We start from the raw sequence: 52,444 nt of genomic DNA, 5'->3' as shown, positions 1-52,444 counted from the left end.
CAGTATAGGGAGTACTATGCCTGCTAAGCGATGTGTAGAAACTAAAAATATGTGTCTACTTTTTGTTGACTACTGCAATGACATCTAAGAAACAGAAGTGATACCCAAGAGAAGGATAGATCATAGGGTATACTAGAAGAGAAGATGAGAGATACCCTATCAAAAAATAAAGTAATGGTATTGTGTACAGAAAGGCATAGAAATACCCAAGGAGGAGGTTGTGATATGGAGATCAGGATGCCGGAGAATGCGAAAAAGGTAATAGAGACACTGGAAGTTGCCGGATATGAAGCCTATATTGTTGGTGGATGCGTGAGAGACAGTATTCTTGGCAGAGAACCGGGAGACTGGGATATTACGACAGCAGCAAGACCGGAACAGGTAAAGGCGTTATTCAGACGGACGATCGATACCGGAATTAAGCATGGTACGGTTACGGTTATGTTTGGTAAAGAGGCATATGAAGTAACCACCTACCGGGTGGATGGAGAATATTCCGATCACAGAAGACCGGATTCTGTGGAATTTACTGCGAATTTAGAAGAAGACTTGAAGCGTAGGGATTTTACGATCAACGCTATGGCATACAGTCCTTCAGCAGGTGTGATCGATCTGTTCGGTGGAATGGATGATCTGGACAATAAGGTCATTAAGGCGGTCGGTGATCCGCTGGCACGGTTTGACGAAGATGCCCTGAGAATCCTTCGGGCGATCCGGTTTGCAGGCCAGCTTGATTTCACAATCGAGAGGGATACCAGAAAGGCGATGATCCTGCGGGCACAGTTCTTACAGAATATCAGTGCCGAACGTATCCGCGTGGAGCTTGACAAATTGCTGACTTCTGCGCATCCGGAGAAATTGATGGAAGCATATGTGACAGGTATAACAGCATATATCCTGCCGGAATTTGACCGGATGATGGAACAGCCGCAGAATAATCCATACCACAAATACAATGTAGGCGTTCATTCAATGGAAGCAGTTAAGGCTATTGAGTCAACTACAGTATGCAGATGGGCTGCGCTGCTTCATGATGTGGGAAAGCCGGAATGTCATACAGTGGATGAAAATGGTATCGACCATTTCTATGGACATAATGAGAAGGGGGCAGAGATTGCCCGTAAGGTGCTTCGCAGATTGCGGTTTGACAATGAAACGACAGATCTGGTATGCAAGATGGTGTTGTGGCATGATTATGGTTTAGGGGAGATATTGAAAAAGACAACCTTCCGAAAAGCACTCAGCAGGATAGGAGCAGATTTCTTCCCTTATTATATCAAGATCCGCCGGGCGGATATGGCGGCGCAGAGTGATTATAAGTTAGAAGAACGGAGAAGCAGCATCGAGCATCTGGAGAAACTGTATCAGGAGATCACGGATGCGAAAGATTGTCTGACGATCAAGCAGCTTGCCATCAATGGAAAGGATTTGATCGCACTTGGCGTAAAACCTGGAAAAGAGATCGGCGATATCTTGCAAGAGCTTCTGAATCAGGTGCTTGGCAGTCCTGAGTTGAACAACAGAGAAACGCTGTTGTCTATGGCAGATAAATATATTAAGAAGTAAAAAAATAAAGGTGGAATTATAACTGCATCCAGCTAATTATATATTGACATTACCCAAGATTTCGTAATGAGATGCATAGTGCCGGTAAATACGAGTGCCTGTTTGAGTCCGAAGGACGAGTTGGTCAATGCTTCATCTCTGCCGTATTTTACTACGGAATATGGCAGTTTTGGCGTGATCCATATGCCGGACGGGTGAATGTGTCGCTCACAGATCCGGAGGCAAATGTGACATTTTATGAGAAAAATCGGAGATCATTTAAAACAGATAAAAATATGGAGGTGTGGAATGAGACTGAGGAATGTGTTAATTGTTGTTAAAGATATTGAACGGTCAAAGCAATTTTACCATGATCTGTTTGGACTCGAACCAATATTAGATAATGACGGAAATCTGATTCTGACGGAAGGATTAGTATTGCAGGATGAGAGGATATGGAAAGATTTTCTTAAAAGAGATGTGATATCCCACAATAATTCCACCGAGCTATATTTTGAGGAGCGGGATATCGAAGCTTTTGTTGAAAAGCTGGAGCGGTTATATCCGTCGATTGAATATGTAAATCCACTTATGGTTCACAGTTGGGGACAGAAGGTGGTTCGTTTCTATGATCTGGATGGAAATCTGATCGAGGTTGGGACGCCGACGTAACCGGAAACAGACAAGGAAGCTATATGCAGCGGAAAATTTATAATTCTGGGTGAAACATTGAGGTAACTGTGTATTAAGGGAAAATCTGTTTGACATGAAGGAAAGCAAGTAATACATAAGCTGACGGGGCTAAATAACAGGAGAGAAAAAATGAGAAACATCGTTTTGCTTGTCAGATATACAATACAATCAGGGATGAGAGGAAAATTTGTTGAGGCTGTGATGGCATCCGGGATTTTAGATCAGATTCGGAAGGAAAAGGGCTGCATGTCATATAATTATTATGATGATATCGAAGATCCGGACAAACTGCTGCTCGTAGAGGAATGGGAATCGGAGGAGAATCAGCAGAAGCATTTGCAGATGCCGCATATGGAGATGTTAAAACAGATAAAAGAAAAATATGTTCTTGATACAGTAGTAACAAAAAGGTAGGGTTAATGTAATGGGGAAGGGGAAATTTCTATGTGGAAAATATTTATAATAATATTCGGAGTGTTTTTCGGCATATTTATTCCAAAATCAATATACGAGAATTATACAGATACAAATCGGGAAGACAGTACTTATGAAGAAGATTCGTATGTAATTTCAGAAGATAGTACTTATGAAGAATATCCATATGCAAACTCGGAAGACAGTGTTAATGAGGACTATGATCCGACAAAGACAGACTGGGAAAATTATGGGGATACCGGCTCGATCATGGAGATTGCGGACACGGACTGGGCATTAGAAAATGCTCCCGTGTTTCATGTAGAAACAAAGGAACAACTGGCTGGAGTTGTGTATTATGTCAATGCAGTCAAAGGGTATAATGATTCCGTGGAACTCTACCTTGAGGCGGATATAGATCTTGACGGTCTGGAATGGGTTCCGATGGGCGGATGGTACAGACCAGACAGATATCTTGAGCACACTACATTTGTGGGGCTTATAGATGGACAAAATCATATAATAAAAAATATGCATATAGATACAAAATACGGTGGACATTGCGGATTTGTAGGATATTCTTATTCCTTGCAGATGAAGAATATCACTTTTGAAAAAGCATATGTGTCTGGAGGAACGTATGTAGGAATTGCAGGCGGAGAAATTTATGGTTCTGAAGACTGGATAAATGTAAATGTATCAGGTATGGTTGGAACACCCGGACCTGAAACCGGCTCGATCGTTGGCAGGGAAGCCGGTATTAATTTCAGAGACTGCGATGCGACGGTTGTGTATAAAAAGGAAAACGGAAGATTTAGAAGTATCCGGTATTTTTCACACAGATATCAGTTAATTGCAGAAACACCGGTTGTTGAAGCATTTACCCTGACTTATGAAAATGGCGTGATCACAAGAGATGAGGTCGAAGGATATGATAATCTGGGCTGGCATATTGAGCGGGATGGTTCGCTTCTTTTGGACAGAGCAGCAGAAGGTGAATTGCAGCTGCCGGCAGAATATACATATCCGGATACATCGATCTGGCTTGAGGCATATATAAATGGAACGTATATCAGAGTCAGCAATATAATCGAAGTGCCTTGATCAGATAGCGTTATTTTGTTCGGTATTTCAGGAGAAAGGGAAGTATATTATGTGTTTGCGGAGTGGTGATGTTTCAGATATTATAATAATATACTTAAATTTGGAGAGCAAAAATGGTTGTATATAAATATGGTGATCCGGAAGCAAATATTGTATTGATCCAGCCAGTGGGAGATCATGATGTGCATGATATAGAAAATGAGGTTTCAGAGATAAAGAAGAGGACTTCTCTGGAATTTCAGATGGTCGCAGTTAAAGTAGATAGCTGGAATCAGGATCTGTCTCCGTGGAGAGCACCTGCTGTATTTGGAAATGAAAATTTTGGCGAGGGCGCATCGGCGTTACTGGCACAGATATTGGAATTGTGTAAGGATGAAAGTAAGACTTATTATCTTGGTGGATATTCCCTTGCGGGGCTGTTTGCACTTTGGACATCCTGCCAGACGGACAGGTTTGCCGGGATAGCGGCAGTATCCCCATCGGTTTGGTTTCCGGGATTTCTTTCGTATGTGAAAGAATATGGGATTGCAAGCCCTGCTGTTTATCTGAGCCTTGGTGATCGGGAAGAAAGAACGAAGAATCAGGTTATGGCTGCGGTAGGCGATTGTATCCGGGAATTGTATGGATGGCTACAGGAGCAGGAGATTGACAGTATACTGGAATGGAATCAGGGAAATCATTTTAAAGAACCGGGAATCCGGACGGCGAAAGCATTTGCATGGATGATGGAAAGAACAAAAGGAACGATCAGAGGAAGGTGATACTTTATGAATGTTACGATGCTTGGAACAGGAAGTGCACTTGTTACGGAATGTTATAACACCTGTTTTGTGTTGCAGGAAAATGAGGAATATTTTATGGTGGATGGTGGCGGTGGAAGTGCCATTCTGCATCAGTTAAAGCATGCCGGAATTGACTGGAAAGAGGTTAGAACTATCTTTGTGACACATAAACATATCGATCACATTACGGGTATCATATGGATGATCCGTATGATATGCCAGCATATGAAGCAGGGCGAATATGAAGGCGAAGCTGTGATATATGCACATGATGAAGTCATTGATCTGCTGCTTGATCTGGCCAGAAAACTTCTGCCAAAGAAAGAGACAGATTTTATCGGTAAACGGCTGCATCTGATAGCAGTTAAAAATGGAGAGTCTGTTGAAATTTTGAATAAACGGGTTACATTTTTTGATATCCAATCCACAAAAGCGAAACAGTTCGGTTTCTGCATGGAACTGGGAGATGGAGAGAGATTAACCTGCTGCGGAGATGAACCATACAATCCATGTGAAAAGAAGTATGCAGAGAACAGTACATGGTTGTTGCACGAAGCATTTTGTCTGGATGGTCAGGCGGATATATTCCATCCATACGAGAAGCATCATTCAACAGTGAAAAATGCCTGTGAGTTTGCAGAAGAATTGCATGTGAAAAATCTGCTGCTGTATCATACAGAGGATCGGAATCTTTCACATCGAAAAGAATTGTATTATGAAGAAGGAAGAAAATATTTCAGTGGGAATCTTCTGATCCCGGATGATCTGGAAACGTTTATAATTTAATATGGTGATCCGGACGGCGAAAGCATTTGCATGGTTGATGAAGAATATGCTAATATAGTTAGCAGAGACTAACTGCATTGGCATATTTTTTTTATAAAGGAGAATAGATATTATGTTACAGTGGAAAATATTTATGGTGATGGCATTGATCGGGCATATATTGTGTGGGATTTCAGATGGATTTCTGACATATGCTCCAAATGGAAAAGTCGATCTGACAAATTTTAAGGATTATGAAAAATCCAAGGTAGCCTTTCATGGAATGCCACTGAAGAATCTGTCGGTTGCGATGTTGTTGGGCGTGTGTGCAATGACGCTTGAGATATTCGGATACATAGCTCTTTGTGACTGGATGCAGCAGTATTCAGAAACATATTATCTGATCATGCTGATATCAACACTTGTCATGTTTATCAATCTTGCATTGCATCATCTGTTCTGTTGTCTGGTTGAATGGTTTTTTGTAAAATTAAATCTGACAGAAGAAGCTCTGCACGCGGTATGGGATTTCTTTAAGACAACCTGTTATACGATGTATCTGGGATATCTGGGAATGTTGGTATTTGCGGCAGCATTTTTTATTGCTGTTGTGACAGGAAAAACTTCACTTCCGGCATGGGCATGTATTTTTAATCTGCTGCCGCTTGCAATCGTGATCCTGCCAACAAAACTTCCGGCAAAAGCAAATGTAATCGGGGTGATCATGTTTGCCGGGTTGCTTTTTCTTATATAATGGTCACGTTAGAGAGCCGGGAACTATCGGCGTTCTTACTTTATAGAAATTATCTTGTAAAAAAGTATAAAATAAAGGAAAATATAAAAAAAGTATAAAATGAGGTAATATATGCAGAAGCCATTTACAATTACATTTAGTAAAGCACCGAAAAACGCATGTATTCATACAGATAAAACTGCATATTATCATTTACCGGGGCTGTTCGAATTCTATGAGCTGTATCGTGTATTCCTGCCATTGTTCCGGGAGCACAGAGAATATTTCTATGACTGGTGCGAGATCGGTTCGATCTATGGTGCTCCGGCGGACTGTCTGTGGGGTGGCGGACGTGTTGGATATGGTGATTGTGATCCGGAGGATGTACGGGAATTGATGGACGAGTATGGAATCTCAGCCCGATTGACCTTCAGCAACTCCCTGCTTTGTGAGGAGCATCTGGCGGATAAGAGATGTAACGAGCTTTGCAGATTATTTGAGAAAAACGGAAAGGCAGAAAATGGGGTGATCGTCCATTCGGAGCTGTTGTTAGATTACCTAAAAAAGCAGTATCCGGGTTTTTATTTTGTATCATCGACTACAAAGGTTCTGACAGATTTTGAGGAGTTGGTAAAGGAGACAGATCGGGAAGATTTCCGTTATGTTGTGCCGGATTTCCGATTGAATAAGGCATGGGACAAATGGGAAACACTGACACAGTCGCAGAGGGATAAAATGGAATTCCTGTGTAATGAATGTTGTTCCTTTGGGTGTAAGGACAGACGCAAATGTTATGAAACGGTCAGTCGCAAGAATCTTGGAGAGGATTGCCCGGAGCATGAGTGTACGGCTTCAGATGTCATGGGCGGTTATCGTTTTTCAAAGGCAATGACAAATCCGGGATTTATCGGAATCAATGATATAAAAGAAACATACCTGCCGATGGGATTTTCTCATTTTAAGATTGAAGGGCGAAGCCTTGGCAGTGCATTGATCCTGGAATTTTTGCTTTATTACATGACAAAACCGGAATATCAACTGCACGTCCGGGAGGCTGTCTATCTGGATAATATGCTGGATCTTTTTTAATGAAGTAAGTGGTTACGAAAAGGTGACTATGTAATAAAAAAGTGCGTACTTTTTTTGCGTGATATTTCAATGTAAGCTATGAGTGTAGCAGAAAAACGCCGGATCATTATTTGTCCGAGATAAGAGAAATAAGGAGTTGGTTTCATATGGCATATTTTAACCGCACTCATCTGGCTGGAAGTTATGTATCAAAGGAGCAGCCACACAGCAAACCAAGAAAGTCGGGCAGAGTTAAGATTGTGGAGTAGTGCAAGAAGTAATATTATATGGTTCAAGGGCAAGAGGTACAGCGATGGAAAGAAGCGATATTGATATTGCTGTTTCGGGTGTGGATAACTTTGAATCACTTGTTGAAAAAGTGGAAGAATTGCCAACACTTTTCAGTGTGGATTTAGTGAATATGGATACCTGTAGGAATCAGTTATTATTGGAGGATATCAGGCAATATGGACGAGAAATTTAACAGGCGGTTTTTATCTTTCTGCAATTCATTGGATGGATTGTCGGATTAAAGCCATCCCAATTTTTCGTTTGACTTTTTCGAAAATGAGAAATATAATAACGTCTTGAACGAGTAGCAAACATGCGTAAATCCAGTTTTGCTGCTCGTTTTTTAATTATATATTGCCATTAGAAAGTGTGTAGCTTATCAGCGTAAGTCCAACTTATAAGATAAGTACACACTTTTTTTGTGTGAAAAAGGAGGATTAAATTAAGATGGCGGAAAGTAATAAGATGAGGGAGATGCCGGTAAATAAGCTGATGGTTCAGATGGGAATACCGATGATCTTATCGATGGCATTGCAGGCGGTCTATAATATTGTGGACAGTGCATTTGTAGGCAATATGGAGTTGGGGAGTGAAGCGGCATTAAATGCACTCACACTGGTATTTCCGGTTCAGATGCTTATGGTGGCTGTAGGAATCGGAACAGGTGTAGGAACAAATGCACTTCTTGCCATGACACTTGGGCAGAGAGATATGAAAAAAGCAGCAAGAGTCGCAGGCAACAGCTTATTTCTTGGTGGAATTATTTATGTGGTATGTCTGTTATTTGGTATCTTTGGAGTGAAAGCCTACATCTCATCTCAGACCGTTGATCCGGAAGTTATCTCGATGGGAACAACATATTTGCGGATCTGCTGTGTGTTGTCCTTTGGCATTATCTTCTTTTCATTATTTGAAAAATTATTGCAGGCAACAGGACGTTCCCTTTATTCAACGATTGGTCAGGTTGCGGGAGCTGTTATAAATATTATTCTTGACCCGATCATGATCTATGGTATTGGCCCTGTTCCGGAAATGGGAGTAGCGGGAGCCGCATATGCTACCGTCATAGGACAGATCGTATCTGCCGGTTTGCTTCTGGTATTTCATCTGAAGTTAAATAAGGAATTTGAACATCGAATAAAACATATGAAGCCGAGTGCCAGAACTATGAAAGAAATCTATTCCATTGGTCTTCCTGCAATCATTGCACAGGCACTTATGTCAATTATGGTTTATGCGATGAATCTTATTTTAAAATTCAATCCTTCCGCCCAGACGGCATATGGATTGTTTTATAAGGTGCAGCAGTTTGTATTGTTCCTTGCATTTGGACTGAGAGATGCAATCACGCCGATCATAGCTTTTGCATATGGCATGGGAAGCAGGAAAAGGATCAAAGATGGAATCCGCTATGGTCTTATTTATACCATAGCATTGATGATCCTGGGCGTTCTCATCACAGAGATTTTTCCAAATGCCTTTGCCTCGCTGTTCAATGCAGGTCAGTCAAGAGCGTATTTTATCAGTGCAATGAGAATTATCTCGATCAGTTTTGTATTTGCCGGAACCAATGTGGCATATCAGGGCATCTATCAGGCATTGAATGGCGGTCTTGAGTCGCTTGTCATATCACTTCTCAGACAGCTTGTGATCATATTGCCATTGGCAGCTATCTTCGCTGTCTTCGTAAGAAATGGCCAAATGGGTGTTTCACTGATCTGGTGGGCGTTCCCGATTACAGAATTTTTCTCATGCTTAGCGGGATATGTATTTTTGAAGAAAATACAGAGAAACAAGGTAGAAAAATTAGGATAAACTATGAATGTGGTATCTGTAAGCTCGGTAAGAGGGAAAACTGTTTTGAATTTGTTCCGTGTCTGTGCAATATGGATGAGCGGAATTCAGGACAGGTGAATGAAAAGTCTAATCCTTTAGCTTTGTAAGATTGACAAAAACAATACAATGCAGTATATATAGAACAATATAAATGCTTGTCTCGGCGTTAAAGAAGACTATAGATTTTGCTGTTTCTGAACATAACAGTATGCTCTATAGTCTTTTTTATTTATGTAATTACAGAAGATGGAGGAAGAACATGATGTCATCAAAGAATTGGTTGAAAAAAATAGTGATAATTATAGTAGGTTCTGTTATTGCAGCTTATGGAATCACACTTGCCTTGTATGCGGGATTTGGAGGCGCAACACTTGCAGTTTTGTGGCAGGGTATTTCAGAAACATTTCATATAAGTATCGGAATGGCTTCATTTGTTGTAGCTGTTGTGATGATCTTATTTGCGGCTATTTATGACAGATCGCAGATTCATATAGGAACATTTTTATATCAGGTTGTGTACAGTGGGTGTGTGGATTTGTTTGCAAAATGCCATATATACAGCAAATATATGTGGATAAATTTCTTCATTATGCTGGCAGGGGTGATCTTATTTGCAGTTGGAACAGGTTTGTATGCATCTGCATCTCTTGGCAGAGGTTCTTATGAAGCAGTAACCTTTGCATTGGCAGAGAAAAATAACTGGCAGGTTAAGATCGTTCGTATGATATTAGATATTTTAATGGTCGTGACAGGCGTGCTTTTGGGAGGAAAGTTTGGAGCATGTACGATCATCACAGTTATAATTTCAGGACCGGTTATACAATTTACAAATGGCAAGGCAAAGCAGATTTTTAAGATGTAGGATGAAAATATTCAAAAATATATCCTTAAAAAATCCTCATGATACTGTATGAATATGCCTATAGAAAAATAAAATATGCTGTGGTAAACTGAGAGAAGAATTATCCGTTATGGAGGGAGACAAATGGCATATAATCTTCCGGATAGAGTTATAAAGGAAATTACAGCGTTTGCAAAAGAAAATTCAATTATAAAAATAGTTTTGTTTGGATCTCGGGCAAGAGGAGATCATACAGAGAGAAGTGATGTGGATTTAGCTGTGTACGGTGGGGATTTTGATTCTTTTTATTGGAATATAAAAGAAAACATCCATTCGCTCCTTTCTTTTGATGTGGTTGATATGAATTCAAGGGTTACGGAAGAATTAAAAAAAGAAATTGAAAGGGATGGGGTTGTTATATATGAAAAAACTAGATAATTTTGCAAATTGCCTTGATATATTAAAGCAAGCAGATTTTGAACTTGCAGACAGCAATGATATATATCGAATGGGTGTTGTTGGGCAGTTTAATCTGACTTTTGAACTTGCCTGGAAAGCATTGCAGGAAGTGCTGAGAATGCATGGAGTAGAAGGAGCGGAAACAGGTTCGCCAAGAGAAATATTACAGGTCGGGTATAAAGTCGGATTTGTGAACGACTCATCTGTTTGGCTGCTGATGTTGAAAAAAAGAAATACATCAATTCATATATATAACGAGGAAGAAATTGATGAATTGATCGTGTTTATACGAGATAGTTTTATTCCAGCTTTTACAGATCTTGAGGAGACATTGCAGGAAAAACTTATAGAAGTAGATGAGTGGTAATCGTCTTTAATAAACTCCGGTTTGCAATAGTGAGATGAATAAGTCCTTGCACAAATACCCTGCATAAGGTAAAATAATTTCATATGAATATTTGTGAACTGGGGGCACCACTTTTCACAAGGAAGATAACAGGCGCCGGATCATACCGTTATGGTTGTATGATCCGGTGCCTTTTTGTGTTACAGGGCATTTGTCCTGTAGTGCAGAAAATGTGTAATTATGAAAGATAGGAGAACATACATGGTAAAAATCAATGGTGAAGAAAAAGAGATTGCCGGTAAGAATCTTCTGGAATATTTGAAGGAAGCCGGATTTGAGCCGGAACGTGTCGTTGTAGAACGGAATCTCGACATTATTCCAAAAGATGAACTTGGCAATACGATCATTCAGGATGAAGATGTGATCGAAGTATTACGATTTGTTGGTGGAGGTTGAGACATGACAGAGATGCAGAAGAAAATGCAGGAGCTGATCTCACAGGAAGAACTGGATCGTGCATTTGATGCAAGATTTCCGAAAGAGATGCAGGTAAAGTTACGTGCGGCGAAGGTGGCTGTTGCAGGTATCGGTGGACTGGGGTCAAATATTGCAGTCATGCTTGCAAGAAGCGGCGTCGGACATTTGCTTCTGGTGGATTTCGATGTGGTGGATGTGACAAATCTCAATCGTCAGATGTACTTTATATCCCAGCTCGGGAAGCCGAAGACGGAAGCCCTGCTCGAAACCCTGTATCAGATCAATCCATATCTGACGTATGAGACAGTGCAGACGAAAGTAACCCCGGACAATGTAAAGGAGTTATTCGGTGAATATCCTATCGTATGTGAAGCATTTGACAAACCGGATCAGAAGGCAATGCTGGTGCGTGAACTACTGATGCAGTGTCCGGATGCAACTGTTGTATCAGGAAATGGAATGGCAGGGTATGTAGATACGAATGCGATAAAAACGCGCCAGATGATGCGCCGCCTGTATGTGTGCGGAGATCAGAGCACTGATGTCGGCGACGGTATAGGACTCATCGCTCCGCGGGTAGCTGCCTGCGCAGCTCATGAAGCAAACAAAGTATTACAATTGATAATGGAGAAATAAATGTTAGAGAAAATTGGAGATTACATGATACTCGGATACCTTGATATACCAAAACAAGGGCATTTGAGTCCGCCGGTACTTGATGGCGCATAAGGGGCATCTTAGTACCGCTGCAGGACTCAACGAGCGGAAGCGTCCCTTGGTTGGTAATGTCAAGGTATACGAGTATTATAATATATATAACTCTAACATTTATTTCTCTGCAGAGAAAAGGAGACAACATGGAAGATAAATTCATCTTAGGCGGAAAGGAATTCAAGAGCCGTTTCATTTTAGGATCAGGCAAATACAACCTGAATCTGATCAAGGCAGCAGTCGAACAGGGAGGGGCAGAGATCATCACCCTTGCATTACGACGTGCAAATACACAGGAAAGTGAGAATATTCTGGACTATATTCCGGAAGGAGTTACCCTGCTTCCGAATACTTCCGGTGCAAGAAATGCCGAAGAGGCTGTCCGCATCGCAAGACTTAGCCGGGCAATGGGCTGTGGCAATTTTGTAAAGGTAGAGATCATGCGTGATGCAAAATACCTCTTCCCGGATAATTATGAGACTGTGAAAGCAACCGAGATCCTTGCAAAGGAAGGCTTCGTGGTACTGCCATATATGAATCCGGATTTAAATGTAGCAAGGGATCTTCAGAATGCAGGTGCGGCTGCTGTTATGCCGCTTGCAGCTCCAATTGGAAGTAATAAGGGGCTTGCGACAAAGGATATGATCCAGGTATTGATCGATGAGATCGACCTGCCGATCATCGTGGATGCCGGCATCGGAAAACCATCTCAGGCATGTGAAGCGATGGAAATGGGTGCGGCTGCGATCATGGCAAATACAGCCATTGCAACAGCAGGTGATGTACCGGAGATGGCAGCAGCATTTAAACTTGCGATCGAAGCCGGAAGAAAAGCATACCTGACCGGAATGGGTCGTGTCCTTGCAAGAGGCGGAAGTGCTTCCGATCCTTTGACAGGTTTCTTGCGTTAGGAGGCAGTCGGAAATGAACGAAGAAAATCAAGTATATTTTGTTGACAGTGACAAGCTTCCACAGGAAGCGCTAGCACGCAAGCATCGTCTGGAACAGGATGCATCGTTCCGGACAAATCATATGGAATATATGGAAGGCATGCAGGTGATCGATTCGGATATCAAGGACAAAGTACTTGCGGCTATGGATGCATATGACTATGATTCCTATACTGCGGCAGATGTAGAACGTGCGCTGTCACATGAGAGCTGTACGATCGAGGACTTTAAGGCATTGCTGTCACCGGCAGCAGCACCGTATCTGGAACAGATGGCAAGGAAAGCAGAGGAGATCACGAAGAATCATTTTGGAAATACGGTCTATATTTTCACACCGCTTTATATTGCAAACTATTGCCAGAACTACTGCATTTACTGTGGCTTCAACTGTTATAACAACATCCGCCGGAAGAAGCTGACGATGGAGGAGATCGAGCATGAGATGCAGGTTATTGCGCATACCGGCATGGAAGAAATTCTGATCCTGACAGGCGAGAGTCGGGTATATTCGGATGTTACATATATCGGGGAAGCGGTGAAGATCGCAAGAAAATATTTTAAGAATATCGGAATCGAGATCTACCCAGTAAATGTGGATGAATACAAATATCTGCATGAATGTGGTGTTGATTATGTGACTGTTTTTCAGGAGACATACAACACGGACAAATACGAGACCTTACATCTGATGGGACACAAGCGCGTCTGGCCATATCGTTTTGATGCACAGGAGCGTGCACTGATGGGCGGCATGCGTGGAGCTGGATTTTCAGCACTTCTGGGACTGGATGATTTCAGAAAGGATGCACTGGCAACGGCACTTCATGTCTATTATATCAACCGCAAATATCCACATGCAGAATTATCATTGAGTTGTCCGCGCCTGCGTCCGATCGTGAATAATGAGAAGATCAATCCAAGGGATGTAGGAGAGAAGGAGCTTTGTCAGGTGCTTTGTGCATATCGGATGTTCCTGCCGTTTGTCGGAATCACGGTATCGAGCCGTGAAAGCGCAACATTCCGAAACGGAATCGCAAAGATCTGTGCAACAAAGGTTTCTGCCGGAGTATCGACCGGAATCGGTGATCATGAGGAGAAATACGAAGGTAAGGAAGATGCGGATGTAGGAGATGAGCAGTTCGAGATCAACGATGATCGTTCCTTTACATCCATGTATCAGGATATGGAGAAGGGCGGCTTGCAGCCGGTCTTAAACGATTATATCTATGTGTAAATGTTATGAGCACGCGATTGTGATCACCAATCGCGCGCTGGTAAACGGAGATTTTCTGGAACAGCTTCAAAAGGTCGCTCAGGTGCATCCGCATGCATTGATCCTGCGGGAAAAAGACTTGCCGGATACAGAATATGAGAAGCTTGCAGCGAAGGTTTTAGAAATATACAGAACGGCAGGCGTACCTGTCTTTCTGCATTCCAGAATGGAGATTGCAGCACGGCTTGGCTGTGAGAATATTCATTTGTCGATTCCTGTGTTGCAGGATTTGTCAGATGTCTGGCGTGATGCACTGACAACGAATTTTAAAGAGATCAGTGTGTCCTGTCACAGCATGGAGGATGTCGAGCTTGCAGTTAAGAGCGGAGCGACACAGATCGTGCTTGGAACGATATTTGAGACAGAATGTAAGAAAGGGCTGAAGGGCAGAGGACTGGAATTCGTTCGTGAGATCTGTGCGAATTGTCCGGTCCCGGTATATGCGATCGGTGGTATCAATGAAGAACGCCTGCCGCAGGTGATGGAAGCCGGTGCGGCAGGCGGTTGTATGATGTCCGGATTTATGCGGATGTAGGAAGATATGCCATGGTATACAGCGTGATATCATGTGCCATCTTCTTCTCGGCAGTTTTCGTCATGCCGCAATGTTCGTATTTGACAACCTTTTGGATGTTGTCGGTGTCAAGAATGCAGGGGCAGCCACGTTTGGCGGCTTCTGCAAATGGCAGCTCCAGAACCTTCTTCATGAAGCCCTGTCCCTGGTAAGCCTGTAAGACGACTACCATCGAGACAGCGATATAATCTTTTTCTTTGCGGTATAATTTCTTATATTGCTCGTTTGATCCGGTTGCGATATTTAATAATGATTTAAATGGAATCTCGCACAGCATTCTCCAGATCATATGTAGGGCAGGCCCGAGTGGCTGTCTGGTATTCTTATCCCAGTATGCAAGGAAGCCTTCATATTTTTCGGAGGTTGCATATAATGTACCCATCCGGTAGTAGAATTCAGTAATGATCTCGAAAGATTTGACGAGGTCATCATGTGGTATCGTCTCGGCGATGCCGGGAGATGCGGCAAATGCTTCCCCGATCCGTCTGCCGTAATTTGCTATGTCTTCTGGTGACCGGTTTTCAATCTTTATCATATCTTTTTATACCTCCCAAATTTTTATTCAATATGTTTGAAAAATCAGCATGGTTTTCCATAATCTGAATGAGTTTCACATATGGTTCATTCAATGTATTTTGAAAAATAATATCTCTGCAACGTAGAATATACCATTTTTTGAAATGCGAGTTTGAGCTCATATTTGTATGGCTGTAGAATATCACGCCGAAATTATATTGTCAATATAAATGTGAGTACATACTCATGTTTTATTGACTTTATTTTTTTATATGCTTATACTGGAAACAGTAAAACTATATGAATGGAATTGTTTTTTACATAAAGGAGTAACACATGCCGGAAGAAATTCGTATCCCAAAACAGAAAAGAAGCATTGAGAAAAAGGAAGCACTGAAGAAAGCGGCGGTCGAGCTGTTCTCGACAAAAGGGTTTCATAATACCAGCAGCAACGAGATTGCAAAGAAAGCAAATGTGTCGATCGGCACATTTTACAGTTATTTTGTTGATAAGAAGTCGTTATATGAGGAATTGATCACGGATCTTTATAATGAATCTTTGCAGGAGATCACGATCATGGATGTGTCCGGGTTCACATCTCCGCGAGAATTTGTCAGAAAATACGTTGCTCTGATCCTACATAATCATGAATACATGACAGCATTCCAGAAGGAGATATCCGCCTTGTCCCTGCAGTATGATGACTTGCACGAACTGGAAGCAAGGGCGCGCGCGGGTGCATTTCGGACATTTTTCTCACTGCTTGAGACAAATAAAAAAATGCTCAGAATCTCTGATCTAAAGACCACATCCCTGATCCTTCAATGTGCGTTGGAGTCCGTTGTGCATGAGGTGACCTTCTATGGAAATGACTATGATAAAGAAAAAGTCATCGATGAGCTTACGGATCTGATCTGCCGATATTGTATTGCAGATGAATATGATAAGAAAATGTAAGAAAGTGTGGAATCTGGCAGTCATTTAGAGTATACTGTCCATGGATGTTAGAACATACTAACTTGTGTTAGAGGTAGGAGAATAACATGAAAAAACAATTTTTTGAAAACGAAAAAGATGGATTTTATGGAACGTATTACGAAAATTCCAAAGGGGCGGATTGTGCCGTGATCGGATTATTTGGGGATGATCCGAATGATTATATGGCGAAATGTGGAGCAAAATGGCTTCACAGACAGGGTGTAAATGTTATGTGTGTATCTCCGGGCAGAAAAAATTACAGTCATGTCAACAATCCGCTGGAAAGAATTCAGACCGCAATAAAGTGGTTACAGGATCATGGAAACCGGAAAATCGGTATTATGGGGATGAGCACGGCCGGAATGGATGCGATCGTTGCAGCATCTTATTTCCCGGATATTACGATGACGATTGGGCTTACTGCCAGTGATTTTGTATGGCAGGGATTTGAACAGGGAGAAAAGGATGGCTGTAAGGAATGGCCGATATCGAATGCATCCACACTTTCATGGCAGGGAAAGCCGCTGCCTTATATGCCATTTGTCTATGAACATCCGGTGTATTGGCAGAAGATTGAGGAAGAAACAAAAGGCTCCGGTGATATCACACGGTCGACCTGCTTGTTTATAGATTCGGAAAAGGCAAGACCGCATACAGAGGAAGAAATGGTAAAGGTTGAGAATATAAAAGGCCGCTTATTCCTGATCGGTGCGGATGATGACAGCTTCTGGGAGGCTGGCAAATATGTCCGCCGTATGGATCAGCGTTTGAAGGAACATCCACATACATGTGAATACGATGCTCTTGTTTATGAACATGGTACTCACTTTGTATTGCCGGAAACTTTGCTTCGGATCGCACTTCCGGTTGGACTCAAATTTGTATTGAAATTTGTCTTTAAGGCTGCAAAAGATTATCCAAAGGAATGTGAGGCAACCAGAAAAGATATTGACCGCAGACTGTCCGCAGCGTTAAAGGAGTGGACAGCGGATTAATATCCGTATTTGCTCTTATTTTTCATCAGGAGGGTCACAGTGATAATAAGGGTTATTAGCTCAGCAGCACTGATGGCACACCAGATTCCGTTGATCCCAAGTAATAAATGGAAAGAGATCATTGAGTATTCCGCTCTTATTGATCTACGGATTTATCATTGCTGTATATTCGTATGGGTTTGTTCGATTTCGGAAAACGAAGAAACGAAGAAATCCTGCAGGCAGTAAAACACATTGGACAAATAGACATATTATGATATAATCTGCATATAATATAAACGGAGGTGGTTTTTATGTTAACATTAAAGGAATCAATCAGACCATCGGCTGATTTAAGAAACCATTATAATGATATTTCAAAACAATGTAAGGAAAATAAAGAAGCGGTAATTATTACAGTAAATGGCAGAGGTGATACGGTAGCCCTCTCATATGAAGAATATAAAAATATGAAAGCTCGTATAGAGTTACTTGAAATATTAGCTGAGGCAGAGGATGATATAAAAAATAATCGTGTTGCACCGATAACTGAAACATTTGATGATTTGCGTAGAATGCTTCAGGAGGGCTAAGTATGGAATATGAGGTAATACGAACTGATACTGCGGATGCAGGGATCAGAAAAATAATTTTATATATAGCTCAGAATTTTGGCAATGAAGTAGCTTTGGAACAACTTGATTATATAGAGAAAAAAATTCTTGAACTTGGAAATGATCCATATATTGGAACAGATCCAAGATACCTTGTTCTTAAACGACAAGGATATAAAGTCCTTATACTAAAAAAGGATCTGGTTTTTTATAAAATTAATGAAGAGAATAAAACGGTTATTGTATATGCGGTAGTGGATGGCAGACAAGACTATTTGAATATAATACGTGGATTATAGAAAGTGCGCAAATTTTCTGGACAGAAATTAAGAATGAATTTGAAGGTTCCCTCATACAATTACTTATCGGGATTTCCGATTCATACAAAGTATGAAGACAATTCAAGGAGGGGATTTTTTGTCTGAGAAAATGAGTGAAGTCTACGAAGCATATGACATGGAAATACTGGGTGCCGTCAGAGGCCGGGGATCTATGATCCTGAAAACGGATCAGGGAATCAGGCAGATATCTCCATTTGACGGCAGCGAGGAACGGCTGGAGCAGGAGCGGGAATTTAAGGAAAATCTGTATGAGACAGGATTTCACCATATTGACCGCTGCGTGCCGAACCGGGAAGGAGAGCTGATCACCTGCGACCGCTACGGGAATCCATATGTGATGCGGGAATATTTTGAGGGACGGGAATGTAATCCCGGAAGTATCTGCGATTTGAATCAGGCGGCTGCAAATCTTGCGATATTTCATATCCGGGGGCGTGAGCTGTATGCAAAAGAGGGGAGAACGTATGCGTACCGTGAGCCGGGCAACTTCAGACGAAAAACGCAGGAAATGAAAAAAATCCGGAGCTTTATCTCAAAGCGTCCGACGAAGAATGATTTTGAGCTCTTATATATAGAAGCGTATGACGCATTTTACAGACAGGCAATCGACTGCCAGGCGATGATGGATGCCTGCGACCGGACAAATATTGCCGGGCATATCGGATATTGCCATGGAGCATATAATTACCATAGTGTGTTATTTTGCGGTGGGTATCTGGCGACTGTGAATTTCGACCGGTTTCATGTCGGATATCAGTTGATCGACTTATATCAGTTCATCCGGAAAGTCATGGAAAAGAATAATTATAACTTCGATATGGCGGTGAAGATCATAGAAGAATACGATCGTATCCTGCCGCTTACCGGAGAAGATTATCGATATATCTACATATTATATAGTTATCCGGAGAAGTTTTGGAAGGTCAGCAATCGTTATATGAACTCCAGAAAATGCTGGATTTCCCCTGCAAATCTTGAAAAACTCAGTAAACTTATAACAGATGAACAAGAAAAGCAGAAATTTTTAAATGATTTTTGCAATCATTATGGGTTCACAAGTTAGGAATTTGAATGTATAATGTCATGTGTGAGAAAATCTAACTTTGGGATTTAGGAAATATATTAAGTGTAATGTTTTAAAGGAACGCACAGGAGGAAATATTAAAATGAGCGAACGCAATTATATGGAAGTATATGAGCAGTGGGTCAACAATCCGTTATTTGGTCAGGAGACCAAGGATGAACTTCTTTCAATCAAGGATGATCCAAAAGAGATAGAAGAAAGATTCTACTGTGATCTGGTATTTGGTACTGCCGGACTTCGTGGTATTATCGGTGCCGGAACAAACAGAATGAACAAGTACGTTGTCCGTAAAGCAACACAGGGTCTTGCAAATTATATCATCAAGCAGGGCAAACAGGATAAGGGTGTTGCTATTGCATATGATTCCAGAAGAATGTCACCGGAGTTTTCCATGGAAGCAGCATTATGTCTTGCAGCAAATGGAATCAAGGCATACAGATTCGAGTCTTTACGTCCGACACCGGAGCTGTCATTTGCAGTTCGCTATTTGGATTGTGTAGCAGGTATCAATGTAACTGCCAGTCATAACCCACCGGAGTACAATGGTTATAAAGTATACTGGGAAGATGGTGCGCAGATCACACCTCCACATGATACAGGAATCATGGCAGAGGTTAAGGCCATTACAGATTTTGCAGATACCAAGACAATGGAAATGATCGATGCGATCAAAGCAGGACTTCTGGTAACGATCGGTGCAGAAGTTGATGATGCATATATGGGCGAACTGAAGAAGCTGGTTCTTCATCAGGATGCTATTGATAAATATGGTAAGGATCTGAAGATCGTATATACACCACTTCATGGTACCGGAAATATTCCTGCAAGAAGAATTCTTTCTGATCTTGGATTTGAAAATGTATATGTTGTTCCGGAACAGGAACTTCCGGATGGTAACTTCCCAACAGTTGATTACCCAAATCCGGAAGCAAAGGAAGCATTCGCCCTTGCTCTTGATCTTGCAAAGAAAGTAGATGCAGACCTCGTTCTTGCAACTGATCCGGATGCAGACAGACTTGGTGTATATGCAAAGGATTCCAAGACAGGCGAATATAAGGTATTTACCGGTAACATGTCAGGAAGCCTTCTGTGTGAATATGAAGTAAGTCAGATGAAAGCACGCGATGGCAAGCTGCCGGAGGACGGTGCGATCATTAAGACGATCGTTACAACAAACATGGTTGATGCGATCGCAAAATATTACAATACAGACCTGATCGAGTGCTTCACAGGTTTCAAGAACATCGGACGTGAGATCTTACGTTTCGAGCAGGAAGGAAAGGGAACTTATCTCTTTGGTTTCGAAGAGAGCTACGGCTGTCTGATCGGAACACATGCAAGAGATAAGGATGCCATCGTAGCAACAATGGCACTTTGCGAAGCTGCTGCATTCTATAAAGGACAGGGTAAGACTTTATGGGATGTTATGATGGATATGTATGAGAAATACGGCTACTATGTAGATGATATCAAGACTGTAACTCTGAAGGGTGTAGAAGGTTCCAAGAAGATTGGACACATCATGAATGTACTTCGTGATAATACACCGGCAGAGATCGCCGGATATAAGACAAAGGTTGTTCGTGACTACCGTCTGGAGACGATCAAGAACCTTGAGACTGGCGAAACTGTTAAGACCGGTATGCCGAACTCAAATGTTCTCTACTATGAATTAGAGAATGATGCATGGCTTGCAGTAAGACCATCCGGTACAGAGCCAAAGATCAAGTTCTACTATGGAATCAAGGGCAGCTCATATGATGAGGCTCAGAAGATGTCCGCAGAAGCAGGCGACAAGATCATGGATCTGATCTATGATATCTTAGAGAAATAATAAAAGTTTAATTTAAATATAAAACACAGGGATTGCCCCTGCACAAACCATAAGCTCCATTATAATATGACATCAGCGAAGGTTTCGTCGTGAAATGCATATTGCCAGTAAATACGAGCGCTTGTCTGAGCCAACGTTTAGTTGGCGAGTTAGCGCAGGAGTATTTACGAATCAGGCATATGCATTGAACAGAAACCATAGCGAGTCATTTATAATGGGGCTTATGGTTTGTACAGGGGCAATCCCTGTGTTTTCTGTTAAAAAAGAAGGGCACAATGTCCCTAAAATATCAAAATGAAAATAGCCTTGATCTGTAAATGTTAGATATCGATATCTTAGAGAAATAATAAAAGAAAAACTTAATAAAAGACTGAGGCTCTATATAATTTATGAAGCAGACCTGTTCGAACGAAAGTGTTCTGCGGAATAAATTGATATAGAGCCTCAGCCTTTTTATTCAAAGTAGAAAATTATTTAACGATTACAACGTTAGTAGCTCTTGTTCTTGAACCACCCTTAGGATCTTCCTCTGTGTCGAATGTAACCTGCTGACCTTCAACAAGTGTCTTATATCCTTCACCCTGGATAGCTGAGAAATGAACGAATACATCTCCGCTTCCGTCATTGTTTGAGATAAATCCATAACCTTTTTCTGCGTTAAACCATTTTACTGTACCGTTGTTCATGTGGGTACCTCCTTATATATTTCTTGCTTGTACCCAATGAAAACGTGCATCATTTATGAGAGAAATACGATTAAAACCTTAATCCATACGTCCGCTTAAAAGCGATTACATAGTTAATCTTGAATACGCTCTCATAATAGTATGGGCGCACCTATTTGTCAAGAAAAACAAGGTAAAAATAATGATAAAATCCGGTAAAAAATGATCCATGGGTTCTTGGCAGAAAAGAAAAAGTAGGGTACTATAAATACAGAAAAATGCAAAAACAGGAGGAGAGCGTATGAGAAAGGGAAAACGTCTGATTGCATGGATCATGGCAGTTGTTATGCTGTTTACAATCTGTGTATTTGGTGGAAATGGAACGGCGGAAGCGGCAGCTACAACACCGGTTGCAAAGCATGGAAGACTGTCTGTAAAGGGAGCAGACCTGGTCGACAGTAAGGGAAATAAATTCCAGCTTCGCGGTATCAGCACACATGGAATCAACTGGGATGTCGGATCGCCATATGTGAATAAGAAAGCATTCAAGACGCTTCGTGATGACTGGGGCGTGAATGCGATCCGACTGGCAATGTATACCGAAGAATACAATGGCTATTGCAGTGGCGGCAGTCAGGCAAAGCTTCGGAAGCTGGTAGATAAGGGAGTCGGATATGCGACTGATCTTGGTATGTATGCGATCATCGACTGGCATATCTTAAGTGACGGAAACCCGAATAAGAACAAGTCACAGGCGAAGAAATTCTTTACCACGATGGCAAAGAAATATAAGAACAATAAAAATGTTATTTATGAGATCTGCAATGAGCCAAATGGCTGTGGCTGGAAAGAGATCAAATCCTATGCGACAGACATTATCAAAACGATCCGCAAATACGACAAGAAAGCAGTTATTATCGTGGGAACACCAACCTGGTCACAGCTTGGAACGGATGGAACGTCAAATGAAGTTGCAGACAGCCCGATCAAGGGATATAAGAATATCATGTACTCCCTGCATTTCTACGCAAGTGAGTGGGCGCACAATGAATATCTTCCGGCAAAGGTTGCTTATGCAAGAAAGAAGAAGCTTCCGATCATTGTATCTGAGTTTGGGTTATCACCGGCCAGTGGCGACGGAGCCATTAACAAGGCATCCGCAGACAAATGGATGAAGCTGCTTAACAAATATAACATCAGTTATTTCTGTTGGAGCCTCAGTAATAAGAACGAGTCGGCATCTTTGCTTAAGCCATCAACAAAGAAAACCTCCGGCTGGAAGTCAGGTGACTTATCCACAGCAGGAAAGTATATCAAGAAGAAATATCTTGCGAGAAAGAAAGCTCTTGGCAAGAAAGCATAGTGATCATGTATATGAGATAAACAGTAATATCGGCAAACAGCCGGATGGTCTGTTTGTATAATGAATCAATCATATTTTGCACCTGTGCATCATAGAATAAATAATACAGGAAAATCGTATGAAGCGAATCGGATTTTTCCGGAATGATGACAGGACAGGATGTGATGGTATGAAGAAAAATAACAGGATTCTAGCCTGGTTCACCATGGTTTTGTTAGCATTTGCAATTCCATATGTGGGAACCAGGCTTTTTGTGCGTTATCGGGATGTGTCGGATGCCCGGATCGCGGCACTTAGTAGCAGCCGGGATGTGTGTATCCTGCAAAATGAGAACTACAGGCTGATCGACTGTGAAGAATATATTTTGTATGTCCTTGCCGGATTGTATGATCCGTCGTGGAATGTGGAAATGACAAAGACGATGGCAGTTCTGACCCGGACTGCGATCTATTATGAAATGAACGATCAGGCGGACACTGCAAATGGCGGGGGCAAGATCATCAATGAGGGAGATCTGAAAGAGATCCGTGTGGAGAAAGATGAATTAAAGCAAAAATGGGGGAAAGAATATAAGCAGAATATGGAAATGGTATATCAGGCTGTGAAGGATACAATGGGACAGGTTATCGTTTATGATGGCAGACTTATTATTCCGGTCAGTCATGCAGTCAGCATAGGGGTAACTGTTAGTGCAGAGGAATTATATGGTACTGCGATTCCATATCTGGTATCCGTTGACAGCAGTCAGGATATCCAGTCGCCGGATTTCTCATCGACAAAGATCTACAGTGCGCTTCGTATAAAGAAAGAATTTGGCATGAATGGAGAGGGAGAAGCGTTTGACGGATCAGAGAATCTGGGGCAGACCGACGTGGATGTTGAAAAAAACGAATCTGCGACGACTGGTTCAGCAAAGAGTGAGGAACAGGTTGTGGATGCGGATGCGCTGACTGTGCTTGAGGCGACGAAATCAGGATTTGTCCGAAAGGTAAATGTATTCGGTACGGTCGTGACGGGAGAGACATTTGCACAGACCCTGTCACTTGGAACGACAAATTTTCATATCGATCATGTCGAGGAGGGATATCGGATCATCTCGATCGGTAAAGGCTCATCCCTTGGAATGTCGATGTACGGAGCCGGATGGAAAGCTGATCAGGGCAGTACATATCGTGAGATTATTGCATATTATTACCCGGAAACTTCGATCGTAGATGGGGCGGCATATTAAACACCTGCGAAAACATATAAGGACAATTACCAATATATTGAGGATATTTGAAAGCATACAGATGGAATTGCAAAAGTGGTTGCTTTGTAAATCATTTCATTTCGCTGGTGGCAGGATACGACAAAATGCATAAGATAAATAAAAAGCTTGTGGAAAATATTTGCCTGTGTATATAATCCGGAAGTTCAGGCAACAATATCCATGAGGTGATAAACATGAAGAAATTTTTGAATGTTATTAAGAGAAATATTTTCTACATTGCCCTGATCGCCGGAATGGTGGCACTTGTAGGACTTGTAGCTCTATATAATGTGAAAACCCAGTCAGATGATGAAAATGCTGTCAGCTCGGAGGCAGTAGAAGAAACCGCAGACAGAAGCAATCTCGGAACAACAGAAGCAGTAAAAGAAACACTTGGCGGTACCGCCAAAGCAGAGAACAAGACAGAAGCAACAACAGAGAAAAGCTCAGAAGTAGAAACCGGAGCAAATGCTGTCAAGGCGGAAGAACAGATCGAACTGAACTATGACGGCAGTACAGCTCTTATGTGGCCACTAAACGGAAATGTGATCATTCCATTCAGCATGGACACCACAGTATTCTACGAGACATTAAACCAGTACAAATGCAATGCCGGAATCGTATTGGAAGCAGCAGAAAATGACAAAGTTTCAGCCGCTTACAAATGCAAGATCACAGAGATCACAAGCACACCGGAATTTGGAAATGTGGTAAAGGCATCTCTTGGAAATGGCTATGAAGTCATGTATGGACAGCTTAAGGATATCAATGTTTCTGTTGGTCAGGTGGTAGATGCCGGCTGCACCATTGGCACTGTAGCAGAACCAAGCCGTTATTATTCAAAAGAAGGAACAAATCTGTATTTCGCAATCACCAAAGATGGCAAACCGGTCGATCCTGTATCATTGATCGAAGGGGAATAATCAGAACAATCCATATAAAGTATAAGAACAGATGCATGTCGTATCCACAGGGTAGGGTGTGTGTCTGTTTTTATTTTATCTCCTTCCTCTGGAACACCAACAGGGAAATAACGGTTGGCAGGATCAGAAGTACGGCGGCGATCTCCATAGCGTGAACAATCAGGCCGGTGGTTAGTGTCTGCCATGCAACAGCGGTCAGGCAGACGGTAGGAAGATTGGTGTAGATGATACGGAGTGCTTCTACTTCCGGGAAAATGGCATAGAAAAGCATGATGCCATTTGGCAGCAGGGCAACGACTACAGCATAGATACCGCACCACAGAAGGTCTGTGGAGAAGAACATGCACAGGGAGGATGCCATTGTCTGTCCGGCGATGATCATAGGAAGCATGATCACAAAACGCAGAAAATAATTCTGATATGCCGAAGCGGTCAGACTTCCATCATGACGAAAACAGATGTAATTCGTCAGCAGATAGGCTGCAGATACCACAACGATTCCGATAAGCAGCAATAGTGTATTCACGATACATTTGCCAAAGAAAATTGTGTTCCGGCTGGTTCCGAATGACACGATATTCTTCATCGTATTATTCCTCCATTCACCGGAGAAACCGATATCGGTGGTGAAAATAATGCAGTACCAGACGATCGTTGCCATCATGTACAGACCGGCATTCATAATATCTGCACCTTCAATCGTAAATGGGATCCGGATAACATGGATGGCATACCAGACAGATACGTTGATCAAAATAGCAATGACCACTCCGATAATGAGCAGGGTATATGGATAAGCCCGATGACTTACTTTGTAACATTCGCTTTTGAGGAAATTATTCAATCGTTGTCCCTCCTAACAGTTCAATAAAGAAATCTTCCAGTGTAGTTTTCACAATCTCCAGTGAGTACAGATCATATCCCTTTTCAAATAAGAAACGGCTGATTTTCTCAGTTGGGTAAACCGCGTTATTTTCAAAATAAATATAAATAGTATCATCATCTTCATTGTAGGATGCGTCGAGTTGGAGCTCTTTTGAAAGACATTCAGCAGCTTTTTCACCATCACTGGTACGCACCTTTACATAGCTTTTTTCTTTTGCTTCTAATTCTTCAGCAGACATTTCCTGTAAGATCTGACCATGGTCGATGAAACCGTAGCATGTTGCCATATTTGCAAGCTCGGATAGAATATGCGAGGAAATGATGATCGTGAGTCCGTTCTCTTTGTTCAGCCGCAGCATCAGCTTTCGCATTTCGACGATGCCGGCAGGATCCAGACCATTGATCGGCTCATCTAAGATCAGAAATTCCGGATCGTGCATGAGCGACAGGGCGATTCCCAGACGCTGTTTCATGCCGAGAGAGAAATTTTTAAACTTTTTATCCTTAGCTTCGTAGAGTCCCGTTTCCTTCAGAACTGTTTCAACAATGGATGGATCGTCGATTCCGCGTTGGATACGGTAATATTCCAGATTGCGTTCCGCAGAGAAAAATGGATAAAACGTTGGCGTTTCGATGATAGCACCGGTTCTTTTCCGGGCTTCATTTAGTCCATGTGTTCCCTTCTTTCCAAAAAGTTCGATGATGCCATAATCAGGGGCATTCTGTCCGGTAAACAGGCGGAGAAGTGTCGTTTTTCCTGCACCATTTTTACCGATCAGAGCATAAATGTCGCCCTTTTTCACGGACATATTTATCTTATCAAGTGCAGGCTTATCACCGTATATCACTTCTACATCTGTTGCTTTTGCAATGACTTCTGCCATGGAACAGCACCTCCTGATTCAACCGAATTTTCCTATAATCAGCATACTGTTTTGCCGCAGGAAAGTCAATTCATGGAGCCGGCTCCAAGTTGAAACTTTTTTTATTTTTTCAAAATTAAAAATGTGCAGTTTGTAAGTTTATATATGTGCTGGTACAAGGTAACAATTATACAGAATTATCTAATGAAAGTGCATAATGAAAAATAAGGAAAAAATAGTGAAAATTAGTGAAATAATAGTGAAGATATAATGGAGAAAAAATAGTATTTATGGTAAACTAATAATTGAAAAATAAATTATAAAAATATATTGTATAGTTGAAAAAGGGGCGATTTAGATGATTAAAGTAACACTGTCAAATGAAATATTAAAATATATTACTGAAATTGAAAAAAACAGATTTCAGGTTTCATCTGTAAAATTATCAAAGAGTATAGCAAATAAACTTCGTAAAAATTCTAAGAAAAAAAGCTCTTATGCATCGAACAAGATTGAGGGGAATCCGCTTTCTGAAAAACAGGTTGATGAAGTTATAGATAATGATGAAAGAAAGCATTTTATGAAACCTGAGCAGGAAGTTCGCAATTATTTTTTGGCATTAAATTTCTTAGAGAAAAAAATAAAGAAAAAGGAAGAATTTTCCAAGCAGTTAATTTTGGATGTACAGAAATTAGTTGAAAAAGGTGCGGCAAAGGAAAAAATCGGTTTACGTGGACCGATGCCGCCGGGCGTTTTATTTGCAGTATATGATTCTCAAACAGGACGACCGGATTATATCCCACCTGAATATTGTGACATTCCGAAATTATTAGATGAATTAGTTGAATATGTTAATACTACGGATGATCATCCATTGATTGTTGCAGCGATTGTACATTACCAATTGGTTACCATACATCCTTTTGAAGATGGAAATGGAAGAACTGCCAGATTGTTGTCTGGATATATTATGGATTTGAATGGATATGGTTTTAATGGAATTGGCTCATTGGAGGAATATTTTGCATATGACATCGATGAATATTATGAATCTATACAAATGGGACTGCCTGCGTTGTATTATTCTGGACGGGACAATCCGCCACATCCTGAGATTTGGATTCATTATTTTTTGCGCATGGTTCAGTTATATTCCGGAAAGATCTGTGAATTATCTGAGGCATCACAGGAAAAAGATATTGAGGGCAGTTTATCTTATTTGAAGGCGAGAGAAAAAGAACTTTTGCTTTTAGTGATCAAAGAATATAAATGGGAATTTACACCTATTGAATTAAGTAAAAAAACAGGAGTGACCAGTAGGACGATTATTAACCGTTTGGCTACTTTAGTAAAAAATGGATTTGTTGAACCCATCGTGGTAAAAGAGCGTATACGCTCTTATCAATTGAGTGACTTCACAAAAAATCATGAACAGGAGATTATCAAAGTATTAAAATAAAGAATATTATGCCCTGCCAGACAGGACGACAAGGGGAGAGTTGCAAATGATGCAAATGTTAAAAATCATGTTCATTATTCTTGTGGGAATTGGCATGTTGATCATGGGGATATACGAATTTATCCGGTTGAAAAAACGACGTAGGAAATTAAAGCAGTTATTGGACAATATTGCTTCGGGATCAACTGTTGATCAGTTGTTAAAGGAAAACCATCCGAAGCTGTCAGCTATGGATGAGATGGAAAAAGGTATCTATATCATAATAGGATTTGGAGCCGGGCTTGTTTTGTTTGGAGCATTTTTCATGGCACAGGAGCTGATGGAGAGAAATGTCATACCGGATATGACGGGAACGACCGGGTGGATGCTTGTGCAGCGGCTGGTTGCATTTGCATCCGGCATCATTCTCCTTTTTACAGGAAGTGGCATGAAGAAGAAACAGGTAAAAGAAAATGATTACATGGATATGATGATTCCGGGGAAGGTAGTTGGAGAAGTGCCGGGAGCCAAGACACTGACGCCGGGGAAGGCGATCCTTACGATCCAGTACAATGATCCTTATGATGATAGTGTGCATAACTACCAATTGGCGCAGGAATTGAGCCGGAAGAAGCATCCGGTTGGCAGCGAATATCCGATGTACTATTCCAGAGAGCAGCGCAAGGTATACGATCCGGGAACGAACAAAGTGAACCGGAAAATAGAACTGTTTCTCAAATGGCTGGGGATTATCATATGTCTGGTGTCCGTGTTGAGTATGTTCACGGCATTTTGACGAGGATAAGATAATATGCTAGAATGGCATTGGTTAGTAAACACTAACCGATGCCGTTTTACGTTAAAGGAGAGAAGATTTGAAATGAAAGATTGTAAAGTACAGACAAAGACACTGGCGTTAGCCATGATCTGCGGAATCCTTGGTTGTTTCTGCTATGGCGGTGGAGACTGGCTGATGATGTATGGAGATCCATCCCATACCGGAAAATTAATCTGGCTGACCAATGGGGTAGCGCAGCTTCCTGCGTGGAGAAATGGGCTTGCGATGATGCTGGCATTTCCGGGCATCATTCTTTATGGAATAGCCCTATTTTATCTGGGACGATTTATCCGGGATGAGAAAGAAAAGAAGATTTATCATTATCTGAATGCATTTGGTCTGACACCATGGATGTGTTTGCACTTGTTCTATATTATGATCCTGTATCTGTATGCATGGATGATTGGACATGGATATGCCGATGCTGCACTTCCGGCATGCGAAGCCTTATTTGATCACCTGTCATGGGTTATTATAGTAAGCGAAGTCGTTATGCTTCCGGTATTCTTATACTGGTTTTATGTGGTCGTGCGTGGCAAAACCACATTGCCAAGATGGATGGCAGCAGGAAATGTACTTGTATTCTACTGCATTCTCTATGTTATAAAATCAATACTTCCGGATACAGCATTCCGCCTTGGTTTTACAAATGGACTGATGAGCGAAAGCATGATTTTCTTCTTCATCCTGATATGGATTCTGGGAAGCAAAACTGCGGAGAAATAATAAAAAGGGATTGCCCTGTTAATCAGATTTACTGCTGTCTCTGAAATGACTAACTGCGGTTTCTGTTCGATGCACATGTCTTATTCGTAAATACTTCGGTGCTAACTCGCCTTCGGCTCAAACAAGCACTCGTATTTACTGACAATGTGCATCTCTCAACGAAATCCTCGTAATGTCATCTACAGAGACAGCGGTAGATCTGTTTTAACAGGGCAATCCCTTTTTCGTTTTTATAGACTTTTTTTAAATAATATTCACTAATATTACTCCTGCCTAATGCGGATATCGCCGCTGGTCGTGCTGACGCCACATTCATATTCGGAATAATTTGCGCCATGTGGAATATCAACATCGCCACTTTGTGTATCTGCTAAGAAATTGTAGCTTCGGTCAGAAGCAAGATCCAGATCAATGTCGCCGCTCGTAGCAGAAATGCTGATCGCATCAGCGGCCGTGATGGACATATCAATATCGCCACTCGTCGTATTACTGGAAAGACTGGTATTAGCAGTAATGTCACTGGCTGATACATAGCCGCTTGTGGTATAGAATTCTGCCTGATCTGTCGTTATGTGGTTCAACTGGATATCACCGCTTGAGGCATGAAGCTCCAGCTTAGTTGTAAATGAACCATTGCTGATAGAGATATCACCCGATGTAGTTTTGACTGTGAGGGTATTAGCTTCGATATCTGCGATATGGATGTCACCGCTGTTTGTCTTAAGACTGGTATATGAAGCGTTAAACACTGGCTTGCTATCAGTCTTGTGAGAATACAGATAGTCGATATCTCCACTTGCTGTGGTTACCTGGATAGATTCGTATTCTTTATCTGCCAGATAAACAACGGTAGTAGTATCCTGACCAAATCCGAGTGAGATTGTCGGATGGTGGGTACGTTTGTCTTCGCAGCGGAAGGTGAGCACGCCGTCAACAACCTCTGCATGGTTGGTCAGACCATCTGTATCATAATATTCGATGTAATTCGTTCCGTTGTCGGAGTTTTTGATCATGACGTCGGTAGATGCTTCGCCTGCGATGTCAATGGCGTTGAAATCATCTTTGATCTGAACTGTTTTCTTCACATAGTCCGGCAAGGCTTTCATACCGAGCAGGTCGACAGAACCATTTGGAAAATGAAATCCGTTAATTGCAATACTTAAGAAAGCGATAATGACGCCGACCACTATAAATATAGAAGCAACAATAACAGCTTTTTTGGATTTACTCATAATTATCTCTCCTTTACAAACATTCTCTTAATTCCATTGACGGATGCCTTGTACAGCTTGAAAATGCCGATCGTAACAGGCTTTACGGCTACGATGAACAGGATCGCAAGTCCGATTCCGGCAAATGCAGCTCCAAGCATGAAAAGGGCAGCCGGAACATTCTGTGTAACAAAAAATGGAATAACTCCCAGCAGCCCGCCGATACCTGCAACTGCCATCGAGAGTACGATCGCATAGAAGGACAGGAGAAGTGCCAAAATGACAACCGCCATGGCAATGACCAGAACGATCGCGGTCAGTAACAGCGGAGCCCATATAGGAGAGCCAAGAATCAGCAAAATGATCTCCCATGCTTTTAACCGGTGGGATGGTTTGATCTTTTCTTTAACAAGTTTCGTTAGTGGCATATCTGCCAGAATCTGGTCAACGACATCGTCTGGGGCATCCATATCGGCAACCGCATCTTCCTCCGACAGACCATCTTCCATACGGTCATCGATCATTTCACTATAATAATCCATAAATTTATTAATATCGTCTGCCGGCATTTTCCGGATCTTTCCTCGGATCGCCGACAAATATTCCTGTTTAGTCATTGTCATTCTCCTCTCTGATAATAAAACGATATATAGATTCAAGTTCTTTCCATTCTTCTTTGAATTCCTCGATTCGTGCTTTGCCCGCATCGGTAATATGATAGTATTTCCGAAGCCGTCCGTTGTGTTCTACGGAGCGAACGGTGAGAAATGCGCCGGCTTCCAGTCTTCGCAGGATCGGATACAATGTAGATTCCGATATCGTTACAAAGGGTTTCATGTCCTTGATGATCTGATATCCATAAGAATCTTCATCCTTGATCGCAGCCAGTACACAGACATCCAGCATACCACGTTTTAATTGAATATCCATATGTATACCTCCTTATGCACTATACTATATGACGCATAGTATAATATGTCAAGAGGTATTTTATAAAAAATAATTTGACAAGAACGCTCATGGTTGCTATACTCAAGGTTGATAAAAATAAGAAGAAAAGCGATGACAGAGACAGTAGATCATGTTTGAAAGGCAGAGCGAGCCGGAGATGGTGCAAGACCGGTGCGAGTAGAATATGATGGAAGATCACTCTTAAGCTTCAGACCGAAAACGACAGCCAGTAGGCTCTGACGTTATTCCCTCGTTACGGGAAGCACATATGTTAGTATGCAAGTAATAGGTGGTATAACGAGAACTTTGAGCCTTCGTCCTTTTTGCGGCGGAGGCTTTTTTTACTTTATATGCAAATTATCCTATAAAGTAAATACTCCGATAAAGGTGTGCACCTCGCGATGAAGTAATTAATTGCTTCGCAATTCCGCTCGGGCGCGAAAGAGCCGCAAGCTACTCTTTGTTCTTTAAATAAAAAATATTTTGCATACATTGAATAAAAAGAAAGGAAGAACAACATGTACGAAAAAGTATCGACCAAATTGAATTTCGTAGACAGAGAACAGAAGGTTCTGGATTTCTGGAAAGAAAATCAGGTATTTGAGAAGAGTGTGGAAGAAACAAAGGATCTTCCGACTTACACATTTTATGATGGACCTCCAACAGCAAATGGTAAGCCACATATCGGCCATGTGCTTACACGAGTTATCAAGGATATGATTCCAAGATATCAGACAATGAAGGGCCATAACGTAGTAAGAAAGGCAGGATGGGATACACATGGCCTTCCTGTAGAGTTGGAAGTTGAGAAACTTTTAGGAATCGATGGCAAAGAGCAGATCGAGGAATACGGTCTGGAGCCATTTATTCAGAAATGTAAAGAATCCGTATGGAAATACAAAGGTATGTGGGAAGAATTCTCCGGCAAGGTAGGATTCTGGGCAGATATGGATGATCCATATGTAACATACCACAATGATTTCATCGAGTCCGAGTGGTGGGCACTGAAGAAGATCTGGGATCAGGGACTTTTATACAAAGGCTTCAAGATCGTGCCATATTGTCCGCGTTGCGGAACTCCACTGTCAAGCCACGAAGTAGCACAGGGTTATAAGACTGTAAAGGAACGTTCCGCAGTTGTAAGATTCAAGGTTATCGGCGAAGATGCATATTTCCTTGCATGGACAACTACACCTTGGACACTTCCATCAAACGTAGCCCTCTGTGTAAATCCGGATGAGACTTATGTCAAAGTAAAGGCAGCAGACGGATATACCTATTATCTGGCAGAAGCACTGGCAGACAAGGTACTCGGTTCCCTTGCAAAGGAGGCTACAGACGATACACCTGCTGTACCTGCATATGAAATTCTGGAGACATACAAAGGAAAAGATCTGGAATACAAAGAGTACGAACCATTATATGAGTGCGTAAAGCCTGTATGCGAGAAGCAACATAAGAAGGGTCACTACATCACATGTGATTCTTATGTAACTATGACAGATGGTACAGGTATCGTTCATATCGCACCTGCATTTGGTGAGGACGACGCAAATGTAGGAAGAAAGTACGATCTTCCATTTGTACAGTTCGTAGATGGCAAGGGTGATCTGACAGAGGAAACCCCTTATGCGGGAATCTTCGTAAAGGATGCAGATCCAAAGGTATTGGTTGACCTTGACAAAGAAGGACTTCTGTTCGACGCACCAAAGTTTGAGCATGAATATCCACACTGCTGGAGATGTGATACTCCGCTGATCTACTACGCAAGAGATACCTGGTTTATCAAGATGACAGCAGTCAGAGATAAGCTGGTTAAGAATAACGACACCGTAAACTGGATCCCTGAGAGCATTGGTAAGGGACGTTTCGGTGACTGGTTAAAGAATGTACAGGATTGGGGACTTTCCCGTAACCGTTATTGGGGAACTCCGTTAAATATCTGGGAATGTGAATGTGGATGCCGTCATGCGATCGGTTCGATCGAAGAATTAAAGAGCATGAGTGACAACTGCCCGGATGAGATCGAGCTGCACCGTCCGTTCATCGACGCTGTAACGATCAAATGTCCGGAGTGCGGCAAGCAGATGCACAGAGTATCCGAAGTTATCGACTGCTGGTTCGATTCAGGTTCCATGCCATTTGCACAGTGGCATTATCCGTTTGAGAATGCAGACATCTTCGAGAAGCATTTTCCTGCTGACTTCATCAGCGAGGCAGTTGACCAGACAAGAGGATGGTTCTATTCTCTGATGGCGATCTCAACCCTGTTATTTGACAAGGCTCCGTTCAAGAATGTAATTGTCCTCGGACATGTACAGGATAAGGATGGACAGAAGATGAGTAAGTCCAAGGGAAATGCAGTAGATCCGATGGATGCACTGAACAAATACGGTGCAGATGCGATCCGGTGGTATTTCTACAGCAACTCCGCTCCATGGCTTCCAAACCGTTTCCATGAAGATGCGGTTATCGAGTGCCAGAGAAAGTTCCTCGGAACCTTATGGAATACTTACGCATTCTATGTATTATATGCAAATATCGACAACTTCAATCCACTTGAGCATGAGCTGGATTACGAGAAGCTGTCACTGATGGATAAATGGTTATTATCAAAGTTGAACTCGACCGTAAAGGCTGTTGATGAGAACCTTGCAGCATACAAGATCCCTGAGACAACCAGAGTATTAGAGGAGTTCGTAGATGACCTTTCTAACTGGTATGTTCGTCGTGGACGTGAGAGATACTGGGCAAAGGGTATGGAGCAGGATAAGGTAAATGCCTACATGACACTTTATACAGCCCTTGTTACGATCTCCATGACAGCAGCTCCGCTGATTCCGTTTATGGCAGAGGATATTTATCAGAATCTGGTAAGAAGCATTGATAAGGATGCTCCATTATCTGTTCATCTGTGCGAGTTCCCGAAGGTAGAGGAGAAGATGATCGACACAGATCTTGAAGCAGCTATGGATGAGATCTTAAAGATCGTTGTTCTTGGACGTGCAGCCAGAAATACTGCAAATATCAAGAACAGACAGCCGATCGGAACCATGTATGTAAAGGCTGCAAAAGAGCTGACAGAGGATGAGACAGCGATCGTCAAAGACGAGCTGAACATCAAGAACGTAGTATTTACAGAAGATATCGCAAGCTTCAGTTCTTACACATTCAAGCCACAGCTTCGTACCGTAGGACCAAAGTACGGCAAGCAGTTAGGCGGAATCAAGGCATATCTGTCATCTGTTGATGGAAATGTAGCTATGGCTGAGCTGAAGGCAAAGGGTGCTCTGACATTTGACGTAAATGGCACAGAGGTATCTCTGGCAGAGGAAGATCTGCTGATCGATATCGCACAGACCGAAGGCTACGTTACAGAGGTTGATGGCGGAGTAACAGTTGTTATCGACACAAATCTGACAGAGGAACTCTTAGAGGAGGGATTTGTCAGAGAGATCGTATCCAAGATCCAGACCATGAGAAAGGAAGCCGGCTTCGAAGTAATGGACAAGATCACAGTCTATGCAGAGGGAAGCGACAAGGCAACCGGACTTATGAATGCAAATGCTGACAGCATCAAGTCTGACGTTATGGCAGATGCACTGGTAACCGGAAGCGTAGATGGCTATTCCAAGGAATGGAACATCAACGGTGAGAAGGTAACACTTGGTGTAAAGAAAAACGCATAAGTAATACAGGGCGATGACCGATGCCGAAAAAAGCAAATTTATACTTGCTTTTTTCGGAAAGCGTCTGTATTATAGATAACATATTAAAAGGTGCAAGGAAGTACTAGAGATAGCAACTTCCCTGCACCTTTTTCTCGTTAATGAAGTTGTCAATTACATGACATTTATTGTTTGACACTATATTTGAATGCTTCTGACATTACCAACCAGGGAACGCTTCCGCTCGTTTCATCCTGCAGCGGTACTAAGATGTCGCTTATGCGCCATCAAGTACCGGCGGATTCAAATGTCCCTGTTTTGGTAAGTCAAAGTATTCAAATAAATATCAGTCCTATTCCTTGTTGTGTAATTGACTATGAATGAATATGGAGGCGATGGGTATGGAAAAACTCAATCAGATTGTAAGTGCAGTTGATTCGTTTGTGTGGGGACCGGTGATGCTGGTGCTTCTCGTAGGAACCGGTATCTTTCTGACGATACGGACGCGATTCCTGCCGTGGAGGAATCTCGGATATGCGATCAAGAGCACACTTAGTAAAGAAGCAAGAACAAAGAACAGAGGAACCGGTGATGTATCCCCATTCTCGGCACTGACGACAGCGCTTGCCGCAACGATCGGAACCGGAAATATCGTAGGTGTGGCGACAGCAATGGTATCCGGTGGTCCGGGTGCTCTGGTCTGGATGTGGATCTCGGCGTTGTTCGGAATCACATCGAAATTCTCAGAATGTATGCTGGCAATCAAATACCGTGAGGTAAATGCCAAAGGAGAGATCTCCGGCGGCCCGATGTATACGATGAAGAAAGCATTGAAACACAAAAGATTCGGAAGTGTGCTCGGTTGGTTGTTTGCATTCTTTGCGGTTGTTGCATCCTTTGGTATCGGAAATATGACACAGGCGAACTCGATCGCATCCTCCATGAATGAGACCTTTCACATCAATCCGATCATTATCGGTGTAATCCTTACGATCCTTGCCTTAATGATCATTATCGGCGGTATCAAATCCATATCAAAGATTTCCGCGATCGTTGTTCCGTTTATGGCAATCTTCTATGTACTTGCAGGACTTATAGTAATTATCGGAAATATATCGAATGTGCCGGAAGGTCTGCATGAGATCTTCACAATGGCATTTTCCATGAAATCCGTATCCGGCGGTGTGCTTGGTACCGTAGTTGCATCTATGACAAATGCAATGCGGTTCGGTGTTGCCCGTGGTTGTTTCTCAAATGAAGCAGGTATGGGATCGGCAGCGATCACCGCAGCAGCAGCTACAACAGATAACCCGGTTCGTCAGGGATATATCAACATGACAGGAACATTCTGGGATACGATCGTTGTATGTACGATCACTGGTCTGGTAATCGCAAGCTCCGGTGTGATCGGCAAGACATCGACAACGACGGAAGGTTCATATGCGATCACCTCTGAGGCCGAAGATACACTGGCTCTGACACATGAAGAAAAAGGCAAGATGGTGACGACAGAATATACCGTTACATACCAAGATGGAACAATGACTTTGTCCGGGGGAGCAGAGGATATCGTTCTGACACCATATGCAGACGCTTCCGATAGTGAAGCATTTGCAAAGCTTCAGCATCAGCCGGACAGTCTGGAAGCAGTTTATGAGAATGGTGCGATCACAGGTGCATGGACCTCTGGCTGCAATGCTTATATTTTTGATGAAGATGGTACATATTATTATGAAGAAGCCTATACAGGATCGGCACTGACGATCAAAGCATTTGAGACAGTTCTGGGTAAGGCGGGAGCATGGCTGGTAACGATCGGTATTGCATTATTTGCATTCTCGACAATCCTTGGCTGGGAGTATCATGGAGAGAAAGCCTTTGAATACCTGTTCCATTCCCACAAATACAACATGATCTATCGTATCGTATTCTCCCTTGTAGTATACATCGGTGCGACGACTTCACTGGATCTGGCATGGAACTTCTCGGATATCGCAAATGCACTGATGGCGATTCCGAACCTGATCTGCCTGCTTCTGTTAAGCAAAGAGATTGCAACCGATATGCAGGAATTCCAGAAAGTACTCGCAGAAGAAAAAGCAGCAAAGAAGCGTGCGTAAATAGTCGGCCTGTCTGTAAGTATTTTGATTAAAATGGAAAATACATTACATATTATTCCGCAAGTCGTTTGCACTCTATTTCAACGCAGCGGTGCTAAGCTCCTCGCCTGTGGCGACTCACTAAGAACCGGCGTTGAAACAGGCTTGCTACATAACAGTAATGTTATTTTCCATTTTGTCTTAAACATTTGCGTACGGACAGGCTGACTATTTTTGTGTAGAATATAATAGTAGTTTTTCATATTTATAGTAGCAAAATGACAGTTTATGAGTATAATTATAGTAAACGCGCAGACGGAATAATGAGAGGAAGATGCCGGAATGTGAAGCATAGCCGGATATGAGAGTGCATGAAGATGCGAGATTTACTGATGAAGTACCGGGATCTGTCTGCTTTATTATAATGGATTCAAAAATGAGTTCAGGGGGAAGCTGTCGGAGAAGCTCCGGCGGCATACCCGGATACATAGAAAGCTGATGACAGGACATTTGCGAGGCTGCAGGAAAGTGCCATGGCAGGACACTTGCCACGGAACACAGGAAAGGCGCTGGCTTGTCGATATCGGCTTTGGATAAAAAAGAAAACATGTGGGTAAGAACACAATGAGTACGACAGAAGAAAAACACAACTATACTTACATAGTCCGGTGTAAGGACGGAACGTATTACACCGGATGGACGAATAATCTGGAAAAGCGGATGAAAGCACATAATGAAGGACGAGGGGGCGCCAAGTATACCAGAAGCCGGCGCCCTGTTGTCCTTGTTTATTATGAGGAATCAGAGACGCCAGAGGAAGCAATGAGCAGAGAGTGGCACATCAAGCAGATGAGTCGGAGCCGAAAAGAAGAATTAATCAGAAATTTTCAACCAGATAGTATACAGAAGCCATGAAAATAGTATAAAATATAAGAATTGAGAAAATAAAAGTCGAACACCAGGAGGTTATAGATGGGAAGACAATTATGGAAACCGGGGAATATGCTGTACCCGGTACCGGCAGTTATGGTAACATGTAAGCGAGAAGGCGGACAACCGAATATTATTACGATCGCATGGGCGGGGACAGTTTGCAGTTCTCCGGCGATGGTTTCAATATCTGTTAGACCGGAACGCTATTCTTATGATATTATAAAAGCTAGTGGAGAATTTGTGATCAATCTGGTGACTGAGAAGCTGACATTTGCGACTGATTATTGTGGCGTAAAGAGTGGGCGCGATATTGACAAATTCAAAGCAACAGGACTTCATACCTGTCCGGGACTTACAGTTGCCACACCGGGTATCGCGGAGAGTCCGGTCAATATCGAATGTAAGGTAAAAGAAGTGATCCCGCTTGGAAGTCATCATATGTTCCTGGCAGAGGTAACCGGCGTACAGGTGGATGAAGCATACATGAATGAAAATGGCAAATTCGAGCTTAACCAGCTTGGACTGGTAGCATATTCCCATGGAGAATACTTTAAACTTGGAAAGAAACTGGGAAAATTCGGATATTCAGTGAGGAAGAAATAAGAAACATGAAGATAGAATTACAGGCATATGGTAAAGTAAATCTGGGACTGGACGTGCTCAGAAGAAGACCGGACGGTTATCATGAAGTAAAGATGATCATGCAGACGGTAAAATTACATGACACATTGACATTTGAGACAGTGGATGAGGATGTGATCGTTCTCAGCACAAATGCGGACGAGCTTCCGGTAAATGAAGATAATCTGGTATATAAAGCATGCCGGATGTTGAAGCAGGAATATCAGATCACGCGTGGAATCCGTGTATTCCTTCAGAAAGAGCTTCCGGTTGCAGCCGGAATGGCTGGCGGAAGTGCTGATGCGGCAGCAGCGCTGATCGGAATGAATAAGATCTTTGATCTTCAGATTCCGAAACATAAGCTGATGGAATATGGAGTAAAGCTTGGCGCAGATGTTCCGTACTGTATCATGAAGGGAACTGCATTATCAGAAGGAATCGGTGAGAAGCTGACAGCACTTGCACCGATGCCGGATTGTTATATTCTGCTGGCAAAGCCGCCAATCGCTGTATCGACGAAGATGGTATATGAGAACCTGCATGCAAATGAATTAGAAAAACATCCGGATATAGACGGCATGGTGATGGCACTGGAAGAACAGAGTTTACAGGGCATCACGGAACGTATGGAGAATGTGCTAGAGACAGTAACTGAGGTACGGTATCCGGTTATTGCAGAGATCAAAGCTTGCATGAAAGAATGTGGTGCAATGAATTCACTTATGAGTGGAAGCGGTCCGACTGTATTTGGTATATTTACAGAGAAGGAAAAAGCGGAGAAAGCGGCAGATGCGATCCGCAGCCGGAAGCTGGCAAAGCAGGTATTTGTCACACAGCCATATAATGTGTAAGATCAGGCAGGACAGAGGGAGTTGTTCTGCAGAAGAAATAGAGAGAAATGGGGTAACTTATGGAGTTGAAGTTAAATATGGATGAGTATCTTCCGCTTCGGGAGGTTGTATTTGAAGCGTTGCGGGATGCCATCGTACATGGAGAATTTGAACCGGGTGAACGGTTATTAGAAGTGGCGCTTGCAAAACGTCTGGGTGTCAGCCGGACTCCGGTGCGTGAAGCGATCCGGATGCTGGAATTAGAGGGCTTAGTCGTGATGGTTCCAAGGAAAGGTGCAGAGGTTGCCCGTATCACGGAGAAGGATCTCCGGGATGCATTGGAGATCCGTCTGAGTCTGGAAGAACTGGCAGTCGAACTTGCCTGCAAGCGGATTGATGAAGACGGCAGACTCAGATTAAGAGAAGCCTGTGAGAATTTCCGTGAGGCAGTCCGTTCCGGTCGTGTGCCGGATATCGTAGATACAGATGTTGCCTTTCATGAGACAATCTGTGAATTAAGCAACAATCCAAGGCTTGTGAGTCTTACCAAGAACTTCGGAGAGCAGGTGTACCGATACCGTGTGGAATATGTGCGGGATACCGGATATCATGGCAAACTGCTCCGTGAGCATGATGAGATCACGGAGGCGATATTGCTCGGAGATGTAGAGAAGGCAAAAGCAGTTATGCATCAGCATATTTACGATCAGGAGCAGATCGTGATACAGAATATCAAACAGAAACAGGATACTATATAAGACTGAGTGGTCAAAAATAGGGAGTGGACAGTAAGAAATTTACCGTTCACTCCCTATTTTTGACCACTCAGTCCATTTTACAGTTTTTTTAAATGCAATCTGGTATAGTTTAGATATTCTAAAACATAAGGCGTGTAAAATAAATTGACAAATACATATGTATGCCATATACTTGGTATTACTAGGTATAAAGATAATAGAAAGAGAAATTATGGCAAATCAAAGTATAAATCAGTTTAAAAAAGGAATACTTCCCATGCTCATTCTGCAGATTATATCAGATGAAAAGGATTATGGGTATAACATTGTCAATCGTTTTAATGCACGATGTGTTGCTGGGATGGATATCAAAGAAGGAACATTGTATCCGATCCTGCATAGATTAGAAGAAGATGGTGCGATTGCCAGTGAATGGGTGATGACATCTGAGAATGGAAAACCAAAGAAATTCTATAAGATTACAGAAGAAGGGAAGCTTCTATTGGAAGAACAGTGGAATTGTTGGATGCAGATAGAAGGAATGGTACGAGACTTTGAGAAAAAACATATATCTGATTAAAATATTCGTTTTGTTGCATGCACCATTTGGGCAGCGGATGCAGCTTGTAAAAGAGATAAGACAATCTATAGATGATAAATTGGATACGGGCATGACAATCAATGAAGTGATTGAGGAGCTTGGTGAAGCTTCCGCACTGACAGAAGAGTATAACGATATCGGTATGCGGCAGCAGACAAAGGAGTATGTATGGATGGTGCTCTGGATTCTGATTGGAATCTGTCTTGGCGTTTTGCTGATAATTGATGGATATACATTATACACCGGATATCATGAGATTAACCAGTACATAGCACCGACTGGATATGAGTGGATTGATTTTAGACCAAAGGCAGGGGGAACGTGGGGCAAAGTGATTGTAGAAAGCATAGGTTTTTGTATCTGTCTGGGAAATGTAATCTATCATTTTAAAAGGCGAAGAAAAGCAAAAAAAGATAATGAATTATAAATAAAAAGGGGAACAAAAGAAATGAAAAAGAAGAAATATCTTATGAAGATATTCATGCATCTGCATGCACCATTAAAGGAACGGATACAGATGGTAAAGGATCTGGGACGGTCGTTAGATGATAAACTGGCAGAAGGAGAAACTATAGAGGGAGCAATCGCAGAACTGGGAGAAGCCGCAGACATTATTCAGGAATATGAAGATCTCGGAATGAGAAAACGAACGAAGGAATGGGTGCTTGCTGTGATCTGGATATTGATCGGAATTGTGGTGGGGTATCTGTTGTTTACGGAATGTAGGATACTGTATAGGGGATACAATTATGTAATAATACGGACATCACCTAACACGGGTGTTGGAGTAGCCTATGGAATAAATATGGGCGCAGAGGTAGTGAAAATAGTGTTTGAATCGATAGGTTTTATTATATGTGTAGGAAATGTTATCTGGCATTTTATAAAACAAAAAAGAAATAAAAAGGAGATGTAAGAAAATGAAAAAAGTGGTGCGTACTATTTGCATTGTTTTATGTGTCGGTTTGATTTTAGGGTTGGGATATATTGTCTCACGAAAAATGAAAAAATATCCGGAAGAGATAGAATATTCGGCATTAAGGGCATTTACAGATAACGGTATGTATTATGCAAGAAGGAATATACTTTATTTCCTGGATTCAGCGACAGGAAAATCAGTAGTAGTTTGTAATAAGGCAAATTGTAAACATAATACGACGAAGTGCAATGCATACACGATAGATATTCAACCTGCTATGCTTTGCTATGGAGATAAAATATACATAAGTGAATTTGATTCTGAGTTAACGTTTAATGATGATGGTGATGCGGAACAAAAAGGAGTTTCACAGATTCGTGAAATAAATAAAGATGGAAGTGGAGCTCGGGTTTTGTATTCTGCAGATGAAGGAGCCGTTATAGGTATGGAAATGGTAGATGGAGTATTGTATTTCACTACATGGAAGTATCATGATGGATTTAAGTTGAATGAATATAAGCAAGACTGTACGTTATATGCATATGATTTAAGATGGAATCGGTTACGGACATTGCTAAGCTATGAAGGAGATGCAGAGCATGACAGTGCTGCACTATATATATTAAATAATAAGAATAAAGAAAAGCTTTATCTGACATATGAATATGAAGATAGCAAGGAAAACTGGCATACAATACTGTTTACATATAATATAAAAACACACGCAGATGAAATTGTCGAAGATGATCTAAATACAAAATATGGTGAGTATTTTGATATTATCAGCACTTCAAGTGGAAATTATATAAAGACTACAGAATTGGATAATGATGTTGAGTGGAGTGTGATATGTTCATGCGATGAAAATTTGCAGAATCAGAAAGAGATTTTTCGGTTTGTAGGGGGAAGTGTTGATTGTATGGATGGATATTTATATGTGATTAACACAGATTATAATAAGTTTTTTTATCAATGCGATACAGGAACAATTTATCTGGCAAATACCTGTTTTACAGGAGAAGGAACCTATATATCCGATATCTATGGATTGGATGAATCAAGTGACAAGCTATATATAGATGGACATGATTATACTGGTATGAAACCAGGTGATATAATCACATCGGATCAGAGTGAACAGACAGTGACAGGATGGACCAAATTCCGGGACACATATTTTACAAAACTGGAGGATGCAGATCAGAGCATCGTAAAGACATTTGACTGGGTGAAATGGCCATAAAAAATAGAGACTCTGGCACAATTTTGCGAAGAGAACCAGAGCCTCGTAGCCATATATACTTATGAAAAAGTACATGAGATAAATATACCGCTTTTTCATATGTATGTAAATACGAAATAAAGGAGAATAGAGAAAAATAGAAGTGTAAATAGTGTGTTTGAAGGTATAGAAAACATATGGAAAGACCAAAGTTACTTATTAATGTACAGTAGATTGTAACTTTGAGATTTGCAAAATTGAAAATTACGGATCAGAAAGCAGTAAGGGAGATGAACGTATGGAGTTAAAACTGGAACACATTTCGAAAGAGTATAAAAATACAACAGCGCTTGATGATTTTTCGATGACATTTTCAGAAGGGATTTATGGCTTACTTGGACCGAACGGGGCAGGAAAAAGTACCTTGATGAAATTGATTACAAGGAATATCAAACCGACCACAGGAGAGATCTATCTGGATGAAACGAATATTCATGACTTAAAACGGGAATATCAGCGGTTGATCGGTTATATGCCACAGCAGCAGGAGATCTATCCGTTTTATACCGGACGAATGTTTCTTGCCTACATGGGGCTACTGAAGGGAGTAGAGAAGAAGATGCTGAATGATGAGATTGAGAAATACGCATCAAAGGTAAATCTTCTTGACGTATTAGATCGGAAAGTTGGAACATATTCCGGTGGTATGAAGCAGAGACTTCTGATCGCACAGGCATTTCTTGGAGACTCGAAGATTATAATATTCGATGAGCCGACGGCAGGACTTGACCCTAAGGAGAGAATCCATGTGAGAAATCTGATCCATGATAATTCTACAGGAAAAATTATTCTGATTGCAACTCATGTTGTTCAGGATATTGAGGACATAGCAAGTCAGATTATGTTACTTAAAAAGGGTGTACTGATCGAGATGGCAGCACCTGAGATTTTGACCGGAAGAATTACAGATAAAGAAAATCCTGATTTGGAAGATGTATATCTTAGTATATTTGGAGAGTAGCTTTTGCATACCAGTCATTTTTTACAGAGAGGGTGACGGTTTGCGGAATTGGAGGACGATATGTATAAATCAAAACCAGAGGAAAAAGCTGCTCACATCAATTATTCCAAACGCAGGGGCGGTTTTTTTCGATTTTTTATGAATGAAATGCGGGCTATTATATATAACCGTAAATTAGTATTGTGTTTTCTGTTGTTCCTGGTTATGAATGTTGGTTTGCTGACTGTAGCTTTTGATACAGATGAGGTAGACAGCACGGTGTATACAAGGCTTCGGACAGATTCGGATTCTATTATGGATATGTATATGGAAGATCCGGAATCAGAGACCTATAAACAGTTATATGATGAATATACGGCAAGTACTACATATGACGAATATTTGCAGCAGATTATCGAGGATGCGGAGAAGAACCAGGCGATTTCCATATTTCAGACAAAGTTCTCGATCAGTAATCTGGAACGGACGAAGAAAGATTTTGAGAGACTTGTGGGAACAGAAGTATTTTTTGTTGGAGGATATGGAGTCTGTAAGGCGTTAAATTTTACAGGAAGTTATATTCTGATCTTCTTTTTTCTTGTTGTGCTGGTGCTGGAGCTGGTACTACGTGATAAGAAGAATGGTCTGGCAAATCTGTATAAGACAACATGGAATGGAGACAGTCGATTATTGCTGTCTAAGTATGCGGCAGCAGTTGTCTATATGGCACTTTTTGTAGCAGGTATATCCTTAAGCAATTTTTTGGTTGCAGAATGGAAGTTTGGAGCTGTGGATCTGTCAGCGCCGGTACAGAGCCTGATGGACTATATCGGATATGGTTTTTCATGCAGAATTGGTACATTTGCTGTTCTTGTCTGTGTGGTGAAAATTCTGATCTTTTCTGTGATTCTTGCGGCATTATTCACATTTGCAGTTATTTCTTCGAATGAGATTATGCTATGTGTATGGACGGCGGTTGCCATGTTTGTAGAATTGTTGTTTTCTGTATTGGGAGAGAAACTGAATCTGACATTTTTATATCGATTCTCTATTTTTTCAATGCTGGATACAACCAAATTTTTCCAATATGAGAATTATAACCTGATATCCCATGCAAAGCCTGCGATCTATCTGGACTGTATTATCTGTGCAGTGTTGTTGGCAGGATTTCTTATCATATCGTCGGTGATCTATCTGGAGGGAAGCAGTGATTATCGGGAGAGTCGTATACGATTGCGAAAAAAAGGTACGAAATCCCGCAGGATATTTTCCTCAGTATGGAGACTGGAAGGTTATAAGTTATGGCTGGGATATAAAATGATATTTGTTATTCTGTTGCTGGTTATATTTCAGGTGTATATATATCAGAACAAATCTGTAAGGTGGAGCACAAATGAATATGTGTACCAATACTATATCAGTCAAATTGAGGGAGTAATCACACAGGGAAAGCTAGATTATATAACTTCAGAGGCAGAACGGTATGCAAATCTCCATAAAGATGGAGATCAGGTTGAGCAGGATTACGATACAGGGAAGATAACAGAAGAAGAATATAGTGAAAGATGGAGAGAACTGAATAAACAGTTTGAAAATGAGGAAGGGTTTAATCGTTGTCAGGAATATGTAGATTATGTTAAGGGGCAATGTGGAATTACATCGCAGATTACAGAAGCTGATCCTGCTGTATTGGAGCAGATGGGATTTGTCTATAACAGAGGCTGGAATATTCTTGCTGGTGGTAGAGATTATAAGGATGATGTAATGAATGCAGCAAAGATTATTGTTGTATTAATGCTTACAACTGCATTTCTGTATTTGGAAGATTACAGATATAAGATTAATGGCATTATTGATATTACAGAGAATTACAGGAAACTTCATGTGATCAAAGCAGTTCGGTTATTCTTGACTGTTCTTGTCACATATATCATGGTTTATCTGCCGGAATTAATGTGGGTAAAGAGTGAGATTGGGCTGACAGGTGGAAAATATCTGGCGCAGTCACTTCCGTATCTGGAACATGTCAGTATATCCACCAGTATTACAGGGTATTTTCTGCTGGTATATGGTATTCGGTTACTCACTATTCTGATATTGACAGGTCTGTATGTTCTGGTTGGAAAATTGATTAGGAATACAAATGGTGCAATATTCTGCGCAGCAGCGGTTGTACTTCTGCCGTTGTTATTATATCTGTCAGGATTTACTGCCGCAAAATATTATCCATTGGTTCAACTGCTGTCAGGTAATATGGTGTTGAGGTAAATATTTACATAGTGGGATTTTTATCTGCTGTTACCAGTTCTTTCGTATCTCATCAAATAACCGCATGATATATAAAGTGTGTTCATGCGGCATTTCAGGACATTCAATCAGACCTTTTTCAAGTGCTCGCTTACAGGCGAGCACTTCGTATTCATAGCCGCTGATCTGGGCAGGACAGTTGATCGTCTGAACCAGTCGGCGGTCATTTTCATATATACGGAATGCTTCGTAATTGTTGATGTTGTCAACTTCGATGTAGCCTTTCGTTCCGTAGATCACGCCGCGTCGGTCGGTTGCTGATTCCATAGTTGTGAACAGACCAGCGATCGCACCATCCGTGTATATCAGGTTGATAAATTCTGTTTTGTCTACGCCCGTTTCGTGCGGAGTCATCGTTGTATGGATCACAGATACGTTGTCGCCAAGCACCCAGGTCGCAAAGTTTAAGGTATATGGTGCAAGATCTAAGAGTGCGCCACCGGCAAGCTCTGGGCGGATCAGACGTTCTACCTGCATCAGGGAATAACCAAGATTTGCGGTCAGGCCTGTTATTTTTCCGATAACGCCGGAATCTATAATCTCTTTTAAGGTAAATGACATTGGCATATAGCGAACCCACATCGCTTCTGCCAGTAATATATTCTTTTCTTTTGCAAGCCGGATCATATCTTCGGCTTCTTTTGTATTTACGGCAAATGCTTTTTCGCACAGAACAGCCCGGTTGTGATTCAGACACAGCATCGTATGCTCTTTATGGTGGGAGTGTGGAGTTGCAACGTAGACAAGATCAATCCCGTCATCAGCAACCATTTCTTCATAAGAGCCATACCATTTGGATGCATGATAAGTATCTGCAAATTGTCTGGCTTTTTCTTCTGTTCTGCTTGCTACAGCATAGAGCACCACTTCTTCCATTCGGTTGACGGTTTCCGCCATCTTGCAGGCGATACCGCCTGCACCGAGGATGGCAAGGCGTAGTTTCCTGTTTTCTAATCTGGTGTCTGGGGTTGCCGTAGCATTTCTGTTGTCTGATTTATAAATTGGATCTGTTGTATGTTTTTTGTTGTCGGATATATTATCTGATTTTATCATTTTTTTCGTTTCCTTTCCGGGTGGTTTGTGAAGTCATGGTATTTCTATATTTCCGGTTAAATTCTATATGGCGCTGATGAAACGGAAGCTATTTGAATGTTGCCGGGTTTCGTCGTGTGTGAGCAATTCCATAATTTTATATAATTACTATAGGAGTTTTTTGGGACTTATGCAAGTATATCCAATCGTAATGATCATTTTCGCATGATCCAATGTTGCGTCATATGTATAGTTCAGAGGGTTACTGGCAATACTGGAAATAGTAAGAAAATAAAACAAGCAATAGTTAGATCAAGGAGGAATAAGGTTACGGAAAAGTCGTTCGGAGGCGTAAAAAAATATAAATATACATAGGAGCAGCGGGAGGTGGAACGTTTGGGGAAAGACAGAGATGCGGAAGGCGGAATTTATAGTGCAGACAGCCGGATCGATAAAGACATAGATGCAAATATCAGCCGGGTAAAGTCGCTGTTTGCTGATTGGGGAGACATCGTGGAACGTCGGTTTACAGTAAGAAGAACCGGAATGGATGTGTATGCAGAAGATACCACCGGATCAGCAGATGAGACATCCGCTTCGGTAGGAGCAATCTATGTAGTGTACATTGATGGGTTATGTGACAATGGTCTGATTGAGGATACGATCATTAAGCCGGTGACCTGGGAGTGGCGGCATGAGCATGGCAGTTCCCTGTGGGAGGCAATGGATTCATTTGAGACACAATCGGCGGATATAAAGACAGAAAATGACTTCAAAAATGTGATGTTTTCGATATTAAAAGGAGACACAGCGGTATTTGTATCGGATGCAGATCAGGCGTTTGTTGTGTCTTCCAAGAAGCTGCCGGTACGTGGAGTGGAAGAAAGTTCTACCGAGGGTGGAATGCGTGGTCCGCGGGATAGTTTTAATGAAAGTATCCGTACATCGACAGCCCTTATTCGGCGGAGGATTAAAGATACAAGATTAAAATTGATCCAGAATACGATCGGTGTTCGTTCCAGAACCGAGTATGGAATCATGTATATTGAGGATATTGCAGAGAAGAAGCTGGTTGAACAGGTGAAAGAACGGATGAATGAATATGAGATAGATGCCATATTTGACAGTGGAATGGCAGAACATCTGATGGAGAAGAAATGGTACCGACCGTTTCCGGTATTCCAGTCAACAACCAGACCGGATAAAGCGGCAGCAGCACTGGCAGATGGCAGGGTAGTAGTTGTATTTGACAATTCGCCGGAGGTTCTGATCGCGCCGGCGACGATCAATACATTATTCCAGACTGCCGATGATTATTATAACCGTTGGCCGGTTGCAACTTTTGCCAGAATCATTCGTTATATAGCGGCATTTATCGCGGTGGGGCTGCCGGGCTTCTATATAGCTGTTACCTGTTATCACCGGGAGGTGATACCAGATAAACTTCTCTATGCGATTGCAGTTGCAAGAAATCAGTTGTCTTTTCCGATCGTGTTAGAGGTTTTGATCATGGAGTTGTTGTTTGAATTGCTGCGGGAGGCAGGAATCCGTCTGCCGAGTCAGCTGGGAAATACGATCGGTGTTGTTGGTGGTCTGATCGTTGGACAGGCTGCAGTGGAAGCAGGGATTGTCAGTACGATCGTGGTGATCGTAGTTGCGTTGACGGCAATTGCTTCTTTTGCAATTCCAAATGAAGCCTTTGCCTCAGTGTTCCGTCTTTTGAAATTTCTTACCATACTGGCGGCTGCTTTTTTTGGACTGTATGGCTTTCTTCTGGTGATGCTTTTATTGATTTATCATCTTGCCGGTTTGAACAGCTTTGGTGTTCCATACATGGCACCGGTTGTAACCTGTGGCTATGCAGAGGATGGAATGGAAGATTTTATCCTTCGTAAACCAATCAAAAAATTTGTCTTTCGGCCGGCATGGGCGAACCACAGAGAACGCAGGAGGCTTCGCAAAAAGTAATGATGAATGGGTGTGAATCAATATATGGATTATAGAAATGTGACATTTCGACAGCTTTTTATAACGGGAACTTGCCTGATTTTTCCGATTGCTTTCTGGAATATAGTACAGATTATGACGGATTTTTCAAAAAATAACGGAATTTTATCACTTTTTTTAATGCTAATGCTTGCTTTAGTTTATGTGGTGCTACTACATCTTGCGCTTTCAGGTGTAGTGAAAATGTCAGATCCGGCTAAAGAAAAGACAGAGATAACGGGTGCAAAAGTATGGAATAACAAGAAAAAAGTGGCTATTGCGTCTATTTATGTGATCAGATATGTAATTCGGGTTCTTTTTCTGCTTTATTTCTTTGTACAGGGGAGCCGGATCCTGATGCTGCCGGATTATACAGGAACGGTTCTGGTTATTCCGGTATTACTGGCACTTTTCTATATGGCAGGAAAGGGTCTGCGTGGTTATATCGGATTTGCGGAAGCAAGTGTGATCGGAATCGGGATCACATTGGTGCTGTTTGTCATTTGTGGATTTTGGAATGCAGATTTTTCCGGATTAAAAGAATATGTAGAATTCCAGATGCAGGCATCTGCATGTAACACGATATGTCAGGTTTTGCTAAAAGGGTATCTGATGATCGTAGGGTTATGTATGCTGGAATTTGTCATGTATCTTTATCTGAGAGTAGAGAAACGAAGACGTGGGATGCTGGTGTGGACGGTATCTGTTCCGGTTGTGTTAGCCCTTGTTGCTTCCTGTTTTGTGATATCGTTGCTTGGCTTGCAGGGCAGAACAGCTGGCTCAAAGGGAATACTAAATGTTGTGGGTGCGATGATGTTCCCCGGAGGTGCAAATGCGAGGCTCGGTTTACTCGCCTGTTATCTGCTTATAATCTTCGGACTCTTGCTTCTGGCTATCCACATTGTATTCATTTGTCAGTTTGTGGATGAGATCTGGAAGATCATCTGTGTATGGAGAAAGAGCGGCGGGATGAGAGCAGTCGGGAATGATAAGAGTACAGAGTTACATGGATGTGATTCTGATAATGCAATGGATAAAAAAGTGATGGAAGAAAAAAACGATACATTTGAGGATAAGACACAGAAGAAAAACAAATATTCGGCAGAAGAAGATATGGAAGAGAAAAGAAGCCTGTGGATAAGAGGCGGCTGTGTGGTTGTTTTGTTTCTGTTGTTTTTGTGGATGGACCGGTTCCTTGGAGAACGGGATGCCGGCCGGGCATTCATGAGCTACATTGCTGCTGTGGATATTCCTTTGTCTGTTCTTGTACCGGCATTTGCAGGGAGAAAACGGACAAATCCGGGGAAGCTTGCAAAGATGGCTGCAGAAGTGATCGGTGGAGTTCTGATCGCCTGTATGTTGTCCGGATGCATGGACAGATCCATTGAAGCGGTAGACTATCTCCGGGTGGTTATGATCTCTGAGACGGAAGGGGGCTACGAGTACACATTTGTTACAGACAGTCTGGAGGGAGCGGAGTCAGCAGCCGAATCGGAGGAGCGGGAGTATCCGGTTGTTGCGGAGAGCCTGCAGCAGGCACGGGCTGAATATGATCAGGCGCATGACCGGAGCCTTGATCTGAGCCATGTTGAATATATCGTGGTGGATTCCGAAGAAACCCTGCGACAGATGTATCCGGAGCTGATAAAAGAATTTGTGACGAATTATGTAGAAGTGATCTGCACCGATTCGCTTTGTCAGGGTGAAGCGTCCGGCAGCATCCGGAAATATATCGCAACGCATTACAAAGGAGAGTGTCTGGCGACACTGGGGGAGTAGACATTCGTTTAAAGTATTAGTTATTGATAAAGAGTGTGAAACAGAATTTGTTTCAATAATAAAGGAATTTAAATATATCAGATATAGATATTTCGTTAGTGTAAATAAAGAAAAATGGAGGTTATGGAAATGGGTAGAGCAGTAAGGGCGGCAGTTGCCGGAATCCTGATCGGTTTATTTTGTGGAACATTATATGTGGAAATGGGAGCACTGAAAAGATTATACAGCGCGAAAAACAGCGTAGAGCAGGTGATGAACCTGATCGAATATGCGGAAGAAAATGAAGATATAGCCTATGACAGTACAGAGGAAAATTATGCCGGAATAACCAGTGACAAAACTTCACAGACAGACGGTAAGAATGATGGATCGAGCCAGCAGGTGGTAAATGG

The 52,444-nt window shown here is 41.8% G+C and carries 54 protein-coding genes (1 of these 54 running past the window's edge); 46 read left to right on the top strand and 8 right to left on the bottom strand.

The genetic code is table 11. The annotated features are described in order from the left end of the window. Window positions 1-225 precede the first annotated feature (225 nt). The 18 genes from GT641_RS09445 to GT641_RS09360 all read left to right on the top strand — a co-directional run bounded on the left by GT641_RS09445 (window position 226) and on the right by GT641_RS09360 (window position 14,823). Window positions 226-1,566, top strand: coding sequence for a CCA tRNA nucleotidyltransferase (locus GT641_RS09445; RefSeq protein ID WP_161117382.1), 1,341 nt, complete (start codon window positions 226-228; stop codon window positions 1,564-1,566). 288 nt (window positions 1,567-1,854) lie between these two features. Beyond that, window positions 1,855-2,217 (top strand): VOC family protein, encoded by a 363-nt coding sequence (locus GT641_RS09440; RefSeq protein WP_161117381.1) that lies wholly within the window; start codon window positions 1,855-1,857, stop codon window positions 2,215-2,217. A gap of 150 nt (window positions 2,218-2,367) precedes the next feature. Then, on the top strand, window positions 2,368-2,652 hold the full coding sequence (locus tag GT641_RS09435) for an antibiotic biosynthesis monooxygenase family protein (protein ID WP_161117380.1): 285 nt from the start codon (window positions 2,368-2,370) through the stop codon (window positions 2,650-2,652). Window positions 2,653-2,682: 30 nt separating this feature from the next. Next, complete coding sequence (locus tag GT641_RS09430) at window positions 2,683-3,756, top strand: hypothetical protein (RefSeq protein ID WP_161117379.1); 1,074 nt, start codon at window positions 2,683-2,685, stop codon at window positions 3,754-3,756. 113 nt (window positions 3,757-3,869) lie between these two features. After that, window positions 3,870-4,517, top strand: coding sequence for an esterase (locus GT641_RS09425; RefSeq protein ID WP_161117378.1), 648 nt, complete (start codon window positions 3,870-3,872; stop codon window positions 4,515-4,517). Window positions 4,518-4,523: 6 nt separating this feature from the next. Further along, on the top strand, window positions 4,524-5,324 hold the full coding sequence (locus tag GT641_RS09420) for an MBL fold metallo-hydrolase (RefSeq protein ID WP_021944240.1): 801 nt from the start codon (window positions 4,524-4,526) through the stop codon (window positions 5,322-5,324). Between the two features lie 112 nt (window positions 5,325-5,436). Next, a complete protein-coding gene (locus GT641_RS09415) occupies window positions 5,437-6,057 on the top strand; it encodes a DUF6796 family protein (RefSeq protein ID WP_119963556.1) in 621 nt (206 codons plus the stop codon). A gap of 111 nt (window positions 6,058-6,168) precedes the next feature. Next, entirely contained in the window at window positions 6,169-7,125 is a 957-nt protein-coding gene (locus GT641_RS09410; protein WP_192919830.1) for a hypothetical protein, read from the top strand. 247 nt (window positions 7,126-7,372) lie between these two features. Further along, on the top strand, window positions 7,373-7,588 hold the full coding sequence (locus GT641_RS09405; protein WP_161117377.1) for a nucleotidyltransferase domain-containing protein: 216 nt from the start codon (window positions 7,373-7,375) through the stop codon (window positions 7,586-7,588). A gap of 254 nt (window positions 7,589-7,842) precedes the next feature. After that, window positions 7,843-9,210 (top strand): MATE family efflux transporter, encoded by a 1,368-nt coding sequence (locus tag GT641_RS09400; protein ID WP_161117376.1) that lies wholly within the window; start codon window positions 7,843-7,845, stop codon window positions 9,208-9,210. 280 nt (window positions 9,211-9,490) lie between these two features. Continuing rightward, entirely contained in the window at window positions 9,491-10,093 is a 603-nt protein-coding gene (locus GT641_RS09395; protein ID WP_347562882.1) for a hypothetical protein, read from the top strand. 123 nt (window positions 10,094-10,216) lie between these two features. Then, entirely contained in the window at window positions 10,217-10,510 is a 294-nt protein-coding gene (locus GT641_RS09390) for a nucleotidyltransferase domain-containing protein (RefSeq protein WP_119963612.1), read from the top strand. Further along, complete coding sequence (locus tag GT641_RS09385) at window positions 10,494-10,898, top strand: HI0074 family nucleotidyltransferase substrate-binding subunit (RefSeq protein ID WP_008399774.1); 405 nt, start codon at window positions 10,494-10,496, stop codon at window positions 10,896-10,898. The genes GT641_RS09390 and GT641_RS09385 overlap by 17 nt, the downstream gene beginning before the upstream one ends. Window positions 10,899-11,138: 240 nt before the next feature. Continuing rightward, on the top strand, window positions 11,139-11,333 hold the full coding sequence (thiS, locus tag GT641_RS09380; RefSeq protein ID WP_118482982.1) for a sulfur carrier protein ThiS: 195 nt from the start codon (window positions 11,139-11,141) through the stop codon (window positions 11,331-11,333). 3 nt (window positions 11,334-11,336) lie between these two features. Next, entirely contained in the window at window positions 11,337-11,990 is a 654-nt protein-coding gene (thiF, locus tag GT641_RS09375) for a sulfur carrier protein ThiS adenylyltransferase ThiF (protein WP_119963614.1), read from the top strand. Between the two features lie 221 nt (window positions 11,991-12,211). Continuing rightward, on the top strand, window positions 12,212-12,976 hold the full coding sequence (locus GT641_RS09370) for a thiazole synthase (protein WP_161117375.1): 765 nt from the start codon (window positions 12,212-12,214) through the stop codon (window positions 12,974-12,976). 13 nt (window positions 12,977-12,989) lie between these two features. Further along, window positions 12,990-14,249: a 2-iminoacetate synthase ThiH gene (gene thiH, locus GT641_RS09365; RefSeq protein WP_161117374.1), complete on the top strand. Its 1,260-nt coding sequence runs from the start codon at window positions 12,990-12,992 to the stop codon at window positions 14,247-14,249. Window positions 14,250-14,268: 19 nt separating this feature from the next. Continuing rightward, the gene (locus GT641_RS09360; RefSeq protein ID WP_242997309.1) at window positions 14,269-14,823 is read left to right on the top strand and encodes a thiamine phosphate synthase; all 555 of its coding nucleotides are present in this window, start codon (window positions 14,269-14,271) and stop codon (window positions 14,821-14,823) included. On the opposite strand, the gene GT641_RS09355 is transcribed toward GT641_RS09360, so the two are convergent. Further along, the gene (locus GT641_RS09355) at window positions 14,810-15,397 is read right to left on the bottom strand and encodes a GNAT family N-acetyltransferase (protein ID WP_161117373.1); all 588 of its coding nucleotides are present in this window, start codon (window positions 15,395-15,397) and stop codon (window positions 14,810-14,812) included. The genes GT641_RS09360 and GT641_RS09355 overlap by 14 nt on opposite strands. Window positions 15,398-15,714: 317 nt before the next feature. On the opposite strand from GT641_RS09355, the gene GT641_RS09350 reads away from it, so the two are divergent. From GT641_RS09350 to GT641_RS09320, 7 genes are all read left to right on the top strand, one after another. Continuing rightward, window positions 15,715-16,335 (top strand): TetR/AcrR family transcriptional regulator, encoded by a 621-nt coding sequence (locus tag GT641_RS09350; protein WP_119963619.1) that lies wholly within the window; start codon window positions 15,715-15,717, stop codon window positions 16,333-16,335. Window positions 16,336-16,421: 86 nt separating this feature from the next. Next, window positions 16,422-17,351, top strand: a complete 930-nt coding sequence (locus tag GT641_RS09345; RefSeq protein WP_119963620.1) for an acyl-CoA thioester hydrolase/BAAT C-terminal domain-containing protein — start codon at window positions 16,422-16,424, stop codon at window positions 17,349-17,351. A 39-nt stretch (window positions 17,352-17,390) separates the two neighbouring features. Next, on the top strand, window positions 17,391-17,579 hold the full coding sequence (locus GT641_RS09340; RefSeq protein WP_161117372.1) for a hypothetical protein: 189 nt from the start codon (window positions 17,391-17,393) through the stop codon (window positions 17,577-17,579). Between the two features lie 65 nt (window positions 17,580-17,644). Continuing rightward, window positions 17,645-17,923, top strand: a complete 279-nt coding sequence (locus GT641_RS09335) for a type II toxin-antitoxin system Phd/YefM family antitoxin (RefSeq protein ID WP_008399788.1) — start codon at window positions 17,645-17,647, stop codon at window positions 17,921-17,923. Between the two features lie 2 nt (window positions 17,924-17,925). Next, entirely contained in the window at window positions 17,926-18,243 is a 318-nt protein-coding gene (locus GT641_RS09330; protein WP_008399789.1) for a type II toxin-antitoxin system RelE/ParE family toxin, read from the top strand. Window positions 18,244-18,361: 118 nt separating this feature from the next. Continuing rightward, window positions 18,362-19,348, top strand: a complete 987-nt coding sequence (locus GT641_RS09325) for a hypothetical protein (RefSeq protein WP_243143734.1) — start codon at window positions 18,362-18,364, stop codon at window positions 19,346-19,348. A gap of 103 nt (window positions 19,349-19,451) precedes the next feature. Next, window positions 19,452-21,203 (top strand): phospho-sugar mutase, encoded by a 1,752-nt coding sequence (locus GT641_RS09320; protein ID WP_021944177.1) that lies wholly within the window; start codon window positions 19,452-19,454, stop codon window positions 21,201-21,203. Between the two features lie 470 nt (window positions 21,204-21,673). Here the strand turns inward: GT641_RS09320 and GT641_RS09315 are convergent, their stop codons facing one another. Beyond that, a complete protein-coding gene (locus GT641_RS09315; protein WP_008402359.1) occupies window positions 21,674-21,889 on the bottom strand; it encodes a cold-shock protein in 216 nt (71 codons plus the stop codon). Between the two features lie 280 nt (window positions 21,890-22,169). On the opposite strand from GT641_RS09315, the gene GT641_RS09310 reads away from it, so the two are divergent. From GT641_RS09310 to GT641_RS09300, 3 genes are all read left to right on the top strand, one after another. Continuing rightward, window positions 22,170-23,231: a glycoside hydrolase family 5 protein gene (locus GT641_RS09310; protein WP_161117370.1), complete on the top strand. Its 1,062-nt coding sequence runs from the start codon at window positions 22,170-22,172 to the stop codon at window positions 23,229-23,231. Between the two features lie 118 nt (window positions 23,232-23,349). Continuing rightward, window positions 23,350-24,462: a SpoIID/LytB domain-containing protein gene (locus tag GT641_RS09305; RefSeq protein ID WP_161117369.1), complete on the top strand. Its 1,113-nt coding sequence runs from the start codon at window positions 23,350-23,352 to the stop codon at window positions 24,460-24,462. Between the two features lie 215 nt (window positions 24,463-24,677). Beyond that, complete coding sequence (locus GT641_RS09300) at window positions 24,678-25,406, top strand: M23 family metallopeptidase (protein WP_192919829.1); 729 nt, start codon at window positions 24,678-24,680, stop codon at window positions 25,404-25,406. A 70-nt stretch (window positions 25,407-25,476) separates the two neighbouring features. On the opposite strand, the gene GT641_RS09295 is transcribed toward GT641_RS09300, so the two are convergent. Next, window positions 25,477-26,250 carry an ABC transporter permease subunit gene (locus GT641_RS09295; RefSeq protein WP_117784534.1) on the bottom strand — a complete coding sequence of 258 codons (774 nt, stop codon included), beginning with the start codon at window positions 26,248-26,250 and terminating at the stop codon, window positions 25,477-25,479. Beyond that, window positions 26,243-27,175: an ABC transporter ATP-binding protein gene (locus GT641_RS09290; RefSeq protein WP_161117368.1), complete on the bottom strand. Its 933-nt coding sequence runs from the start codon at window positions 27,173-27,175 to the stop codon at window positions 26,243-26,245. Before GT641_RS09290 ends, GT641_RS09295 begins: the two co-directional genes overlap by 8 nt. A gap of 337 nt (window positions 27,176-27,512) precedes the next feature. Here GT641_RS09290 and GT641_RS09285 point away from each other — a divergent pair, with 337 nt between their 5' ends. The 3 genes from GT641_RS09285 to GT641_RS09275 all read left to right on the top strand — a co-directional run bounded on the left by GT641_RS09285 (window position 27,513) and on the right by GT641_RS09275 (window position 30,156). After that, window positions 27,513-28,613 (top strand): Fic family protein, encoded by a 1,101-nt coding sequence (locus tag GT641_RS09285; RefSeq protein WP_161117367.1) that lies wholly within the window; start codon window positions 27,513-27,515, stop codon window positions 28,611-28,613. 46 nt (window positions 28,614-28,659) lie between these two features. Next, window positions 28,660-29,388, top strand: a complete 729-nt coding sequence (locus GT641_RS09280; protein ID WP_161117366.1) for a hypothetical protein — start codon at window positions 28,660-28,662, stop codon at window positions 29,386-29,388. An 84-nt stretch (window positions 29,389-29,472) separates the two neighbouring features. Continuing rightward, complete coding sequence (locus GT641_RS09275) at window positions 29,473-30,156, top strand: DUF6796 family protein (protein ID WP_243143733.1); 684 nt, start codon at window positions 29,473-29,475, stop codon at window positions 30,154-30,156. A gap of 263 nt (window positions 30,157-30,419) precedes the next feature. On the opposite strand, the gene GT641_RS09270 is transcribed toward GT641_RS09275, so the two are convergent. The 3 genes from GT641_RS09270 to GT641_RS09260 are packed head-to-tail and all read right to left on the bottom strand — an operon-like array spanning window position 30,420 to window position 32,297. Further along, the gene (locus GT641_RS09270) at window positions 30,420-31,388 is read right to left on the bottom strand and encodes a DUF4097 domain-containing protein (RefSeq protein ID WP_161117365.1); all 969 of its coding nucleotides are present in this window, start codon (window positions 31,386-31,388) and stop codon (window positions 30,420-30,422) included. 2 nt (window positions 31,389-31,390) lie between these two features. Further along, window positions 31,391-31,984, bottom strand: a complete 594-nt coding sequence (locus tag GT641_RS09265) for a DUF1700 domain-containing protein (protein ID WP_161117364.1) — start codon at window positions 31,982-31,984, stop codon at window positions 31,391-31,393. Then, entirely contained in the window at window positions 31,977-32,297 is a 321-nt protein-coding gene (locus GT641_RS09260) for a PadR family transcriptional regulator (RefSeq protein ID WP_008402371.1), read from the bottom strand. Before GT641_RS09260 ends, GT641_RS09265 begins: the two co-directional genes overlap by 8 nt. A 539-nt stretch (window positions 32,298-32,836) precedes the next feature. On the opposite strand from GT641_RS09260, the gene ileS reads away from it, so the two are divergent. The 12 genes from ileS (at window position 32,837) to GT641_RS09200 (ending at window position 47,216) form a co-directional block, all read left to right on the top strand. Beyond that, complete coding sequence (gene ileS, locus GT641_RS09255) at window positions 32,837-36,007, top strand: isoleucine--tRNA ligase (RefSeq protein WP_161117363.1); 3,171 nt, start codon at window positions 32,837-32,839, stop codon at window positions 36,005-36,007. Window positions 36,008-36,387: 380 nt separating this feature from the next. Then, entirely contained in the window at window positions 36,388-38,106 is a 1,719-nt protein-coding gene (locus tag GT641_RS09250) for a sodium:alanine symporter family protein (RefSeq protein WP_044945950.1), read from the top strand. A 603-nt stretch (window positions 38,107-38,709) separates the two neighbouring features. Continuing rightward, entirely contained in the window at window positions 38,710-39,000 is a 291-nt protein-coding gene (locus GT641_RS09245) for a GIY-YIG nuclease family protein (RefSeq protein WP_008402379.1), read from the top strand. Between the two features lie 57 nt (window positions 39,001-39,057). Next, window positions 39,058-39,621 (top strand): flavin reductase family protein, encoded by a 564-nt coding sequence (locus GT641_RS09240; protein WP_008402380.1) that lies wholly within the window; start codon window positions 39,058-39,060, stop codon window positions 39,619-39,621. A gap of 5 nt (window positions 39,622-39,626) precedes the next feature. Beyond that, window positions 39,627-40,490 (top strand): 4-(cytidine 5'-diphospho)-2-C-methyl-D-erythritol kinase, encoded by an 864-nt coding sequence (gene ispE, locus GT641_RS09235; RefSeq protein ID WP_021944190.1) that lies wholly within the window; start codon window positions 39,627-39,629, stop codon window positions 40,488-40,490. Between the two features lie 59 nt (window positions 40,491-40,549). Further along, the gene (locus GT641_RS09230) at window positions 40,550-41,227 is read left to right on the top strand and encodes a GntR family transcriptional regulator (RefSeq protein ID WP_161117362.1); all 678 of its coding nucleotides are present in this window, start codon (window positions 40,550-40,552) and stop codon (window positions 41,225-41,227) included. A 211-nt stretch (window positions 41,228-41,438) separates the two neighbouring features. Continuing rightward, on the top strand, window positions 41,439-41,786 hold the full coding sequence (locus GT641_RS09225) for a PadR family transcriptional regulator (RefSeq protein WP_044945952.1): 348 nt from the start codon (window positions 41,439-41,441) through the stop codon (window positions 41,784-41,786). After that, on the top strand, window positions 41,761-42,234 hold the full coding sequence (locus tag GT641_RS09220) for a hypothetical protein (protein WP_008402386.1): 474 nt from the start codon (window positions 41,761-41,763) through the stop codon (window positions 42,232-42,234). Before GT641_RS09225 ends, GT641_RS09220 begins: the two co-directional genes overlap by 26 nt. A gap of 21 nt (window positions 42,235-42,255) precedes the next feature. Then, window positions 42,256-42,723, top strand: a complete 468-nt coding sequence (locus tag GT641_RS09215) for a hypothetical protein (protein ID WP_161117361.1) — start codon at window positions 42,256-42,258, stop codon at window positions 42,721-42,723. Window positions 42,724-42,727: 4 nt separating this feature from the next. After that, on the top strand, window positions 42,728-43,969 hold the full coding sequence (locus tag GT641_RS09210; protein WP_008402390.1) for a hypothetical protein: 1,242 nt from the start codon (window positions 42,728-42,730) through the stop codon (window positions 43,967-43,969). 277 nt (window positions 43,970-44,246) lie between these two features. Further along, complete coding sequence (locus GT641_RS09205) at window positions 44,247-44,969, top strand: ATP-binding cassette domain-containing protein (RefSeq protein ID WP_008402393.1); 723 nt, start codon at window positions 44,247-44,249, stop codon at window positions 44,967-44,969. Window positions 44,970-45,029: 60 nt separating this feature from the next. Beyond that, window positions 45,030-47,216 (top strand): hypothetical protein, encoded by a 2,187-nt coding sequence (locus GT641_RS09200; RefSeq protein WP_161117360.1) that lies wholly within the window; start codon window positions 45,030-45,032, stop codon window positions 47,214-47,216. A 30-nt stretch (window positions 47,217-47,246) separates the two neighbouring features. On the opposite strand, the gene GT641_RS09195 is transcribed toward GT641_RS09200, so the two are convergent. Next, on the bottom strand, window positions 47,247-48,308 hold the full coding sequence (locus GT641_RS09195; RefSeq protein WP_161117359.1) for a Gfo/Idh/MocA family oxidoreductase: 1,062 nt from the start codon (window positions 48,306-48,308) through the stop codon (window positions 47,247-47,249). A gap of 366 nt (window positions 48,309-48,674) precedes the next feature. Between GT641_RS09195 and GT641_RS09190 the strand changes: the two genes are divergently transcribed. From GT641_RS09190 to GT641_RS09180, 3 genes are all read left to right on the top strand, one after another. Then, on the top strand, window positions 48,675-50,255 hold the full coding sequence (locus GT641_RS09190) for a spore germination protein (protein WP_161117358.1): 1,581 nt from the start codon (window positions 48,675-48,677) through the stop codon (window positions 50,253-50,255). Between the two features lie 222 nt (window positions 50,256-50,477). After that, entirely contained in the window at window positions 50,478-52,052 is a 1,575-nt protein-coding gene (locus GT641_RS09185) for a hypothetical protein (RefSeq protein WP_161117357.1), read from the top strand. A 129-nt stretch (window positions 52,053-52,181) separates the two neighbouring features. Continuing rightward, a protein-coding gene (locus GT641_RS09180; protein ID WP_119963637.1) for a hypothetical protein crosses the window boundary here: on the top strand, window positions 52,182-52,444 show its beginning. 541 nt of this gene lie beyond the right edge of the window; only the first 263 of its 804 coding nucleotides appear in the window; its start codon is at window positions 52,182-52,184; its stop codon lies beyond the right edge, outside the window.

Origin of the sequence: Clostridium sp. BIOML-A1 (assembly GCF_009874105.1) — a bacterium.
Taxonomy (GTDB): domain Bacteria; phylum Bacillota; class Clostridia; order Lachnospirales; family Lachnospiraceae; genus Coprococcus.
The sequence above is the reverse complement of the archived record's forward strand: the minus strand, read 5'-3'. Positions and strand labels throughout refer to the sequence as shown.

Coding starts and splice junctions, on each gene's coding strand:
- GT641_RS09445 (WP_161117382.1), top strand. CDS start 226: ATGGAGATCAGGATGCCGGAGAATGCGAAAAAGGTAATAGAGACACTG.
- GT641_RS09440 (WP_161117381.1), top strand. CDS start 1,855: ATGAGACTGAGGAATGTGTTAATTGTTGTTAAAGATATTGAACGGTCA.
- GT641_RS09435 (WP_161117380.1), top strand. CDS start 2,368: ATGAGAAACATCGTTTTGCTTGTCAGATATACAATACAATCAGGGATG.
- GT641_RS09430 (WP_161117379.1), top strand. CDS start 2,683: ATGTGGAAAATATTTATAATAATATTCGGAGTGTTTTTCGGCATATTT.
- GT641_RS09425 (WP_161117378.1), top strand. CDS start 3,870: ATGGTTGTATATAAATATGGTGATCCGGAAGCAAATATTGTATTGATC.
- GT641_RS09420 (WP_021944240.1), top strand. CDS start 4,524: ATGAATGTTACGATGCTTGGAACAGGAAGTGCACTTGTTACGGAATGT.
- GT641_RS09415 (WP_119963556.1), top strand. CDS start 5,437: ATGTTACAGTGGAAAATATTTATGGTGATGGCATTGATCGGGCATATA.
- GT641_RS09410 (WP_192919830.1), top strand. CDS start 6,169: ATGCAGAAGCCATTTACAATTACATTTAGTAAAGCACCGAAAAACGCA.
- GT641_RS09400 (WP_161117376.1), top strand. CDS start 7,843: ATGGCGGAAAGTAATAAGATGAGGGAGATGCCGGTAAATAAGCTGATG.
- GT641_RS09395 (WP_347562882.1), top strand. CDS start 9,491: ATGATGTCATCAAAGAATTGGTTGAAAAAAATAGTGATAATTATAGTA.
- GT641_RS09390 (WP_119963612.1), top strand. CDS start 10,217: ATGGCATATAATCTTCCGGATAGAGTTATAAAGGAAATTACAGCGTTT.
- GT641_RS09385 (WP_008399774.1), top strand. CDS start 10,494: ATGAAAAAACTAGATAATTTTGCAAATTGCCTTGATATATTAAAGCAA.
- thiS (WP_118482982.1), top strand. CDS start 11,139: ATGGTAAAAATCAATGGTGAAGAAAAAGAGATTGCCGGTAAGAATCTT.
- thiF (WP_119963614.1), top strand. CDS start 11,337: ATGACAGAGATGCAGAAGAAAATGCAGGAGCTGATCTCACAGGAAGAA.
- GT641_RS09370 (WP_161117375.1), top strand. CDS start 12,212: ATGGAAGATAAATTCATCTTAGGCGGAAAGGAATTCAAGAGCCGTTTC.
- thiH (WP_161117374.1), top strand. CDS start 12,990: ATGAACGAAGAAAATCAAGTATATTTTGTTGACAGTGACAAGCTTCCA.
- GT641_RS09355 (WP_161117373.1), bottom strand. CDS start 15,397: ATGATAAAGATTGAAAACCGGTCACCAGAAGACATAGCAAATTACGGC.
- GT641_RS09350 (WP_119963619.1), top strand. CDS start 15,715: ATGCCGGAAGAAATTCGTATCCCAAAACAGAAAAGAAGCATTGAGAAA.
- GT641_RS09345 (WP_119963620.1), top strand. CDS start 16,422: ATGAAAAAACAATTTTTTGAAAACGAAAAAGATGGATTTTATGGAACG.
- GT641_RS09335 (WP_008399788.1), top strand. CDS start 17,645: ATGTTAACATTAAAGGAATCAATCAGACCATCGGCTGATTTAAGAAAC.
- GT641_RS09330 (WP_008399789.1), top strand. CDS start 17,926: ATGGAATATGAGGTAATACGAACTGATACTGCGGATGCAGGGATCAGA.
- GT641_RS09320 (WP_021944177.1), top strand. CDS start 19,452: ATGAGCGAACGCAATTATATGGAAGTATATGAGCAGTGGGTCAACAAT.
- GT641_RS09315 (WP_008402359.1), bottom strand. CDS start 21,889: ATGAACAACGGTACAGTAAAATGGTTTAACGCAGAAAAAGGTTATGGA.
- GT641_RS09310 (WP_161117370.1), top strand. CDS start 22,170: ATGAGAAAGGGAAAACGTCTGATTGCATGGATCATGGCAGTTGTTATG.
- GT641_RS09305 (WP_161117369.1), top strand. CDS start 23,350: ATGAAGCGAATCGGATTTTTCCGGAATGATGACAGGACAGGATGTGAT.
- GT641_RS09300 (WP_192919829.1), top strand. CDS start 24,678: ATGAAGAAATTTTTGAATGTTATTAAGAGAAATATTTTCTACATTGCC.
- GT641_RS09290 (WP_161117368.1), bottom strand. CDS start 27,175: ATGGCAGAAGTCATTGCAAAAGCAACAGATGTAGAAGTGATATACGGT.
- GT641_RS09285 (WP_161117367.1), top strand. CDS start 27,513: ATGATTAAAGTAACACTGTCAAATGAAATATTAAAATATATTACTGAA.
- GT641_RS09280 (WP_161117366.1), top strand. CDS start 28,660: ATGATGCAAATGTTAAAAATCATGTTCATTATTCTTGTGGGAATTGGC.
- GT641_RS09275 (WP_243143733.1), top strand. CDS start 29,473: ATGAAAGATTGTAAAGTACAGACAAAGACACTGGCGTTAGCCATGATC.
- GT641_RS09270 (WP_161117365.1), bottom strand. CDS start 31,388: ATGAGTAAATCCAAAAAAGCTGTTATTGTTGCTTCTATATTTATAGTG.
- GT641_RS09265 (WP_161117364.1), bottom strand. CDS start 31,984: ATGACTAAACAGGAATATTTGTCGGCGATCCGAGGAAAGATCCGGAAA.
- GT641_RS09260 (WP_008402371.1), bottom strand. CDS start 32,297: ATGGATATTCAATTAAAACGTGGTATGCTGGATGTCTGTGTACTGGCT.
- ileS (WP_161117363.1), top strand. CDS start 32,837: ATGTACGAAAAAGTATCGACCAAATTGAATTTCGTAGACAGAGAACAG.
- GT641_RS09250 (WP_044945950.1), top strand. CDS start 36,388: ATGGAAAAACTCAATCAGATTGTAAGTGCAGTTGATTCGTTTGTGTGG.
- GT641_RS09245 (WP_008402379.1), top strand. CDS start 38,710: ATGAGTACGACAGAAGAAAAACACAACTATACTTACATAGTCCGGTGT.
- GT641_RS09240 (WP_008402380.1), top strand. CDS start 39,058: ATGGGAAGACAATTATGGAAACCGGGGAATATGCTGTACCCGGTACCG.
- ispE (WP_021944190.1), top strand. CDS start 39,627: ATGAAGATAGAATTACAGGCATATGGTAAAGTAAATCTGGGACTGGAC.
- GT641_RS09230 (WP_161117362.1), top strand. CDS start 40,550: ATGGAGTTGAAGTTAAATATGGATGAGTATCTTCCGCTTCGGGAGGTT.
- GT641_RS09225 (WP_044945952.1), top strand. CDS start 41,439: ATGGCAAATCAAAGTATAAATCAGTTTAAAAAAGGAATACTTCCCATG.
- GT641_RS09215 (WP_161117361.1), top strand. CDS start 42,256: ATGAAAAAGAAGAAATATCTTATGAAGATATTCATGCATCTGCATGCA.
- GT641_RS09210 (WP_008402390.1), top strand. CDS start 42,728: ATGAAAAAAGTGGTGCGTACTATTTGCATTGTTTTATGTGTCGGTTTG.
- GT641_RS09205 (WP_008402393.1), top strand. CDS start 44,247: ATGGAGTTAAAACTGGAACACATTTCGAAAGAGTATAAAAATACAACA.
- GT641_RS09200 (WP_161117360.1), top strand. CDS start 45,030: ATGTATAAATCAAAACCAGAGGAAAAAGCTGCTCACATCAATTATTCC.
- GT641_RS09195 (WP_161117359.1), bottom strand. CDS start 48,308: ATGATAAAATCAGATAATATATCCGACAACAAAAAACATACAACAGAT.
- GT641_RS09185 (WP_161117357.1), top strand. CDS start 50,478: ATGTCAGATCCGGCTAAAGAAAAGACAGAGATAACGGGTGCAAAAGTA.